This window comes from Canicola haemoglobinophilus (assembly GCF_002015075.1).
GTDB classification, from domain to species: domain Bacteria; phylum Pseudomonadota; class Gammaproteobacteria; order Enterobacterales; family Pasteurellaceae; genus Canicola; species Canicola haemoglobinophilus.
The window spans coordinates 1-44,225 of sequence record NZ_MUXZ01000042.1 but is presented as its reverse complement, the minus strand read 5'-3'; the positions used below and the strand labels follow the sequence as shown (position 1 = coordinate 44,225).

At 36.5% G+C, this 44,225-nt stretch carries 37 protein-coding genes and 1 pseudogene; 15 read left to right on the top strand and 23 right to left on the bottom strand.

The window, feature by feature from the left end; all coding sequences use genetic code 11:
• The 5 genes from slyD to pckA all read right to left on the bottom strand — a co-directional run.
• The coding region (gene slyD, locus B0186_RS10310) for a peptidylprolyl isomerase (RefSeq protein ID WP_078219291.1) at positions 1-603 on the bottom strand (603 nt) is incomplete at its 3' end.
• Positions 604-663: 60 nt separating this feature from the next.
• Positions 664-1,365, bottom strand: a complete 702-nt coding sequence (locus tag B0186_RS10305) for an SIMPL domain-containing protein (RefSeq protein ID WP_078219290.1) — start codon at positions 1,363-1,365, stop codon at positions 664-666.
• 95 nt (positions 1,366-1,460) lie between these two features.
• On the bottom strand, positions 1,461-1,874 hold the full coding sequence (gene rraB / locus B0186_RS10300; RefSeq protein ID WP_078219289.1) for a ribonuclease E inhibitor RraB: 414 nt from the start codon (positions 1,872-1,874) through the stop codon (positions 1,461-1,463).
• Positions 1,875-1,896: 22 nt separating this feature from the next.
• A complete protein-coding gene (gene trmL / locus B0186_RS10295; RefSeq protein ID WP_078219288.1) occupies positions 1,897-2,379 on the bottom strand; it encodes a tRNA (uridine(34)/cytosine(34)/5-carboxymethylaminomethyluridine(34)-2'-O)-methyltransferase TrmL in 483 nt (160 codons plus the stop codon).
• A 126-nt stretch (positions 2,380-2,505) separates the two neighbouring features.
• Positions 2,506-4,122, bottom strand: coding sequence for a phosphoenolpyruvate carboxykinase (ATP) (gene pckA / locus B0186_RS10290; protein ID WP_078219287.1), 1,617 nt, complete (start codon positions 4,120-4,122; stop codon positions 2,506-2,508).
• Positions 4,123-4,586: 464 nt separating this feature from the next.
• Here pckA and B0186_RS10285 point away from each other — a divergent pair, with 464 nt between their 5' ends.
• The 10 genes from B0186_RS10285 (at position 4,587) to B0186_RS10240 (ending at position 16,778) form a co-directional block, all read left to right on the top strand.
• Entirely contained in the window at positions 4,587-5,732 is a 1,146-nt protein-coding gene (locus tag B0186_RS10285; RefSeq protein ID WP_078219286.1) for a pyridoxal phosphate-dependent aminotransferase, read from the top strand.
• Between the two features lie 81 nt (positions 5,733-5,813).
• On the top strand, positions 5,814-6,566 hold the full coding sequence (locus tag B0186_RS10280; protein WP_078219285.1) for a DeoR/GlpR family DNA-binding transcription regulator: 753 nt from the start codon (positions 5,814-5,816) through the stop codon (positions 6,564-6,566).
• Positions 6,567-6,826: 260 nt separating this feature from the next.
• Positions 6,827-8,113, top strand: a complete 1,287-nt coding sequence (gene fucP, locus B0186_RS10275) for an L-fucose:H+ symporter permease (protein ID WP_078219284.1) — start codon at positions 6,827-6,829, stop codon at positions 8,111-8,113.
• A 204-nt stretch (positions 8,114-8,317) separates the two neighbouring features.
• Positions 8,318-10,084, top strand: coding sequence for an L-fucose isomerase (fucI, locus tag B0186_RS10270; RefSeq protein WP_078219283.1), 1,767 nt, complete (start codon positions 8,318-8,320; stop codon positions 10,082-10,084).
• Between the two features lie 74 nt (positions 10,085-10,158).
• Positions 10,159-11,619 (top strand): L-fuculokinase, encoded by a 1,461-nt coding sequence (gene fucK / locus B0186_RS10265; protein WP_078219282.1) that lies wholly within the window; start codon positions 10,159-10,161, stop codon positions 11,617-11,619.
• Positions 11,613-12,047 (top strand): L-fucose mutarotase, encoded by a 435-nt coding sequence (gene fucU / locus B0186_RS10260; RefSeq protein WP_078219281.1) that lies wholly within the window; start codon positions 11,613-11,615, stop codon positions 12,045-12,047. The genes fucK and fucU overlap by 7 nt, the downstream gene beginning before the upstream one ends.
• A gap of 13 nt (positions 12,048-12,060) precedes the next feature.
• Positions 12,061-12,708 (top strand): L-fuculose-phosphate aldolase, encoded by a 648-nt coding sequence (gene fucA / locus B0186_RS10255; protein WP_078219280.1) that lies wholly within the window; start codon positions 12,061-12,063, stop codon positions 12,706-12,708.
• Between the two features lie 25 nt (positions 12,709-12,733).
• Entirely contained in the window at positions 12,734-13,885 is a 1,152-nt protein-coding gene (gene fucO / locus B0186_RS10250; RefSeq protein WP_078219279.1) for a lactaldehyde reductase, read from the top strand.
• A 221-nt stretch (positions 13,886-14,106) separates the two neighbouring features.
• Entirely contained in the window at positions 14,107-15,435 is a 1,329-nt protein-coding gene (locus tag B0186_RS10245; protein WP_078219278.1) for an alpha-L-fucosidase, read from the top strand.
• 2 nt (positions 15,436-15,437) lie between these two features.
• A complete protein-coding gene (locus B0186_RS10240) occupies positions 15,438-16,778 on the top strand; it encodes a PTS sugar transporter subunit IIC (RefSeq protein ID WP_078219277.1) in 1,341 nt (446 codons plus the stop codon).
• A 140-nt stretch (positions 16,779-16,918) separates the two neighbouring features.
• On the opposite strand, the gene B0186_RS10235 is transcribed toward B0186_RS10240, so the two are convergent.
• The 5 genes from B0186_RS10235 to B0186_RS10215 form a co-directional block, all read right to left on the bottom strand.
• Positions 16,919-17,209: a DsrH/TusB family sulfur relay protein gene (locus B0186_RS10235; RefSeq protein ID WP_078219276.1), complete on the bottom strand. Its 291-nt coding sequence runs from the start codon at positions 17,207-17,209 to the stop codon at positions 16,919-16,921.
• A gap of 9 nt (positions 17,210-17,218) precedes the next feature.
• The gene (tusC, locus tag B0186_RS10230) at positions 17,219-17,578 is read right to left on the bottom strand and encodes a sulfurtransferase complex subunit TusC (protein ID WP_172459662.1); all 360 of its coding nucleotides are present in this window, start codon (positions 17,576-17,578) and stop codon (positions 17,219-17,221) included.
• A complete protein-coding gene (gene tusD / locus B0186_RS10225) occupies positions 17,578-17,958 on the bottom strand; it encodes a sulfurtransferase complex subunit TusD (protein ID WP_078219274.1) in 381 nt (126 codons plus the stop codon). Before tusD ends, tusC begins: the two co-directional genes overlap by 1 nt.
• Positions 17,958-18,626, bottom strand: coding sequence for a helix-turn-helix transcriptional regulator (locus B0186_RS10220; protein ID WP_078219273.1), 669 nt, complete (start codon positions 18,624-18,626; stop codon positions 17,958-17,960). Before B0186_RS10220 ends, tusD begins: the two co-directional genes overlap by 1 nt.
• A gap of 68 nt (positions 18,627-18,694) precedes the next feature.
• A complete protein-coding gene (locus B0186_RS10215; protein WP_078219272.1) occupies positions 18,695-19,381 on the bottom strand; it encodes an FKBP-type peptidyl-prolyl cis-trans isomerase in 687 nt (228 codons plus the stop codon).
• A gap of 107 nt (positions 19,382-19,488) precedes the next feature.
• Between B0186_RS10215 and B0186_RS10210 the strand changes: the two genes are divergently transcribed.
• Complete coding sequence (locus B0186_RS10210) at positions 19,489-19,710, top strand: SlyX family protein (RefSeq protein ID WP_078219271.1); 222 nt, start codon at positions 19,489-19,491, stop codon at positions 19,708-19,710.
• Between the two features lies 1 nt (position 19,711).
• Here B0186_RS10210 and B0186_RS10205 read toward each other — a convergent pair whose 3' ends face one another.
• From B0186_RS10205 to tamA, 6 genes and pseudogenes are all read right to left on the bottom strand, one after another.
• The gene (locus B0186_RS10205) at positions 19,712-20,167 is read right to left on the bottom strand and encodes an NUDIX hydrolase (protein ID WP_078219270.1); all 456 of its coding nucleotides are present in this window, start codon (positions 20,165-20,167) and stop codon (positions 19,712-19,714) included.
• A 2-nt stretch (positions 20,168-20,169) separates the two neighbouring features.
• The gene (locus tag B0186_RS10200; RefSeq protein ID WP_078219269.1) at positions 20,170-20,862 is read right to left on the bottom strand and encodes an rRNA large subunit pseudouridine synthase E; all 693 of its coding nucleotides are present in this window, start codon (positions 20,860-20,862) and stop codon (positions 20,170-20,172) included.
• A gap of 42 nt (positions 20,863-20,904) precedes the next feature.
• Positions 20,905-23,118 carry an NADP-dependent isocitrate dehydrogenase gene (locus tag B0186_RS10195; protein ID WP_078219268.1) on the bottom strand — a complete coding sequence of 738 codons (2,214 nt, stop codon included), beginning with the start codon at positions 23,116-23,118 and terminating at the stop codon, positions 20,905-20,907.
• A gap of 125 nt (positions 23,119-23,243) precedes the next feature.
• Positions 23,244-24,386: pseudogene (gene ppx, locus B0186_RS10190) on the bottom strand (exopolyphosphatase); the annotation flags it as partial.
• Between the two features lie 2 nt (positions 24,387-24,388).
• Positions 24,389-27,913, bottom strand: a complete 3,525-nt coding sequence (tamB, locus tag B0186_RS10185) for an autotransporter assembly complex protein TamB (RefSeq protein WP_078219267.1) — start codon at positions 27,911-27,913, stop codon at positions 24,389-24,391.
• A gap of 7 nt (positions 27,914-27,920) precedes the next feature.
• Positions 27,921-29,681: an autotransporter assembly complex protein TamA gene (gene tamA, locus B0186_RS10180; RefSeq protein ID WP_078219266.1), complete on the bottom strand. Its 1,761-nt coding sequence runs from the start codon at positions 29,679-29,681 to the stop codon at positions 27,921-27,923.
• 326 nt (positions 29,682-30,007) lie between these two features.
• Between tamA and B0186_RS10175 the strand changes: the two genes are divergently transcribed.
• Positions 30,008-31,681: a solute:sodium symporter family transporter gene (locus tag B0186_RS10175; RefSeq protein ID WP_078219265.1), complete on the top strand. Its 1,674-nt coding sequence runs from the start codon at positions 30,008-30,010 to the stop codon at positions 31,679-31,681.
• Positions 31,682-32,181: 500 nt separating this feature from the next.
• Here B0186_RS10175 and asnA read toward each other — a convergent pair whose 3' ends face one another.
• On the bottom strand, positions 32,182-33,174 hold the full coding sequence (asnA, locus tag B0186_RS10170; protein WP_078219264.1) for an aspartate--ammonia ligase: 993 nt from the start codon (positions 33,172-33,174) through the stop codon (positions 32,182-32,184).
• A 189-nt stretch (positions 33,175-33,363) separates the two neighbouring features.
• Here asnA and asnC point away from each other — a divergent pair, with 189 nt between their 5' ends.
• Positions 33,364-33,816 (top strand): transcriptional regulator AsnC, encoded by a 453-nt coding sequence (gene asnC, locus B0186_RS10165; protein ID WP_078219263.1) that lies wholly within the window; start codon positions 33,364-33,366, stop codon positions 33,814-33,816.
• A 47-nt stretch (positions 33,817-33,863) separates the two neighbouring features.
• Here asnC and B0186_RS10160 read toward each other — a convergent pair whose 3' ends face one another.
• The 6 genes from B0186_RS10160 to B0186_RS10135 all read right to left on the bottom strand — a co-directional run bounded on the left by B0186_RS10160 (position 33,864) and on the right by B0186_RS10135 (position 41,705).
• A complete protein-coding gene (locus B0186_RS10160) occupies positions 33,864-35,039 on the bottom strand; it encodes a XylR family transcriptional regulator (RefSeq protein ID WP_078219262.1) in 1,176 nt (391 codons plus the stop codon).
• Positions 35,040-35,159: 120 nt separating this feature from the next.
• Positions 35,160-36,287 (bottom strand): sugar ABC transporter permease, encoded by a 1,128-nt coding sequence (locus tag B0186_RS10155; protein WP_078219261.1) that lies wholly within the window; start codon positions 36,285-36,287, stop codon positions 35,160-35,162.
• Positions 36,288-36,290: 3 nt separating this feature from the next.
• On the bottom strand, positions 36,291-37,805 hold the full coding sequence (gene xylG / locus B0186_RS10150; protein ID WP_078219260.1) for a D-xylose ABC transporter ATP-binding protein: 1,515 nt from the start codon (positions 37,803-37,805) through the stop codon (positions 36,291-36,293).
• A gap of 61 nt (positions 37,806-37,866) precedes the next feature.
• Positions 37,867-38,865, bottom strand: a complete 999-nt coding sequence (gene xylF, locus B0186_RS10145; protein ID WP_078219259.1) for a D-xylose ABC transporter substrate-binding protein — start codon at positions 38,863-38,865, stop codon at positions 37,867-37,869.
• Between the two features lie 253 nt (positions 38,866-39,118).
• On the bottom strand, positions 39,119-40,522 hold the full coding sequence (gene nhaC, locus B0186_RS10140; protein WP_078219258.1) for a Na+/H+ antiporter NhaC: 1,404 nt from the start codon (positions 40,520-40,522) through the stop codon (positions 39,119-39,121).
• Complete coding sequence (locus tag B0186_RS10135) at positions 40,515-41,705, bottom strand: MalY/PatB family protein (RefSeq protein ID WP_078219257.1); 1,191 nt, start codon at positions 41,703-41,705, stop codon at positions 40,515-40,517. Before B0186_RS10135 ends, nhaC begins: the two co-directional genes overlap by 8 nt.
• A 221-nt stretch (positions 41,706-41,926) precedes the next feature.
• On the opposite strand from B0186_RS10135, the gene xylA reads away from it, so the two are divergent.
• Both xylA and xylB read left to right on the top strand, forming a co-directional pair.
• Positions 41,927-43,243: a xylose isomerase gene (gene xylA / locus B0186_RS10130; RefSeq protein WP_078219292.1), complete on the top strand. Its 1,317-nt coding sequence runs from the start codon at positions 41,927-41,929 to the stop codon at positions 43,241-43,243.
• A gap of 66 nt (positions 43,244-43,309) precedes the next feature.
• Positions 43,310-44,225, top strand: a 916-nt coding sequence (gene xylB / locus B0186_RS10125) for a xylulokinase (RefSeq protein WP_078219256.1), incomplete at its 3' end; no start/stop codon positions are given.

Below are 44,225 nucleotides of genomic sequence, written 5' to 3'. Positions count from 1 at the left end.
AGAATTTGGGATGGGGTCGCCACAGCCATGGTTTCCACAGCAACCATCATGCTCATGTTCTTCATGATGATGGTGGTGATGGTGCCCACAGCCGCAACCATGACCTTCTTCATCGCTGTCATGAGAGCAACAGCCGCCTTCTTGGTGGATATGTCCATGAGCAATTTCTTCTAAAGTCGCTTCACGAGTCGCAACAACTTCTACAGTAAAGAGTAATTCTTGACCTGCAAGCATATGGTTTCCATCAACAACAACATCATTTTCACCCACTTCAGTGATCACAACAGGTAATGGACCAATATCTGTATCAGCGATAAAACGCATACCAACAACAAGTTCATCAACGCCCATAAAAACATCTTTTGGCACGCGTTGTACCATATTTTCATTATATTCGCCGTAGCCTTCTTCTGGTTTTACACGAACTTCAAATTTATCGCCAACAGATTTGCCTTCTAGTGCATTTTCTAAACCGATAACAAGATTATTATGTCCTTGTAGGTATTCTAAAGGTTGATTTACTGGTGCCTCATCAACTAATACGCCATCTTCAGTACGAACTTGGTAAGCGATACTTACCACAACGTTTTTTTCTACTTTCATTTTTGTTCCTTTCATGATGTAAAAGTGCGGTCATTTTAGCCGAAATATTGGTTATTGTCATTAATCCTTGATGAGCTCAATTCTTGCATCAATTCTGGTTTTCACATTAGTTTTTCCGGTTTCTAATTGTGTGTAATCTGAGTCATTCATCTCTTTTGCATAGCTAGCAGCATACATTCTTGGTTGAGGCTGATACTGGCCTGAAATAGATTGTACATTGAGATCTACAATTTTATAACCTTTTGCTTGCAAGCCTGTTTGAATTAATTGTGCTTTATGCTCAAATTTTTTCAATGCACCTTTCAACATTTCATCTTCTAATGTCTGTAATTTTGCATTTGATAAATTAGAAGACACATTATCAATGGCTAAGATACCGCCTAATTCACTTAAAATTTTAGACAAAGCCTCTGTATCTTGGCTTTCTAAAACTAATTGAGCACGACTTATCCAACCGTTTTGTTTGCCATTATTTTTACCACTAGAACTATAACGAACATGGGTATTGCGTGAATTTTCTAGAATATTAACCGCACTTTGTTTATTTACAATTTTTAATGCTTGATTAATTTTTTCATTAATTGTTTTATTTAGCGTAGCTAAATTTTCATGTTCCATTTGTGTAAAGAGCATGATCTGTAAGACATCACGTTGCACTTCTTGCGTAATCTCTGTGGAAAAGCTAATAATATTCGTTGTATCCGTACTCATTGCGCTTAAAGGTAATGCGCATAATGCTAAAGTTAGGTGTTTTAGTTTCATGGTTATCCTTAAGTATTGATAAAAAAGTCGCTCATTAGGCATATTCTTGTGAAAAGAGTTCCTTAAAGTGCGGTATGAATTACACCAATTTTTTATTATTCTTCATCTAGCTCTTCATCATCGAAGAATTCTCCGTCTTCGCCATATTCATCTTCTGTTGCATTTGGATCTTCAAAGTAAGTGCCCCAACCATCATAAATACCGCCAAATTTGTTGATAAGTGGTAAGAGTTCTTTTTGTTGTGCATCAATAGTTTCAGCTTTTAAATTCACTTCACTGATAATGTCAAAACAGAAAATTGCTTTGCCATTTTCATCTTCAAACTCTTCTGCTTCGGAAACTTCGTAGCCTGCTTTGAATGCATCAACTGCGATTTTTTCTAACTTATCAAAATCATAATGGGCAACATGATGTTCAATAATATACAACGCATCAGGATCGCTACCATCATTGAGTAAATCCGTAATAATTTCTCTCGTTTCTGTTTGGAATTCTGCAAATTCAGTCATGTTTTTCTCCTTTTATATTTATTTAGGGGTTGGCTTGTAAGTTAATTGCGCCAGTATAATTTAATTGTCGCCATGCTTCATATACGGTAACAGCAACAGAATTAGATAAATTCATGCTACGACTGTTTTCTGTCATGGGAATTCGAATTTTTTGTGCTGCAGGTAATGTATCTAAAATTGACATTGGAATCCCTCGCGTTTCGGGACCAAACATCAGATAATCGCCTAATTCAAATTGAACTTGGCTATGGGCTGGTGTGCCTTTCGTCGTCAGTGCAAAAAGGCGTTTTGGCTGTTCTGTTTTGAGAAAATCATCAAAAGTTTTATGTTTTTTTATTTCCGCAAACTCATGGTAATCCAAGCCTGAGCGGCGTAATTTTTTATCATCCCAAGTAAATCCCAATGGTTCAATCAAATGCAACCGAAAGCCTGTATTGGCACATAAGCGAATAATATTTCCCGTATTTTGTGGGATTTCTGGTTCATATAAAACGATGTCTAACATAATAAAATCCTAGTCAAATTTTCGTGCTGAATTGTACTCCTTTATGCCCTAATCGTAAAATCATTATATTAGCCAAAAAAAAGAGCGGAATTAAACCGCTCTTTATCGTCAATAAATACTTTTTGATTATGCTTTAGGACCTGCTGCGATTAACGCTTTTCCTTCTTCGTTTGTTGCATATTTTTCAAAGTTTTTCACGAAACGACCTGCAAGATCTTCCGCTTTTGCTTGCCATTGTGCTTTGTCTGCATAAGTATCACGAGGATCTAAGATTGCAGGATCAACACCTGGTAATGCTTTTGGAATTGCTAAATCGAAGATTGGTAATGAACCCATTTCTGCATTTTCAATTGAACCATCTAAGATTGCATCGATAATACCACGAGTATCTTTGATTGAAATACGTTTACCAGTACCGTTCCAACCTGTATTGACTAAGTATGCTTCAGCACCTGCTGCTTCCATACGTTTTACTAATACTTCAGCGTATTGAGTTGGGTGTAAGCTTAAGAATGCTGCACCAAAACATGCTGAGAATGTTGGAGTTGGTTCAGTAATACCACGCTCAGTACCAGCTAATTTCGCAGTGAAACCAGATAAGAAGTAGTATTTAGTTTGTTCTGGTGTTAATTTTGAAACTGGAGGTAATACGCCAAATGCATCTGCTGTTAAGAAGATAACTTTTGTTGCATGTCCCGCTTTTGATACTGGTTTAACAATGTTGTCAATGTGGTAAATAGGATAAGATACACGAGTATTTTCTGTTTTTGAACCATCATCATAGTCAACAGAACCATCAGCACGAACAACAACGTTTTCTAACAATGCATCACGTTTAATTGCACGATAAATATCTGGCTCACTTTCTGCAGAAAGTTTGATAGTTTTCGCATAGCAACCACCTTCGTAGTTGAATACACCATCATCATCCCAACCGTGCTCGTCATCACCAATTAATTGACGTTTTGGATCAGTTGAAAGTGTTGTTTTACCTGTACCTGATAAACCGAAGAATACAGCTACATCACCCTCTTTACCTACGTTTGCAGAGCAGTGCATTGATGCGATGCCTCTTAATGGTAAGAAGTAGTTCATCATTGAGAACATACCTTTTTTCATCTCACCACCGTACCAAGTACCACCGATTAATTGAACACCTTCAGTGATGTTAAAGGCAACGAAGTTTTCTGAGTTTAATCCTTGTTCTTTCCAGTTTGGATTAGTTACTTTAGAACCATTCATTACTGTGAAATCTGGTTTGAAGTTTTTTAATTCTTCATCTGATGGACGAATAAACATGTTTTTCACGAAATGTGCTTGCCATGCTACTTCAGTCACAATACGAACCGCTAAACGTGTATCAGGGTTTGCACCACAAAATGCATCAACAACAAATAAACGTTTACCAGAAAGTTGTTTAGTTACTAACTCTTTTAAGCTTTGCCAAGTTGCTTGGTTCATTGGTTTATTGTCATTTTTCGCAGCATCGCTTGTCCACCATACAGTGTCTTTGGTTTTTTCATCTAAAACAATGTATTTATCTTTTGGTGAGCGACCTGTGAAAATACCAGTATCTACTGCAACTGCACCTGAAGTTGTAACAACACCTTTTTCAAAGCCTTCTAAACCAGGTTTAGTTTCTTCTTCAAAAAGAAGTTCATAGCTAGGATTATGAACAATCTCTTTGACGTCATAGATACCTAGTTCACCTAATTCAGCAATTACTTTATTTAAATCAGTCATAAAACACCTCTATTAAAAGTTAAATTTAAAAGTTAATCATTTAGTGGTAGGTATTATAGTGAAGATGAAAAATAAAAAATGTTATCTTGATCTCAAAATTGAAAAATAAATGGTTTATGAGGGAAAATTAAATAGTTTTTATGATTTAAATCAAATCACTGATATTGACTTCATTTAATTGATTTGTTTATTAAAAAATATTTAACAGTATATCAACAAAATTAGTGGATTTATTTATCCTAGTGTTCAAATTTACCTTAAATGCTTTGTAAGCAGCCATAAATTCATATTCAATTTTGCAAGGGAATGCGTGTACTCAGTAGTAATTTGAATTTGCTCAGACTTCGCATTATGGAAAAATAAATAAAAATTTATTTGCAAATAAATCCTTTTCTGTTAAATTGAATTTAAATTCATTTTTAATGAATAAAAATTCATTTATTTGTGCAGTTAAGGAGAACAATATGCAACGCAGACAACTTTTTCAATTAGCCGGTGGAGCAGTAATTAGTACCGCACTTTTTTCCTTTGCCAATAAGATTGAGGCGACAGGAATAAAGAATAATGTACTTTCAACGCCACTCAAATTAAATTTCAATGAAAACTCTCTTGGTATGTCGCCTAAGGCAAAACAAGCGATTATAGATCGTTTAGATATTGGCTTTCGTTATCCAGATGATCAGCGTGAGGAACTGATTAGCTTAATTGCTAAAAGTTTCAGCTTAAATAAGGAACAAGTTTCATTGGGTAATGGTTCTTCGGAAAATATCCAAGCCATTATTCAAGCATTAGTTGCTCAAGCTCAAAAAAGTGCGGTACCAATTCAAGTAGTTGTGCCAGATCCTACTTTCAATTATGCGGAGATTTATGCCGAGTCCATTGGTGTGTCTGTGGTAAAAGTTCCTGTGATGGATGATTTTGCTTTTGATATTGATAAATTAAAGCAAGCAGCTGAAAGTTTTAAAGGGAATACCATTTTTTATCTATGCAACCCAAATAATCCAACAGCGATGATTACACCTGCAACAGATTTATTTAGTTGGATCAAAAATGCCCCTAAAAATCACTTTTTTATCTTAGATGAGGCTTATGCTGAATTTGTACAAAATCCACAGTTTAAAAGTGGCGTTGAATTAATTAAACAAGGGCAAACAAATGTTGCGGTTGTACGTACATTTTCAAAATTATATGGGTTGGCTGGTTATCGGATCGGTTATTTACTTGGTGTGCCAGAAATCGTGAAACTGGCGGAAAGCTATATGTCATTTGATAACACAAATCTTGCTGGAGCAGTGGCGGCAATCGCCTCATTAAATGATCCGAAATTTGCACAACTTAGTCTTGCGAGCATAGAAGCTTCTCGTCAAATTGTACAAAAGGCACTTACTGAACTCGGTCTGAAATTTGTGCAATCAAATGGGAATTTTATATTTCATCAAATCAAAGGTGATGTAAAAACTTACCAGCAAAGAATGAAAGAATATGATGTTTATGTGGGAAGAGCCTTTCCGCCAATTGAAAGTTGGAATAGGCTAACTCTGGGCACTCCAGAGGAGATGCAACATTTCATTACAATTCTAAAATTATTTAGAGAAAAAGGTTGGGTTTAAAATTATGCAGTGTATCAGTTGATTTTATTATTGATTAGCATGTAATCTGTTGTGACTGGTTTGACTGTTTGGAGAGAGGAAATGTCATCAAGAGAAGCGCTGATTTTACAATTAGTGAATTCATCTGGGAAAGTGAATGTAAATGAGCTTGCCCTGCAATTTGGAGTTTCAGTAGAAACAATTCGCCGAGATTTAACCGCACTTGGTAAAAAAGGCTTAATTCATCGTGTACATGGTGGTGCTGTTAGCCATAAGGCGAAGGATATAGGTAGCTCTTTCCAAAGTCGTCAACGTTTTAATGGAGATAAAAAACATTTGATTGCAGCCTCTGCGATTGAATATGTTTTTGAAGGCGCCGTGATTGGTTTAGATGCTAGCTCAACGAGCTGGCATTTTGCACAAATGATCCCAGATATTCCTTGCACAGTCGTGACTAATTCTATGCACAATATTACCGCACTTGTGAATAAACCCAACATTAAAACCATTGCAACGGGAGGCGTTTATTCCGTCAAGTATGATGCATTTTATGGACCTCTATCTGAACAGTTATTGCAACGCTTACATATTGATATAGGTATTTTTTCTTGTACAGGAATTGATAGCAGTGGTGGTGTTTGGGAGTCAAATGAACTTAATGCCTCAATTAAGCGTAAGTTAATGGATGCTTGTGACAAGAAATTTCTATTGTTAGATAGCTCTAAGTTTGAGCGTAGAAATCTAATTCGTTTAACAGATTTATCACAAATAGATATTTTATTTACTGATCAAACACCAAATCCTACCTTAGCATCATATTGTCAAAAATCTGATGTTTTAATCACCATTATTTAAGTCTTCTTGGTCTAGAGAATATTACTTATTTGCCCGAGTTATGAAATTATTGATCTAATTCGGGCATTTGATTTCGATCTTTTTAAGTCTTTTTCGTGATCAATTTCACAGAATTTTAACTAAATCCACAAATTTCTTATTGTTTTTTTTTCTTTCGTTTTTAATGGTTGCAAACATTCTTTTAAAAAATGATGAAAGCGCGCAGCATGATTTTATGAGAATGTAATCCTTGAAATTATTCTTGTTATAAGGAGAAACCGATGACAGCTAAAACTCTTGAAAAACAATTTATTGTTCCCTTTGTCTTAATTACTAGTTTGTTTGCCCTATGGGGATTTGCAAATGATATTACCAATCCAATGGTAGCCGTTTTCCAAACAGTAATGGAAATTCCAGCATCAGAAGCTGCCCTTGTTCAATTCGCCTTTTATGGTGGTTATGGAACAATGGCAATTCCTGCCGCACTTTTCGTAAGCAGATTTAACTATAAATCTGGTGTGTTACTAGGTTTAGCACTTTATGCCGTGGGGGCATTCTTATTCTATCCAGCGGCTTTATATGAAGAATTTACTTTCTTCTTGCTTTCACTTTACATTCTGACTTTTGGTCTAGCGTTTTTAGAAACTACCGCTAACCCATATATTCTTTCTATGGGTGATCAACAAACCGCAACTCGCCGTTTGAATTTAGCGCAATCTTTTAACCCTCTAGGCTCTATCACAGGTATGTTTGTGGCATCACAAGTTGTATTAACCAGCTTAGAATCAGAAAAACGTGATGCGGCAGGCAACCTGATTTTTAATACCTTATCAGCTGCTGAGAAAGCCGTTGTACGTACTCACGATTTAGAGATTATTCGTAATCCATACTTAGCTGTTGGTGGTGTTGTTTTAATCATTATGTTAGTGATTGGTCTATACAAAATGCCTATTACTAAAATGGAAGAACAAGGTCGAATTGCTTTCAAAGATGCATTCTCTCGCTTAATCAAAAATGAAAAATATCGTGAAGGTGTGATTGCACAAGTCTTCTATGTTGGTGTGCAAATTATGTGCTGGACCTTCATTATTCAATATGCTGAGCGTTTAGGATTTACCAAAGCTGAAGCACAAAACTTCAATATCATTGCAATGACAATTTTCGTGACAAGCCGTTTTATCAGCACCAGTATCATGAAATATTTGAAAGCTGAATTGATGTTATGTTTATTTGGTATCGGCGGTTTCCTAAGTATTCTAGGTGTAATCTTTATCGATGGTGTATTAGGCTTATATTGCTTAATTCTAACCTCTGGCTTTATGTCACTCATGTTCCCAACTATCTACGGTATTGCATTATATGGTTTAAAAGAAGAAGCAAGTCTTGGTGCTGCTGGTTTAGTGATGGCAATTGTGGGCGGTGCATTAATGCCACCTCTACAAGGTATCATCATTGATAAAGGTGAAATTTTAGGTATGCCAGCAGTAAATGTATCTTTCGTTCTACCATTAATCTGCTTTGTTCCAATTGCTATCTATGGCTATAGAAGCTGGAAAGTATTGAAATAACCAAATGCCCGAGTTATTGCTCAATGCCCGAATTTAGCCTTGTAGATTAATATTCGGGCAGAAAAAGAGCTCAGAATTTAATAAAAAATAAGCTTTTTTGTGAGTTATCTCACGAAAATCGCACAAATTACACAAAAAACTATTTTCTATAAGTTTTTTGCGAAACAATAAATCTAACCTTAATCATCAAGAAGGAATAAGAAAATGACACAATTAAAATCAACTCCAGTAAAAATCGGTATTCGCCCAACTATTGATGGTCGTCGTATGGGGGTTCGTGAATCTTTAGAAGATCAAACCATGAATATGGCAAAATCTGTTGCTCAATTAATTGAATCTGAAATACGTCACACAAATGGTCAATTTGTAGAATGTGTGATTGCAGATACTACAATTGGTGGTGTAGCGGAAGCAGCAGCATGTGCTGAGAAATTTAAACGTGAAAATGTTGGTGTGGTAATTACAGTAACACCTTGCTGGTGCTATGGTTCAGAAACCATTGATATGGATCCTCATATGCCAAAAGCAATTTGGGGTTTCAATGGTACAGAACGTCCAGGTGCGGTGTATTTAGCAGCAGCTCTTGCAGGACACAGCCAAATGGGATTACCAGCATTCTCTATTTATGGTACTGAAGTTCAAGAATCATCAGATACAACTATTCCAGCAGATGTTAAAGAAAAACTATTACGCTTTGCTCGTGCTGGTCTTGCAGTAGCAACGTTACGTGGAAAATCATACTTATCTATTGGTTCTGTTTCTATGGGTATTGCTGGTTCTATCGTTAATCAAGCATTCTTCCAAGAATACTTAGATATGCGTAATGAATATGTAGATATGACTGAAATTAAACGTCGTTTAGATCGCAAAATCTATGATGAAGAAGAAGTTAAATTAGCAATGGAATGGGTAAAACAATACTGTAAAGAAGGTATTGATGTAAACGCTGAAGAAAATCAACGTAGTCCTGAAGAACGTGCGCAACTTTGGGAAGATGTTGTAAAAATGACTATTATTAGCCGTGATCTAATGGTAGGTAACCCACGTTTAGCAGAGCTTGGTTATGTAGAAGAATCAATGGGTCACAATGCGATTGGTGCAGGTTTCCAAGGTCAACGTCATTGGACAGATCATTTACCAAATGGCGACTTCATGGAAGCTATGTTGAACTCAACTTATGACTGGAATGGCGTGCGTCCTCCTTACATTTTAGCGACTGAAAATGACTCATTAAATGGCGTAAATATGCTCTTCGGTAACCTATTAACTGGTCAGGCACAAATTTTTGCTGATGTGCGTACTTACTGGAGTGAGGATTCAGTTGAACGTGTAACAGGCTGGCGTCCAGAAAGTGGATTTATCCATTTAGTTAACTCAGGTTCTGCGGCATTAGACGGTACAGGTCAACATACAGATCAAAATGGAGCACCAGTAATTAAACCAGCTTGGGAAGTTACAGAAGAAGATGGCAAACGTTGCTTAGAAAATACTCGCTGGTGCCCAGCGGTACACGAATACTTCAGAGGGGGCGGTTTATCATCTCAATTCCTAACTAAAGGCGGTATGCCATTTACTATGCACAGAATTAACTTAGTGAAAGGTATTGGACCTGTGTTACAAATCGCTGAAGGTTGGTCTATCGAGTTACCAGAAAATGTACATGATATTTTAAATAAACGTACAAATGAAACATGGCCAACAACTTGGTTTGTGCCACGCTTAACAGGTACAGGTGCATTTACTGATGTGTATTCCGTAATGGCAAACTGGGGCGCAAACCACTGTGTTGCAACTTATGGACATGTTGGTGCGGACTTAATCACTCTTGCTTCAATGCTACGTATTCCAGTATGTATGCACAACGTTGAAGACAAAGATATCTTCCGCCCAAGTGCTTGGAATGCCTTCGGTCAAGATAAAGAAGGTCAAGATTATCGTGCTTGTGCGAACTTTGGTCCTTTATATCGTTAATTTCCTCGGAAAGATTGGGGGGATGAAACTCCCCCCTTATTTAAGCAATAAATGCATGATTTTATGGAGTTATTATGGCAATCGCATTGATTTTTGATTGTGGGGCAACAAATTTACGCACTATTGCAATGAATGAAGAAGGTAAAATCGTTGCATCACATCATATTCCTAATAACACTCAAGCTGATCCTGAAAATACTGATTATCACATTTGGGATATCGAAGAAATTTGGCAAAAACTCACTTCTTGCGCAGAAAAAACTATTGCAAATTTACGCCAACAACAAATTGATCTCGCCGAAATTAAAGGTATTGGAGTAACAACTTTTGGTGTTGATGGCGCGCCTTTTGATAAAAGTGGAAAACAAATTTTTCCAATCATTTCTTGGAAATGTCCACGCACTTTACCTGTGATGGAAAAACTTCATCAATATTTGGATGTGGAAAAACTCTATCAACGTAACGGCATTGGACAATACAGTTTTAATACATTATTTAAATTATTATGGTTAAAAGAGAATAAACCTGATGTCTTCGCTAAGATGGATAAATGGGTTTTTATCTCCTCTATATTAAGTCAGCGTTTGACGGGGCAATTTAGTACAGATCGTACTATGGCTGGAACCTCAATGATGACAAATATTGAAAATGACTCTTGGGACAAAGAAGTTTTAGATTTACTCGGATTAAGTGAACAGCATTTTCCTCCAATGAAAAGTGCGGGTGAAAAAGTAGGAGATTTATTACCTGAGCTAGCAGAACGTTTTGGCTTAGCAAAAAATATTCCTGTACTTTCCTGTGGACATGACACTCAATTTGCCATTTTTGGCTCTGGCGCTGGATATAACCAACCTGTTTTAAGTTCAGGAACTTGGGAAATTTTAATGGCAAGAACACAACAAGCTCAAGCACAATGGCAATATGTTAAAGATGGTTTAACCATTGAATTTGATAGCCTTGCAGGCTCTTTTAATCCAGGTGTGCAATGGGTTAGTTCAGGTGTGATTGAATGGTTAGGGAAACAATTCTTTGCTGATGTAGCGAATACTGACCAATATTATAAAACCATGATTGCTGAAGGCGAGGCTGTGCCTGCTGGTGCTAACGCGGTAAAACTGGTGGGAAATTTTGACGGCACAACAGATCAAACGGGCGAAATCAAAGGTCTATCAATGCATACAAAACGTGGCGAAATTTATCGTGCAGGTTTGGAATATATGGCTTATCGCTTAAAAGCCGGTTTGAATGTATTGCAAAAAGTTGGACAGTTTAATGCGGAAAGTCTGATTTGTGTTGGTGGTGGCTCTAAAAATAAACTTTGGAATCAAATTCGAGCAGATGTTTTAGGTTGTCCTATCGATGTTGTTGATATGGCAGAAAGTACTGTGTTAGGTGCGGCTATGTTTACCTTAACTGGTGCTGGCGTTTTTGCTAATGTCGAAGATGCACAACAAAAAATGAAACCTGCCTTCCAGCGAGTTGAGCCTTCAGAAAATGTGAATTTTTATCAAAAACTTCAGGGGGATATATGTTAAAAGGAATTCATCCAGCAATTTCACCAGATTTATTAAAAACCCTAGCAGAAATGGGGCATGGAGATGAGTTAGTTCTATCTGATGCACATTTCCCAGCGCATCAATTACACCATAAAGTGATTCGTGCCGATGGTATAGGCGTTGATACTTTATTGAAAGGCATTAGCCCTTTATTCGAGTTTGATGCTTATGTTGATGCACCATTAATTATGATGCAAGCAGTCGCTGGGGATAGCTTGGATCCAAGCGTAGAGCAACGTTATCTCGACGCAATTAAAAGTGCGGTTGGAAATGTGCCTAATTTAGAAAGAATTGAGCGTTTTGCTTTTTATGACAGAGCAAAACAGGCTTACGCAGTCGTTATTACGGGTGAAACTGCAAAATACGGCAATATTATTATTAAAAAAGGTGTTACACCTGTGAAATAAAAGGACAATGAAAATGAATAGACAACAACTTTCAAGAAAAATTATCGATACTTGTTTAGAAATGACAAGACTTGGTTTAAACCAAGGAACCGCAGGTAATGTCAGTGTGAGATATAAAGACGGTATGTTAATTACTCCAACAGGCACACCTTATGAATTACTAACAGAAGACAATATTGTTTATGTTGATAACAATGGTAAACATGAAGAAGGTAAATTACCTTCTAGTGAATGGCATTTCCACTTAGCTGTTTATCAAGCTCGTTCAGATGTTGATGCCGTTGTACATAATCACTCTATTAACTGTGCGGCAGTCTCTATTTTAGAAAAACCAATTCCTCCGTTCCATTACATGATTGCTGTGGGTGGCACAGATCACATTCCTTGTATTCCTTATGCAACTTTTGGTACTCATAAACTAGCAGAGTACGTAAAAGAGGGTATTAAAGAAAGTAAAGCGATCTTATTAGCACACCATGGTTTAATTGCAGCTGAACAAAACCTTGATAAAGCATTATGGCTTGCGCATGAAGTTGAAGTATTAGCACAATGGTATATGAAACTTTTAGCTACAGGTTTAGAAATTCCATTATTAAATCAAGAAGAAATGGCTGTTGTATTAGAGAAATTTAAATCTTATGGATTACGGATTGAAGAATAATTTGTAATTTACAGAGGACAATATTATGGCAAATCGTATCATTCTTAATGAAACTAGTTATCATGGAAAAGGCGCAATTGAACATATTGTGCCAGAAATCCAAACTAGAGGATTTAAAAAAGTCTTAGTAGTGACAGATCATGATCTTGTGAAATTTCATGTCGCAGAAAAAGTCACCAAACTATTGGACGATGCAGGCATTGCTTATGCACTTTTTGATGAAGTGAAAGCAAATCCAAGTGTAGATGTTATTAAACGAGGTGTCGCAAAATTCAAAGAAATTGGCGCTGATTGTTTAGTAGCAATTGGTGGTGGTTCTCCAATTGATAGTGCAAAAGCTATCGGTATCATCATTAATAACCCTGAGTTTAGTGATGTGTTATCGCTAGAAGGCGTTGCTCCAACAAGAAATAAATGTGTGCCTATCATCGCTGTGGCAACAACAGCAGGAACAGCAGCAGAAGTAACAATCAATTACGTTATTACTGACGAGGAGAAAAAACGTAAATTTGTTTGTGTTGATGTGCATGATATTCCAGTAGTGGCAGTGGTAGATCCCGATATGATGTCTAGTATGCCTAGAGGCTTAACCGCTGCAACAGGTATGGACGCATTAACTCATGCAATTGAAGGCTATATCACTAAAGCAGCTTGGGAATTAACAGATGCCTTACATTTGAAAGCGATCCAATTGATTTCACGTTCTTTACGCTTAGCAGTAGAAAATGATCCAAAAGGCCGTGAAGAAATGGCTCTTGGACAATATGTGGCTGGAATGGGATTTTCTAATGTTGGATTAGGTGTTGTACATAGTATGGCTCATCCTTTATCAGCATACTACGATACGCCACATGGTATTGCTAATGCGGTTTTATTACCTTATGTAATGGAATTTAATAAAGATTACACAGGTGAAAAATATCGTGAAATTGCAAGAGCAATGGGTGTCAAAAATGTTGATGAAATGTCACAGGAAGAATATAGAAATGCGGCGGTTAATGCAGTTAAGCAACTTGCTAAAGACGTAGGCATTCCAGAAAAACTTTCTGAGATTGGCGTGAAAGAAGAAGATTTACCAGCGCTTTCTGTTGATGCATTAAATGACGTTTGTACTGGTGGTAACCCGCGTGATTGCACTGCTGATGAAATCTTAGAAGTATATAAAACAGCTTTTTAGTTTCTGAAACCAATTAGCTAAATAAACAACATTGCCCGATTTTTTATTTTAATGGAAAAATCGGGCATTATTTTTTTTACTAAAAAATTTATTCCTGTGATCTTCTTCACGATTTTTTTATAGAAAAATAAAAATGCTTGGTGAGATCAGTTTTAACGACAAAAATAGCGTTTAACAATACTTTAACTTTATAGAAAAATTTAATTATCAAGGAGTGATTTATGAAAGTAAAACGTTATTACGCTGATTGGGAATCGATCAAAACCCATGAAGTTCCTCAGTGGTATGAAGATGCGAAACTCGGCATATTTATTCATTGGGGGATTTACTCTGTTCCCGCTTTTGCCCCTCCTACTTGTCAATTGGGTGAAATTGATATTGATGAACAATGGTTCTGCAATAACCCTTATGCAGAATGGTATTTCAACTCTATCAACGTAAAAACAGGCCCTACTTATGAACATCATGTGAAAACTTACGGTGAAGATTTTAAATATGAACAATTTTTACCACAGTGGAAAGCTGAAAAATGGCAACCTGATACTTGGGCTGAATTATTTGCCCAAGCTGGCGCAAAATATGTTGTGCTGACAACAAAACATCACGATGGATTTTGTTTATTCCCTAGTAAACACACGGATTACCATTGCTTAAATCAAGGGCCTAAAAGAGATTTAATGGGCGAGCTGACAGAGCAAGTTCGTGCTAAAGGATTAAGAATGGGTGCCTATTATTCGGGTATTATTGATTGGACGTTCTCTCCAGCGCCAATTTTTACCGAAAGCCAAAACTTTTCTAGCCCAAGTCCAACTTATGAATATGCAGATTATGCTTATAAACAAGTTATTGAGCTTATTGATAAATATAAACCAGATGTACTTTGGAATGATATTGGTTGGCCAAAAGCAGGCGAACACATGTTGCCACATTTATTTGCCCATTATTACAACTCTGTTACTGAAGGTGTGGTGGACGACCGTTGGAATAAGCTATGGTGTGACTTCACCTCAAAAGAATATAAGCACGGTGTCGCTTCAAGAGATAAAAAATGGGAAATGTGTCGTGGCATGGGGCTATCTTTTGGTTATAACCAAGTGGAAGATGAAAGCCATCTTATTTCTATCAAAGATCTGATTACATTATTAGTCGAAACAGTGGCTGATAACGGTAACTTATTATTGAATATAGGTCCAAAAGCAGATGGTTCTATTCCGCAAGAACAAGTGGATCGCTTGATTGCATTAGGCAAATGGTTAAGTGTGAATGGCGAAGGGATTTACAGTTCTCGTTGCAGCAAATTCCCAACACAAAAAGTGGATCACTTGACCTATTACCATACAAAAGTGCGGTCTGATTTATATCTATTTATTGATGGTTTACATGAAGGCGAAAATCGCATTCCTCTTTCTTTATTTGGTGAATTAAGTGCGCTCAATCCAAATGTAGATTTTGTCGTAGAAAATAGTAATAAAGGTCGTGAATTGGTAATCAAAAATTATCAGCCAGACTGGTATGTTTTAGGCTTTAAAATTCATAATGGGGAGGCTTAATTATGTCTATTTCCGCTCGTTTTATTGATTTCATGAATACCCATGTTGCACCAGTAGCAAGACGCATGGAAAACCAACCGCACATTTCGGCTATTCGTGATGGATTTATCGTTGTACTACCTTTCTTAATTGTGGGTAGTTTTATTATGATTTTGCTTATTCCGCCTTTTGATGAGAACACAACAAATTCCTTTGGTCAGGCTTGGTGGAGTTTTTCTCATTGGGCTAGTGGTTATGGCTGGCGTTTCTTCCAAATGTCCTTTAATGCTATATCCCTGCTTACCTCAGCGAGTATTGCCTATAACTTAGCGAAGGCTTACAAACGTGAACCATTGCCAGCCGCCTTTTTATCTGTGATGTCATTTTTATTGGTAGCAGCACCGGTTGATAATGGCGCAATGGATATTAAATTCTTCGGTGGTATTGGTCTATTCTCCGCAATTTTTATTGCTATTTATACCGTAGAGTTAACACGTTTATTAGAATTCTTAAATATTCGTATTCGCCTACCAAAAGAAGTACCTCATGCAGTAGCTGAATCCTTGAATATTGTTATTCCAATTTTAGCGGTATTACTCACACTATATCCTTTCGCTCTTTATATTGAACATTCAACAGGTGTTACTATTCCACAATTGATTATGGATTTTATGGCGCCTTTAATTAAAGTAAGTGATAGTTTAGGGGCGATTTGTCTATTTGTGTTTGCCACACATTTATTGTGGTTCTTAGGTATTAATGGTTCCCTTGTGTTAATGCAATTATGGACACCATTCTTATTACAAAATATGGCAGCTAACTTAGCTGCATTCCAAGCAGGAGAGCCATTACCTTATATCGTTACCAACTCCTTCTGGGATTTCTACATCGTGCATGGTGCATCTGGTGGGGTGATAGCGCTTGCATTTTTATTGGTAAGAAGTAAGTCCGCACATTTACGCTCTATCGGTAAAATTGGCTTGGTTCCTTCATTCTTCTCAATCGGTGAGCCGATTGTGTATGGTGTGCCATTAGTGGTTAATCCATTATTCTTTATTCCACTTATTTTTGCACCGATGGCAAATGCAATCATTGCTTATTTGCTCCTCGATTTTAATCTTATTCACCGGATTTACTTAATGGCCCCTTGGACAACACCTGCTCCAATAGGTGCTTACCTTGTATCTGCCGCAGATATTTGGGCGCCCGTATTGAGTGTGAGCTTGATTGTGCTTGATATCATTATCTATTATCCATTCTTCAAAATGTATGAGAAAGTTTGTTTAGAAAAAGAACAATCTCAAACCTTAACAGAAGAAGAAAAAGAAATGTTGATGGCAAAAGCGAGAGAGGCTGCGAAGTAAGAACTTCTCTAAAATCAACCGCACTTGAATATTTAAGTGTTGTATGAGATAAGTTTTTTAACAAGTTTTATCTTGATTTTTAGATAAACAATAGAAAAAGAGATAGCAAAAGCGCCATGTTTATCACATGGCGTTTTTTGTTACAAAGCAAATTGTGGATGAAATTGGGTTGTCACATTGACTAGTTCTTGCAGAGAAATTAGCTGTGAATTGGCAAGGGTTGAGGCTAGTTTCTCCGTTAAATTTCTCGCTTCTACATCTATCTGTAATAGCATCACAGGTACATTTAGATTGTTAAAAAGTTGAGGGTGTTTTAAGGGTAATAAAACCGCATCTTGCCAGAGAACTAAGGCATCTTGTGAAGTGATTTGATTTAAATAGCCAGCTAATTCCTCTGTGTTATAGGTCGATTGGGAAAAAGTGTAGAGCATGTCCTGATCCTAAAAAGTCAAAATTTTTTCTGCTTGATTGAGTTTTTGCATCAATAAAGTGCGGTCAATTTTTTCGCCAGAAATAATCAAGTCTTCATTGGTTAATTGATATTTTTCACAAGATTGCTGACAAATATAGCGTTGCTCAATGTCATATAGATCCAATAATTTAAAGGTTGGAATAAAATCTTTTTGCAAGATCATTGCAGGTTGCTGCTGAGTAAGTAAGTTTAGAACGCCATCTTCAAGAAAGAAAACTGCAATTTCATCTTCATTACAAAATGCGGTTGCTGCTAGTAAAGCATCCAGTCCTTCACGGCTGCTGCTTGTGCCATGTGGTGCTTGGCGAAAAACAAAAGCGAGTTTTATCATATCGTTATCAACCTATCTGCTTGTAATACCGCTTTATTGAATTCTCCCAATCCTGCCAAAATAAAGCCTTCTGCTAAATTATGTTGTTGTTTGTTGTTGGAGCTTAATGGTTCAACAACACCACGTCGCTGCGCTGCTGCAATGCAAAGATGCAAAGGAATAGAGAATTGTTGGCTCAATTGTTGCCAAGCTTTTTGTAAATGAAATTCATCATTGGCAGGATTAACAAAGGCATTGCCTAAAGTAACGCCTTGCTGGAAAAAAAAGATTTGTTCAATTTGATGACCCTGAGCCAATAAAGTTTGGGCAAATTGATAAGCTAAATAGGCGCCTTGTGTTCCATAAATCCCTTGTTTTACAGCCAAAACATAACGCATTATTCCATTCCTTGTTCTTGTTTGAGTTGGCGAATGTAAAGGTAAACAGTATGACGAGAAATATTTAAGCGCTCTGCCACTAAATTGATCGCATCTTTAATATCAAAAATCCCTTTTTCATATAAGGAAAGGACAATTTGACGATTTTTGTTGTTATTTGCAACCAATCTGTCTGTGGTAATTTCTTCGATAGTTTGTTCAATGGTTTGTGCAACAAGTTCTTCTACGGAGCTGGCAAAATTGACCGCTGAAGTTTCTTCTTCTGCAGGTGTAGGCATCAATGATTGAATAAATTGTGATACAGGAATATCTAAATTGATATTGATGCACAGTAAACCGATGATACGTTGATGACTGTTGCGGATAGCAATGGTCACAGATTTCATTAAACCTTTGCTTTTAGCGCGAGTGAAATAAGGCTTAGATACACTCTCCGTTTGCATATTGTGCAAAGATTTTAAGGCAAAATCAGTAATCGGCGAACCTACTTGGCGATTGGTATTGTGTCCGTTGGCAATACAAATCGCAGAATGTTCGAGGTCTTCTAAGGAATGTAAGACAATTTCGCAGTGTTCGCCAATTAACGCACTTACCCCCTCAACGACTGCAATATAAGAGTTGAGGATCGTGTAATCTTCGTTAGTGAAAGGGCGTTTATCTGATAACATGCTTGATTTCCTTTATTTTTTTACCGCACTTTTCTGTTAATTTGGCAAAAGTGCGGTGGTATTTTATGTTATTTTTCAGGTGTTACATCGAGAACTTCAACTTCAAAATATAAGGTTGCATTTGGTGGAATTAAGCCTACGCCGTTTTCGCCATAAGCTAAATTAGCAGGAATAACTAACTCAATTTTTCCGCCTTTTTTAACTAACTGTAAACCTTCTGTCCAACTAGGAATAACTTGATTTAATTTGAATTCTGCTGGTTGTCCACGTTGTACGGAACTATCGAAAACTTCGCCGTTAGTTAATTTACCAGTGTAATGCACTTTAACTAAATCTGTTGCTTGAATGTTTTGACCTTCTCCAGTTTTTTCGATGCGATATAACAAGCCACTTTCAGTTTTTTTCACATTCGTTTTTTTAGCAAATTCTGCAGTAAATTTTTCATTTTCAGCTTTGGTTTTAGCTGTTTGTGCGCTATGAACTTTATCCGCTAATTTTTGCAACGTTTCTTTTGCTTTTTCATCGGTTAAGGTGCTTTTATTGGCTAGAACATCTTTAATGCCAGCTAACACTTTCTCCTGGTTATAATTCACCACATCTTTATGATCTTCACGAATCCCTTTGAATTGTTGTCCCATAAGATAGCCGAAAGTATAAGAAACCTCGTCATCAAACTGTTTATCAGCCAAAACTGCCTGAGAAACTACCGCACTTGTCAGCAATGCCATTACAGAAAGTTTTTTAATTTTTAACATTTTTATTGATCCTTTATAATAAAAATAGAAAGATTAAACAAAATGTTGAATAGATTAAATTGTCTAGTTCAAATTCACAATCATTATTTTAAAATTAGAGAGAATTTATGCCGAAAACTATCGAATTAGAACAACGTATTGCAGAATTAGAAATGAAAATTGCTTTTCAAGAAAATACCATAGAAGAATTAAATCAAGCACTGGTTGAACAGCAATTTGCTTTAGATAAAATCCAACTGCAATTACGTTATATGGCGAATAAGTTAAAAGATATGCAGCCCTCTAATATTGCCAGTCAAGCAGAAGAAACGCCACCACCACATTATTAACTTATTGAAATTGTTCAAGAATATCTATTGGATAAGTTTTGCCTGATAAATAATCTTCCACTGCTTGTAATACTAAAGGATTGCGAGCAGCTTGCCCTTCTTGCTGAATATAATGATGAAATTCCTCTAAACTTAGCCAACGTCCACCTGCAATATCTGGATCTGAAGGTTTGATTTCAGCCCAATCGTCTAATTCAACGGCAAAGACAAAGCGTAAATAATCTACTTTTGAGCGAGGTGCGTGCCATTGGTAAATTTTCAGCAAATGTTGCATTTCCGCTTGAATACCCGTTTCTTCAAACAATTCTCGTTGTGCACCTTGTAAGATAGTTTCATTTTGTTCTAAATGTCCGGCAGGTTGATTAAGTGTCATTTTGCCGTATTCAAATTCTTCTACAAACAAGAATTTGCCTTTGCAATGCACGACACATGCCATTGTAATATTAGGTTTATGCATAGTTAGATACTCATCTTGGTTAATTGATATAAATGTTGTAACTCTTCCGAACTCAGTTCACGAAATTCCCCGTTGGCCAAATTATCCAAAGTCAGATTAGCCGTTTTGTAACGAATTAAACGCAAGGTAGGAAAGCCTATGTGGGCTGTCATGCGCCGTACTTGACGATTACGCCCTTCGCTAATTTTAATTTCAAGCCAACTTGTTGGTATCGTTTTGCGCTCACGAATTGGCGGATTGCGTTGCCAAATAATTGGCTCTGAAATTAACCGCACTTTTGCAGGCTTAGTTAAGCCATCTTTTAGTTCAACACCTTTTCTTAGTTGCATTAGATCTGTTTCAGTAGGAATTCCTTCCACTTGTACCCAATAGGTTTTTTCCATTTTAAATTTGGGATCTGTAAGCCGATGTTGCAGTTCGCCATTATTAGTCAGCAACAATAATCCTTCACTATCTCGATCTAAACGCCCAACAGGGTAAATGTGCGGTATGTTGATGAAATCTTTCAACGTTGCTCTGCCTTGCTCATCAGTGAACTGGGTCAGAACATCAAAAGGTTTGTTGAATATAATCACTTTGGTTTGTGCAAAGCTCAGTTGCAATTTTTGTGGGCGATTTGGCACCGCACTTTTCACTGTGGATTTTTTAGCATAAGTGTTTCTTTGCTTTTGTCGTGGAAATGTTGTTTTGTACATAAGAATAAAAACAGGGCAAGCATTCACTTGCCCTTGGTTTGATTAAATTTGCGCTAAAATATTGTTCAATGTTATTGAAGGGCGCATAGCTTGTGAGGTCGCCTGAAAATCAGGATGATAATAACCTTGAATTTGTTGTGGCGCACCTTGTGCTGCCAGTAATTCTTGGTTAATTTGTTGCTCATTTTCTTGTAAGGCTTGGGCAATTGGAGCAAATTTCTCTTTGAGTTGCGTATCTTTACTTTGCTCCGCTAAGGCTTTTGCCCAATACATAGCTAAATAAAAATGTGAGCCTCTATTATCAATGGTGCCCAATTTACGTCCTGGCGATTTATTGTTATCCAAGAAGAGCGCATTTGCCTGATCTAAGGTTTCAGCCAGAATTTGTGCTTTGGCATTATTTTGTGTTTGTGCAAGATGCTCTAAGGAGGCTTGCAGCGCTAAAAACTCGCCTAAAGAGTCCCAACGTAAATAGCCTTCTTCAATAAATTGTTCAATATGTTTTGGTGCCGAACCGCCTGCGCCCGTTTCAAATAAGCCACCACCATTCATCAATGGCACAATAGAAAGCATTTTGGCGGAAGTGCCTAATTCTAAAATTGGGAATAAGTCAGTGAGGTAATCACGCAATACATTTCCCGTAGCGGAAATAGTATCTAAACCTTGACGAATACGAGCTAATGAGAATTTACATGCCTCAATTGGCGATAAAATTTGAATATTTAAATTGGTGGTATCAAATTCTGTCAAATAAGACCGCACTTTTTCGATAATTTCACGATCATGAGCACGATTTTCATCTAACCAAAATACCACTGGCGTATTGCTAATTTTGGAGCGATTAACCGCGAGTTTCACCCAATCTTTGATTGGCGCATCTTTGGTTTGGCACATACGGAAAATATCGCCTTTCTCTACTTTTTGCGCTAAATATACTTCGCCATTTTCGTTGACCACACGAATGGTGCCTTGATCTTCTGCTTGGAAAGTTTTGTCATGTGAGCCATATTCTTCGGCTTTTTGTGCCATTAATCCCACATTGGATACAGATCCCATAGTGCTCGGATTAAAAGCCCCATGCTGTTTACAATCTTCAATGACCGCACTATAAACACTGGCATAACAACGATCTGGAATGAGCGCTAAAGTATCTTGTAATTCGCCTTTTTTATTCCACATTTTGCCAGAACTACGAATCATCGCAGGCATTGACGCATCAACAATCACATCCGAAGGAACGTGTAAATTGGTAATACCTTTATCGGAATTGACCATAGCAATATCAGGTCCTTGTGCTATTGCTTGCTCAATTGCTGCTTTGATTTCGTTTTCCAACTCATGCCCAGCGATTTTGTTATAAAGTTCGCCTAAACCGTTGTTTGCATTAATGCCAAGTTGCGCAAACACATCTTTATATTGAGCAAACACATCTGCGAAATAGACAGACACAATTGCACCAAAAATGATCGGATCAGACACTTTCATCATGGTTGCTTTGAGGTGCGTAGAAAATAAGGTTCCTTCGGTTTTGGCTTGCGTTTTTGCTTGTGCTACCAAGTCTTTTAAGGCTTGTAAGCTCATCACCGAGGCATCAATCACTTCGCCCGCTTTCAATGGCGCAAAAGGTTTTAAGATTTTTATTTCGCCATTGCTTGCCACAAATTCTATTTGAAATTGACCCGCACTTTTTACTGTGACAGATTTTTCCGTGCCATAAAAATCCCCTTGTTGCATACTAACAACTTGCGTTTTTGACTGTGCAGACCAAACGCCCATAGAGTGCGGATTTTTCTGTGCATAATTTTTTACCGCTCTTGGTGCGCGGCGATCTGAATTACCTTCACGCAATACAGGATTTACTGCTGAACCTAATACTTTGGTATAAGCGGCTTTGATTTGTTTTTCTTCTTCTGTTTTAGCTTCGGTTGGATAGTCTGGAATAGCAAATCCTTGTTGTTGAAGTTCTTTAATGGCTGCATTAAGTTGAGGAATTGAGGCAGAAATATTAGGTAATTTAATAATATTGGCTTCTGGTTTAGTCGCTAATTCCCCTAATTCCGCAAGGGAATCGGGGATTTTTTGCTCTTCTTTAAGATAAGCCGATAAATTGGCTAGAATTCGCCCCGCAAGCGAAATATCTTTGGTTTCCACATCAATATTTGCAACAGTAGTAAAGGCTTGCACAATTGGCAGAAATGAATAAGTCGCTAACATAGGCGCTTCATCAGTGAGTGTATAAGTGATCTTTGCTGACATAGGCTTGTTCCTGTATAAATATGAATTGATTAATTGGAATGAATTCGCCCTTGGTGATTTCAGAGCGTTCTAAGCATAACAAAAAAATAACAATAATGTTGTTTTATAGGTAAAATTTTTTCTTAATCATGCAGCCTTGCAGCCCATAACAAAATATCTTGCATTTCCGTTTTTAACTCTGTCTGTTGCCAACAATGATATTGCTCACTGAGCAATAAGGCACTTTGATAGGTGCGTTCTGCTTGTGCAAGATCGATATTAAATTGTTGCATAATGCCAAGTGCGGTGCGCTGACGAATATCTTTGACTTGGAAATCTTTGTCCAAGCTATAAATAATCCCTTCACGCAATGCGCCGTCCGAATAGCGCATTTCTGTAATGGCAAAAGTTTCAAAAAGTGCGGTCAAAATCGCTAATCCCGGAACAAACACATCAATTCGATCTTCATTAAGTCCATTGATATGCAATTTATTGAAATGATTAGCTTTTAAAACTTGCTTGGTCAGTTCATTTAGATGTGCCAAGTTAATAATGCCATTTTGATTATAATTAATACTAATCACTTGATGCACTGTTTTGATGGTACCTGAAGAACCTAAAACACAATCCCAATTTAAATCAAGGTAAGGTTTAGCAAGATCTTCAATGCGTTGTTTTGCTGTTTGTTTGGCTAGTAGGAAGTTATCTCGGGATATTTTGCCATTTGGGAAGAATTGTTTAGCAAAACTGACACAGCCCATGCTACGACTATGAGCGATTAACGGAATAAAATCATCGCCAATAATCATTTCTGTTGAGCCACCGCCAATATCAATGACAAATTTTCTGCCATTTTCTGGCTGAGTATGAGAAACGCCAGAATAAATGGTTTTTGCCTCTGTTTCGCCGCTAATGATATTAATTGGATAAGGGAATACTTCAGCTGCTTGTTGCAAAAATTCTGCATTATTGACCGCACTTCGCAATGTGTAAGTCCCAACTACATTCACATTTTTGGGATCAAAACCTTGCAGGCGCTCAGCAAAAAGCGCAAGGCAATTTACGCCTCTCGTAATTGCAGCTTGGTTCAGAATATTATTTTCATCTAACCCTTCGGCTAATTGTACTTTTTGTTTTAGGCGAGATAAAACTTGAATAGAACCGTTAATGATACGCGCAATAATCATGTGAAAGCTATTGGAACCTAAATCAATAGCAGCGATTTCCCTCGCTTCACCACGATGTTGTGCAAGTGCGGTTGCTTTTTGTAATAAATTTTCGTTGTTCATGGTTAAAATTCAAATTGATAAAGTAAATCAACCGCTTGGTTTACACCAGAAACGGATTGTAAATAAAGTTTAGGTAATAAACGATAACGCAAAGTAAATTCGGCTAATCCATCAAATAAGCCGACACCATATTTTACTTGTAATCTAGGTGTGATATTGCCACTGACGACTACTTTTGAGCCATCGCCAACCCCAGAAGTCCCTAAGTTCAGGTCTTGAATACCAAATGCTTCGCCAATGCCACCGACTAATTTACCACTTTTAGCTAATCCCATACCTAATAAAGCAGCCCCAATAGATCCACCAGAACCGGCTTCTCCGCTATTTTCTAAAGAACGTCCAGTAAGTAAATAAGATAAGGCTTGATCTTGTGAAGTACTTGGTTCAGAGAATACGGTTACTTCTGGGCTGTCAGCAATACCGACCACTTTAACGCCAGCGGTCACATTGGCATTTTCCATCGCTGTTGGATTACGAATAGCCTCTATATTTAACATTGGTTGAGAGGGTAGACCAGAAAAACTAATAATTCCTTTGCGAATTAATAAGTCTTGCCCAAAAGATTCGTAGCGACCATTTTTTAAATTAATTTGTCCAAATAAGCCGAGTTTACCTTTCTCCTGTTGTACGGATAATAAGCCATTTAACTCCGTTTTTAATCCGTAAGCATTCAAATGAACATCATCACCAATTTTGATTTTTAAATCAGAACGAATTTGCATACCACTTTTGGTTGTAGCTGCAATTTCTGCTTTACTTAATTTGATTTCTTTGGTTTTGTTTGGTCCATCTAAAATAACTTCATCTTCACTCAAGGCTACCGCACTTTCTGGCAAGCTCTCAATTTCAATTCTTGCCCAAGGAATATCAATATTGCCACTTAAATCTAAAAGTTTAGGTGTGACATTGATTTCAATATTTGGCGACAATTGTAGTTTCGCAATAGAAGGAATATTGACTTTAAATTTATCTGCATTAATACGTAACCCTGCTTGCCAGCTGTTAAGGTTGCGCCAATCTGCTTGTCCCTCAATATTTAAACGGCTGTCGTTAGTTTGAATATCGCCTTTTAGGGTTGAACGGTTGCCGTAAAAGTTAAGTGCAATTGCGCCATTTGTGATGTCAAAAGGCATGGATTTCATTTTGGTTTTAATTTGATGAACTGTGAAATCACCATTCAAAAGAGGGGTGTTTAAATCTCCTGCGAAACTTAAATTTGCATTTATATCACCATCGACTTTTTCTCCACTAGATAATAGTTGGTTAGCAATATTTAAATTCATCCCGTTGATTTTTAAATTACCATTCAGTTTTTTCTGGTTAGTTAAGTCCACTAATTTTAGCTCTGTATTAACTTGTCCTTGATTTTGAATATTGATATTGGCATTCAAGGTCAAATTATTGTTCTGTAACTCTGTGTTGAGATTTAATGTGGGGATTGTCAGTTTGAAGGTACGATAATCTAGTTTTTGTGCAATAGTTAGATTATTGCCTTTAACTTGCAACGTCATATAAGGCGCTTTATCCGTAAACCATGCGAATTTTCCTTGGCTAGATAATTGTCCTTTAAAAGTATCCTGCTTAATCAGCTTATTAACTAAATCTAAGTTAATGGTTTTAAACTCAAATGGAATTTCTCCTGTTTTTCCCACACTAAATTTTTGCGGGAAACACAGATGAATATCTGGTGCTTTCCAGCAATGCGCTGAAACTTGTGCGAGGGTATTTTTATTATCATAGGATAACTGAATATTTTCACTATTAGTTAAAGCGCCAATTAAAGACTGTATATTTACTTGGCTTAAAATCCCTTGCCATTGTTGCGAAGTGCGGTCAAATTTTCCAGTTAAATTCAACTTAGCTGAAACAGGCTCACCTTGAGCGGTCAAGGTTAAGTTATGTTGTTGTTCAGTACCTTTAACTTGCAACTTCGTATTGTTCAATTTGATTTCGTTGAAGTTAAAACCATTCAAATCAAGATCTACTTGCCCTTGTAACATATCTTCAAGGCTAATGTCTGTGAGCAAATCAATTTTGTTAATACGCATATTGTTGAACTGAACATTATTACCTTTTAGGTCAATATGACTTTTTAGCTTGAGTTTGTCTTGCCAGTTCAGATGAGCATTGGCATTTGCTTGCATATTTAGGGCATTCAGTTTGAGTTTTTGTAGAGTCAATTGGGTTAATTCGCCTTCTAACACTAACGCTACTTGTGTTTTTGGCATGCCCATGCCACTCACATTTCCTTGTAATGAGGCTTGATAATTGAGCAAATCTCCTTGTGCAGCAAAATAAATATCTTGGATTTTGAAAGGATCTGCTGATTTCTTCTCGAAAGGATATTGTCCACCTGTTATGTTTAAATCAATGTTAAAAGGCATTTGTGGTGTGGAAAGTTGAGCGCTAGCTTGTAATGTGGCATTGATAGCACCTTGCGTTTGCAATGAAAGTGCGGTCTGTTTTTTAAGACTTCCAGTTAACATTAGCTTGATATCACTTTGCGGTAAAAGTAATTTTCCTTCATGTTTGAGATCTTTAAGTTTTGCCTGAAGTTGTAACTCAAGTGGAAATTCTTGTTTAAGTTGTACTTTTCCCTCGCCTTGTAATTGACCTAAATTACTCTCCAATTGAAATTTTTGTAGTTGAAGATGGTCGTCAGCGCTATCTGCTTGCAACGAGATATTAGCAATTTCAATTTGGCGTAAATCGCTTTGTTGCTGATGAGGAGTTCCAATTTGTTGATAAAGCCAATTTTTGCCTTGGATGTTTTGAATATGCAGATCAAATGGCAATTCAATTTCGGGTAAATCCGCCAATAAGGGCTTTTTTAGTGTTTCTGTCAGTTTTTTCCAATTAAGTGGTTTATTTGCAGTTGTTGCATCGTTTTTTTCTACGACTTTATTCTCCATGTATTGGTAAGTGATAGCTAAGCCGTTAATTTCTGTCGGCAATAAGGTTAAACCTTGCTCATTATTGAGAGTAAGTGCGGTCTGAAATTTTTCTAATTGAACCTGCTGTTGGTCTATTGTGAGATCTAACTGATTGACTTCAATATTGTTAACTTCAATTTCAATTGGCAAACTAATTTTCTGCATTGGTTGCGAAGGTTTCTGTTCTGATTTGGGTAGCTGAGTGGAATCAATCTTAATTTGGGGCTGGTTTAAAGTAAGATCTTTTAAACACACTTTAGCATGCAATAGGCAATGTAAGTCTAATTGCAAAGTTGCTTGCGCAATATTGGTATCAATGCCTTGTGATTGAAAAGAAATTTGCTTGAGTTGTAAACCTTCTTGCAACCCACCAGTCATTTGTTCGATATGCAGATTATCCATAAATTTATCTGCTAGTTGAATAAGAAGTCGTTGCCCACTACTAGTAGCAAGCGCTGTCAATAGGAACAAAACAGGCAATAAAATGACCGCACTTATTGAGCATAAGATCCAACGCCATGTTTTATTTTTTTTCTTCGCTGGTGGCACTTCTTGTTGCTCCGTAGCTGTATTTTCATGTGATGATTGTGTCATTTTACACCTATAATTCTGAACCTAACCCAATATAGAATTGAATGTTTTTGCTATTGTCTTTATCTCGAATTGGCGTAGCTATATCTAATTTAATGGCACCAACAGGCGATGCCCAACGCACGCCGAAACCTGCGCCATAATGTAATTCTTTGGTGCTAAATTGATTTGCTGCTAGACCTGTGTCAGTAAAAGTTGCTAGCCACCAATCTTCAGCTACTTGATATTGGTATTCAGCATTCACTGTTAATAAACGTGATGCACCTAATAATTTACCATTTGCTGATTTTGGGGAAATTTTCTTATAGCCATATCCACGCACACTGCGATCACCTCCAGCAAAGAAACGAAGTGCGGGCGGTATTTTATTAATATCTTTGGTATGTAACCAACCTATTTCACCACGCACTAAGAAACGATGATTATCTTCAAAGGTTCTAATCCAAGCTGTTGAAGCTTGCACCTTGAAGAAATTAGTATCTGATGCCCACAGTTTGTTACCAAAATCAACTTTTATGTGTTGGGCATCTCCCCAAGTTGGAAATAATCCACCTTTTAAACGTGTTCGATTGGCTGATGCCGTTGGATAAATGAGCAAAGCCTTATCTGAAACATTTGCTTGTGTAAAAGCGTCATAGCGCACACGTAAGCCAAACGAATGTTGCCAGCCTGTCACTCTATTCCAGTAACGTAAAGCTGCAAAACTTGCCGCAGTGGTTTTCGTATCATTTGTTTCTTCGTTTTCAAAACCAGCTGATAATTCGTAATAATATCGTTGTGGATTTTTTAGCAACGGAATTTTGTAATTAGCTTCAAGGGATTGTCTTGGCGCTGAGATGTATAAATTACTGTTGAAACTATGTCCTCTGCTATTAATCCAAGGTTTTGTCCAACTGAGTTGGAAACGTGCGCCCACATCGGAAGAGTAGCCAACCCCTACATCAATCGCATTTTTTTTACGTGGATAAAGTAAAACATTGACATCAACTACTTTGCGCTCTTCATCAACTTTGGGTTCTAATAAAACTGAGCTAAACCAATTTGACGAGGTATAGTCATTTGTCAGAGAGGAAAGATCATTAATTAAATATTTATCGCCAGTTTTGATCGACATCATATTACGTAAGTAGTCTTCACGAATTTGGCTATGCTCAAAATTAAATTGTCCAAATTTATATCTCACACCACTATTTAAAACGATTTTCCACCAGCCTTGATAAGTAGAAGGTTTGATTTCAAAACGGGAAACCTCAAAATCTGCATCAAAATAGCCACGAGCCAACAATTGTTTTTGCAAACGGCTTTTGTAGTTTTCATAAATAAGGTGGTTTACGTGTTCGCCTTTCTTGGCAGTTCTACGCAGTAAATCATGAAAAACCTCATCATCTTTTGCTTCGCCAAGAATGGTTACATCAGCACTTTGAATAATACTTTGTCGCCCCATATCTACATTAGCGATAAGTAGAGGTTTATTAGAGGATTTGGCGGGTTGTAAGGTAAAAGTGACAGTACTGCTGTAATAGCCGTAAGCACGCAATGCTTTATCAATGGCGGATCTCACTAATTGTTGATAACGCTCCGAGCCATCACGTTCTTCTTTATTAATCGTATCTACATAAATATTTACGTTGGCTGTTTTTTGTGCACCAGTCACGCCAACAACTTTTAAATCAACAAGATGTTCAGCAAAAGACAATGGGCTTGCTAAACATAGACAAAGAATTCCCATGTTCCATGTTGATTTTACAGAATATTTGCTTAGTAATTTCATATTGGTTCCCAGTTAAATCTTGCCTAGTTTACCTGTTAGTACTGGTGTTCTGCAATGGCAAAAGTGCGGTGATTTTATCTAAATTTTTTTCTACTGTGTTACATAGACCCTCAAATCTGAATTGGGTTTATTATCCTTACAAATAAAATTTTTTGGTTATTTTCTGATAGTTTTTAACTGAAAAGTTTGATCTCTGTAGCAAAATGAAACAAAAATATTTGAATTGATTAATTTTGAAATATATATTTCAAACAGGGTCAAAATTTGATCTTTCAATGCGTTGTTTACAACAACGATAGAAACATTCATTCATATAAGGAATTTCTATGTTAGCTCTTATCTCATTTATAGGATTTACAGCTTTTGTTGCTGTGCTTGCCTGGTGGTACACCAGAAAAGATGATCTTAGCAACTCTGAAGGCTACTATTTAGCTGGACGCTCATTAACCGCAACCTTTATTGCTGGTTCAATGTTATTAACTAACCTTTCTACTGAGCATTTAGTGGGCTTAAACGGCTTAGCTTATCGTGAAGGTTTTATCGTCATGGCATGGGAAGTTTTAGCCGCAATTACTATTGCGATGTTTGCTCTTTACTTCTTACCAAAATATTTAAAACTTGGTATTGCAACTATTCCAGAATTTTTGGAAAAACGTTTTGATAAAGGTACATTATTAATTACCTCTTTATTGTTCCTTGGTTGCTACGTCATTTCATTATTACCAATCGTGCTTTACACTGGTGCGCTTGCATTAGAAAGTCTATTTGATGTTTCTACCGTTTTCGGCATTGATAAAACTACTGCAATTTGGATCATGGTATGGGGAATTGGTATCCTCGGCTCAGTCTATGCAATTTTTGGTGGATTAAAAGCCGTTGCTGTATCTGATACCATTAATGGTGTGGGCTTATTAGTCGGTGGTATTTTAGTAACTGTGTTAGGTTTAGCTTATGTAGGTGATGGTAGTGCTTGGGATGGCTTAAAAACTGTTTACGAAGCAAACCCAGACAAATTCAATTCCATTGGCGATGATAATTCTGTTGTGCCTTTTTCAACATTGTTCACTGGAATGATTATTTCTAACCTATTCTTCTGGTGTACAAACCAATCTATTATTCAACGTGCCCTCGGGGCAAAAAGCCTAAAAGAAGGACAAAAAGGTGTTCTCTTATGTGCATTCTTAAAATTACTCGGCCCTTTACTTATTATTTTACCGGGTATCATTGCTTATCATATTTACCAAGGTAAATTAGATATTCCAGATCAAGCTTATCCAAATCTAGTTCATTTAGTTTTACCTGATACTTTAGTTGGTTTCTTTGCCGCAGTTGTTGTGGGTGCCGTATTATCAACCTTTAACAGTGCTTTAAACTCATCAGTGACTTTATTCTCGCGTAATGTGTACAAAACACAAATTAACCCTAATGCGAGCGATATGAAATTAGTAAGCGTAGGTAAATGGGTTGGTACAGGTTTAGCAATTATGGCAATGATTGTTGCTCCATTAGTTGCGAACGCGCCAGATGGTTTATTCTTCTTAATCCAAGAATTACAAGGTATTTTCAATGCTCCGATTTTAAGTGTTGTAGTGGTGGGATTATTAACCAAACGTGTACCAGCAGTGGCAGCTAAATTCGGTTTAGTCTTTGGTATGGCGGCTTATATCCTATGTAAATTTGTGATTAAAGTTGACATTCATTTCTTCCACTTAATCACCATTTTATTTGTCGTTAACGTAGCTGTAATGTTGATTATTGGTCGTATCGTTCCAATGGAAACCCCATACAACGAAGAATATACTAAACAAGTGGATATTCAACCTTGGGCTTATGCGAAAGCGGTCTCTTTAGTTATCACATTTGTTTCAATCTCAATGTACATTTTCATGGCGAAAAATGTATTACCTGTGGTGTGGATTGGCTATTACTGTTTCGGTGCAGCAACATTGTTGTATTTTATCTACTCATTCGTGAAACAACGTAATCAACAATTCAAATAAAGTTGAAATTTACAGATAGATTTTGGCAAGGTGTTATCCTTACACCTTGCCATTTTTTTCGGTGTAATGGCTAAAATAGTTGCTAATGGCACTTTGCTGAATACCTTTTAACGAGAATTTTTAATTCTTTTCCTCTAACTGAATGTGTTTCTGTTCAACTTTCTCATGATATGGCTATAGCTACTAGATAGAAATAGCATATTTGCGCTGCTGTATTGAGTAAGCCTCACTGACTATTATCGGTAACAGGTGGAATAATATTTATATAATCTAAAATAGAGAGCATTTAATGCTGCTTTAGAGGGGGAGAATAGTTTTGGTAGCGTATGGATATTTTATTTAGAATATAAATGGCTTGAATTCTTTTCTGTATAGCAAATTAATAGCGTTAAAGCCTTGATATAAACTTTAACGCTATTTTTTCATAGTTGAGGAAATTTGGATTTTTTAATGCAAACTCATATGAATGCACTTCATCTTATTGGTACATCAATCAATAACTATAAAATATTCTCAAATTGTTCCATGACAAATTTTGGCCAAACACTTGATTGAACTTCACCAATATGTTTTTTCTGTAACAGCAACATGACTAAGCGAGATTGTCCGATACCACCACCAATAGAAAGTGGTAAACGTCCATTGACAAGATCTTGGTGCCAGTCAAATTGCAAACGATTTTCATCGCCAGTTAATGCTAGCTGTTTACGCAATGCAGTTTCATCTACACGGATACCCATTGAAGATAGTTCAAATGCACGTTCTAACACAGGGTTCCACACAAGAATATCGCCATTCAAGCCAAAATATTCGCCTTCAGACGGAGTTGTCCAGTCATCATAATCAGGTGCTCGCATATCATGTGGTTTGCCATCGGATAATTTGCCACCGATACCGATTAAAAATACTGCGCCATGCTCTTTACAAATTGCATTTTCACGCTCTTTATCATTCATTCCTGGATAACGTTGTACTAGCTCTTCGCTATGAACAAAGGTAATTTCTTTTGGTAAGAACTTACTTAAACCAAATTTTTGGCTTACAGCATCTTCAGTTTCTAAAATCGCCTGATAAATTGAGCGTACAGTTTCTTTTAAATACGCAAGGTTACGACGACCAGCAGGAATGACTTTTTCCCAGTCCCATTGATCCACATAAACAGAGTGAGTTTGATCAAGGCTATCTTCATCTGGACGTAGTGCTTTCATATGCACGAATAAACCTTCATTTTCAGAGAATTTAAAACGAGCTAATGTATGACGTTTCCATTTCGCTAGTGAATGAACTACTTCAAATTTAGCATCTGTGATCTGTTTCACATTTACTTGAACTGCTTTCTCTGCGCCTGAAAGATTATCTTGAATACCATTGCCAACTTGGCTTAGGATAGGGCCTTGAACCTCGATGATCCCTAAATGTTCGATTAATTTGTCGGTAAACGTGTTTTTAGCAAAGCTAATTTCTTGTTGTTGTAAAATAAATGACTTTTTCATGGTGTAAATCCTTATAATTAATAATATGTACTTGAATATCAAAATTCATGTTAGGTATTATCTAATAGAAAAGGCAAATAACTCAATAGGCATAATATAAAATTTTATAAACATTGAAAAAACAATAAAAATAACATAATATTTTTATATATTTTCAAATTTAAAAATCAAAAAGGAGTAAAATAAGGTATGTTAAATTTAGATCAACTAGATCAACAGATCCTACGGGTATTAATTAAAGATGCACGCACCCCTTATGCAGAAATGGCAAAAAGTTTCGGGGTCAGTCCAGGAACTATCCATGTGCGAGTAGAAAAAATGCGACAATCGGGCATTATCCAAGGCACAAAAATTCGCATTGATGAGAGAAAGCTAGGCTACGATGTATGCTGCTTTATAGGCATTATTTTAAAGAGTGCAAAAGACTATGAAAAAGTCATCAAACAATTGGAAAGTATCAACGAAGTCATTGAGGCATACTACACAACAGGTAACTATTCTATCTTTATTAAAGTAATGACTCATACTATTGCCGAACTACATTCTGTTCTTGCAACAAAAATTCAATTGATCGATGAGATCCAATCCACAGAAACTTTGATTTCCATGCAAAATCCAATTTTGCGCGATATTCGTCCTTAATCCCTGACCTCTGGAATAACTCCAGAGGTTTTTTAAGAGTAGGTGTTTTATAAAATTTGGTTATGCCACGCTCTAAATTCTCTAGGTGTTTTCCCATATTCTTTTTTAAATACTGCATAAAAATATTGCAAAGAGGGATAGCCACATATTTCAGCGATTTCTTGAGTCGAGATCTCAGTAAAACGCAACATATATTTGGCACGATTTAACTTTTCTTCATGAATAGCCTGATGAATTGTTTGATCGATTTCCTGTTTAAAACGTTGTTCTAAATTAGAACGTGATATACGTAAATGATCTAATACTTGTTCTACTTTTATCCCTTGGCAAGCTCGATGGCGAATAAAATGCATAGCTTGAATAACCAGTGGATCTTGTAAAGAGCGGTAATCTGTTGAACGTCTTTCTTCTACTTTTACAGGAGGAATTAAAAGTGGTTTATGAGAAATTATTTTGCCAGCCAATTTTTGATCAAGTAGTTTAGCTGCTTGATAGCCAATTTGCCGAGTGGCTTGAACTACAGAGGAAAGGGATATTCTAGATAAATATTGAATTAGTTCTTCGTTATCAATGCCAATGATACAAAGTTGATCCGGTACAACAATCTTTAAATGTTCACAAGCCTGTAATAAATGCCTCGCTCTTGCATCTGTGACAGCAATAATTCCTGTATGTGCAGGTAAGCTTGTTAACCATTCGCAAAGTTTAGCTTGAGATTCTACCCAATTCTGACTATTAACTTTATCTCCTAAGTAATAATAAGGTTGGTGATCATACTTTTGCATTAAATTAACAAATGCTTTTTGTCGCTCAATCGCCCAATGCTTAGGGGATTGAGTGGGGTAGCCATAAAAAGCAAATTGATTAATTCCTTTTTGTTTTAAGTGAAGAAATGCCATTTCGACCAAGGCATAATTATCGGTAGCGACATAAGGTAAGTCAGGATAATGTTGAGGATTCTGATAGGAGCCGCCAACGGCAATTATAGGAACATCAATGTTATCTAATAATTTTGCTGTTTCAATATCATCAAAATCAGCAATAATGCCATCAATGGAAAGATTTTTGATTTCTTCTTTATGGTAAGTAAAATCATCTTCCATAAAAATATCCCAAGTACTTTGGGAGGCTTGGATATATTGACCTATTCCTTCAATAACTCCTCTATCATAGACTTTATTAGCATTAAAAAGCAGTGCAACTTTGTAAGATTGTTCTGACATATTTATCTCCTTTGCTGTTAGTCAAATATAAAGTAAAACAGCAAAGTTGGCAAAACTGATCAAAAAACTACCGCACTTTAATAGATTAACTGTTAAAGTGCGGTTAGTTTTTATTAAATTTTATGCTTTCTTTTTACTTAAAGTATCTGCCCAAACTGCTAACAATAAGATTGCACCTTTTACAATGTATTGCCAGAAGGTAGGTACATCTAACATACTCATACCATTATCAAGTAAGGCTATAATAAATGCTCCGATCACTACACCATAAATGGTGCCTATCCCTCCAGCTAAACTTGCACCGCCAATAACACAGGCTGCGATAGCATCTAGTTCAGCATTTTGTCCAGCAGATGGAGCACCTGCACCTAAACGAGCACTCAAAATTAAGCCAGCAATAGCAACTAAGAAACCGTTAAGAGAAAAAATGATTAATTTTACTTTTTCAACTTTAATACCCGATAAACGAGCTGCATCAATATTACCTCCAATGGCATAAATATGGCGACCAAAGGCAGTTTTACGTGCTAAGAATGTACCAATTACTGTTAATAGAGCAAGTAATAAAACAGGGAAAGGTACTCCTCGGTAAGTATTAAGCAAATAAATTGCCCCTAGAATTAATATTGCTACTAAAGCAAATTTAAGACCCTGTTGACTAAAGGGCATTACCTCTAAATTTAATGACTGGCGAGCTTTACGCTGATAGCTTGCCCAAGCAATGAAACAACATATAGCTATTGAACCTAGAATCATACCTAAACTATCTGCTAAATAGCCTTGTCCAATAGCAATCATTTCAGAGCTAATAGGAGAAACAGTAGTTCCGTTAGTTAACCCAATCAAAACACCCCTGAACGCTAGCATACCTGCTAAAGTCACAATAAAAGATGGCACTTTACGATAAGCAACCCACCAACCATTAAATGCACCTAGCATGAGACCTAGTGCTAAGGTTACCAAGATGGTTAAAGATAGTGGCCAGCCCCACCAAACATTAGTAATTGCTGCAAAGCCACCAAGTAGCCCCATTAATGAACCAACGGAAAGATCAATTTCAGCAGAAATAATGATAAATACCATTCCAATAGCGAGGATGCCAGTAATAGAGGTTTGACGTAGCAAATTAGAAATATTCCTTGCACTTAAATATGCTCCATCCGTAGCAAATGAGAAAAAACTCATGATTACTACAATGGCGATTAACATTATATAAACCTGTAAATTAATGGATTTTAATTTGTTCATTTTTTACTCCTTAAGGGCTGCTTCCATGACTTGTTCTTGAGTTAAATTCTGATTAATTAAATCAGCTTTGATTTGCCCTTGATGCATAACTAAAACTCGATCACTAATACCTAATACTTCTGGTAGTTCAGAAGAGATAATGATAATTGCCATCCCTTGTTGTGCAAGCTGATTGATCAATTTATAGATTTCATATTTTGCTCCTACATCAATCCCTCTGGTTGGCTCATCTAAAATAAGGATTTTCGGATTTAATAATAAGCATTTAGCTAGAATAGCTTTTTGCTGATTCCCACCACTTAAGCGTCCAATAGCTAATTCTGCAGAAGATGTTTTAACTGTTAATTTAGCAATAGATTGATTAATAATGGTTTGTTCAAGAGGCTCATTTATAATTTTTGATCCAAAACAAAATTGAGGTAAAGCAGCAAGAGTGATATTTTTCCCAACGCCCATAATAGGTACAATGCCATGTTTTTTACGATCTTCTGGCACCATGACAATATGATGTGAAATGGCTTCGGCACAATTCCTAATTTGAACAGCTTGGTTATCAATAAAAATATCACCTTGATATTTCCCTTCATAACTACCGAATAGACATTGCACCATTTCTGTACGCCCTGAGCCAACAAGTCCAGCAACGCCTAAAATTTCGCCTCTATGTACAGTAAAATTGGCATTATCGACACGTTTAATGTGAGTATTTGTAGGATGCCAAGCGGTGAGGTTTTCAACCCTTAGGATTTCATCACCGATATCATGGGGTTCATGGGGATAAAGAGAAGTAATTTCACGTCCAACCATCATGGTAATAATATCGTCTTCACTCATACCTTTGGCTGGACGAGTTCCAATATGTTCACCATCACGGATAACACAAATATTGTCAGAAATAGCTTTAACTTCATTTAATTTATGTGAAATATAGACACAAGCAATATTATGGGACTGTAAGTCTTTGATTAAATTTAGCAAAAGTGTGGTCTCTTTTTCTGTTAAAGAGGCTGTAGGTTCATCTAGAATTAATAATCGAACTTGTTTATTTAGTGCTTTGGCTATCTCAACTAATTGTTGTTGCCCTAAACCAAGTTCACCGACTTTAGTATGAGGATCCACATCTAATTGAACTTGCTGTAATAATGTTTGGCATCGTAGATACATCTCATTGTCATCAGCTATACCAAATTGGCTTATCTCATTACCTAAAAACATATTTTCTAAAATCGACATATTTTTAACTAACGTAAGTTCTTGATGAATAATTGAAATGCCTTTTTGCTCAGTATCTTTAATATTATGTGCAACTAATTTTTCACCACTAAAATAGATCTCTCCTTCATAATCGCCAAATGGATAAATGCCACATAATACCTTCATTAAAGTGGATTTACCGGAGCCATTTTCTCCACATAAAGAAAGAACTTCGCCCATATCTAGCGAAATCGAAATATTATTTAATGCACAGACATCACCAAATTTCTTAGTGATATTTTTCATTTCTAATAATTTCGCCATAATGTATTCCTTTTGAAAATGGCTGAAATTGCTTTCAGCCATTAAATTGATTTAACCTAGATTATTTATAAATAGCCTGTTTGCTATGGAAACCATCTTTAATTACCGTTTGTTCAATATTGTCTTTAGTAACAATAACGGGTTCTAATAAATATGCAGGCACATCTTTTTGACCATTATTTAATACAGCATTAGAACTGATTTTTTCTTGTTTACCTAAATCAACTGCTATTTCTGCTGCTTTATTCGCTAAAGTGGTGATTGGTTTATAAACCGTCATTGTTTGTGAACCATCTACAATACGTTTAATTGCTGCTAAATCGGCATCTTGTCCTGAAATAGCGACTTTACCTGCTAATCCTTGAGCACTTAAAGCTTGAATAGCGCCACCAGCAGTCGCATCATTTGATGCGACAACTGCATCAATATTATTTTTATTTGCTGTCAGTGCATTTTCCATAATTTGCAACGCTTTTTCCGCCAACCACGAGTCAACCCATTGATCGCCTACAACCTTAATTTTTCCGCTATCAATATGTGGTTGTAACACTTTCATTTGTCCTTTGCGGAATAATTTGGCGTTATTATCTACTGGAGATCCACCCATTAAGAAATAATTACCTTCAGGTTTCTTCTCAAGAATACTTTGTGCCTGTAACTCTCCCACTTTTTCGTTATCAAAAGAAACATAGAAGTCAATGTCTGCATTGTTAATTAAGCGGTCATAAGCTAGTACTTTTACCCCTTCTTTTTTAGCTTCAGAAATAACATTACCTAAAACTTCACCGTTAAAAGGTATGATAACTAGCACATCAATATCTTTATTAAGCATATTTTCAATTTGTGAAATCTGTGAACTCGCATCACCATTGGCTGATTGAACAAAAACTTTTGCACCTAATTCTTCGGCTTTTTTTACGAAAATATCACGATCTTTTTGCCAGCGTTCTAAACGAAGATCATCAATAGACATTCCTATTCTCAAATCTTTTGCAACCGCAGTTTGACCGAAAATCACAAGTGCGGTGGTTATTGCTAATAAAGTGGATTTAAATTTCATATATCACCTCAAGTAGTTGAAAAAAGATTTTGAGTAATCTGTGATTAGCTCTTGGTTAGTTTGAGCAGATTGCAAATGGAATTCAATTATCAGATTTCATAATGCTATTACGTTTTTTGTTTTTTGTGACCTAGCACACAATAAGCAATACTTTCATCATCAAATGACATAACGCAATGTAACTATTGAAAAAATAAAAAAATCACCGCACTTTAAATCGAACAGTGATTTTTATCGTCTAAAAATGAGTCAATTATTTTAATTTCGCAATTCCAAATCCTGTCATACCCCATAAAATTGCAAATACAATACCGCTCCAACATAAAATAGCCCAAGGTAAGTAAGAGAGCGTTGATACTCCAAGCGTTCCTGCCATATAAGCACCAGCGGCAGTCCAAGGTAAGATTGGTTCGATTATTGTGGCAGCATCTTCAACGGTTCGACTGAGGTTTTTAGGGTGTAATCCACGTTCAATATAAGCATCTTTTAACATTTCACCTGGAATTAAGATGGAAATTTGACCATTACAAGTCACACCAATCATAGTTAATCCACAAAGAATGGTTGTGAAAATCAGCGAAACTGTAGATTTTACAAGTTTAAGTAGATGTTTAATGATCACATCTAATGCACCGCTCAGAGACAAGATTCCTGCAAAAGATAATGCACAGAAACAAATGAGCAAGGTTCCCATCATTGAGTTCATTCCGCCTCTGTTTAAAAGTCTAGCTAAGTCTGCACTAACTGATAGATCATTATTGATCATTGAAATATTAAATCCATTGACTGCACTATTTATTACATCATGTAATGAAAAACCTTGTACAAAAATTGCATTTAATATCGCAACAGAAGCTGAAAGCAACATTACAGGAATTGTCGGTTTTTTAGTAATAGATCCCCACAAAATAATAACGATAGGTATAAGCAATAAAACAACATTAAAGTGATAAATTTGTTCTAACCCCGTTAGCATCGCTAATACTTTTTCTGGGGTTGCGACATCATGGAAATTACTGCTCATACCGTAAACCACATAGACAATTGCGGACAATAAAAAAGAAGGTAAGGTTGTATAAAGCAAATGTGCTATATGTTCATAAAGATCAACGCCAGTCGCCGCTGACGCAATATTCGTTGTATCAGATAAAGGAGATAATTTATCACCAAAATAAGCCCCAGCAACGACCGCACCTGCGGTGGCTGCAAGGTTAGCATCTAACCCAATTGCGACTCCCATAAACGCAACACCGATTGTACCTGCTGATCCCCAAGAAGTTCCTGTACAAACCGATACAATAGAGGTTAAGACAAGTGCGGTAATATATAAAAATTTAGGATCTATGATTTTTAATCCATAATAAATCATCATTGGGATTGTGCCACCCGCAATCCAAGTCCCTATTAACAGTCCAACAGTAATTAAAATCAATAACGCTGGCATAGTTTTAGCGATTTTATTGGCTATAGCGGATAAAATATCGCTATAGTTATAGCCTAATTTCTTTACTAAAAATCCAGCAAAAACACATGAAATTACCATTAGTGGCTCTGCTGGTAAGTCAAAGAAAGCATATCCTAACCCTAATAAGATCAACATGACCAATATAGGAGATAATGCCTGCATCAACGTAGGAATTTTTGCTTCATTATTCATGGTAAGTGTCCTCCTGTAGCAATAATATGAAACCCTGTTTTATTCGCTCCAAACTTTTTCTTAACAAAGAACGAGGCATAGCAACATTCATTCTAAAAAATGACCGCCCTTCGTGACCAAAATCACTTCCCCAAGACACTTCAATATTAGATAAATGAATAAACCAATATTTCAGCTTCTCTTCAGTAATTTGTAACTGACTATAATTAACCCAAATAAGATAAGTTCCCGCACTATTTATAACTTCTAACTGAGGTATTTCCTGTGCAAAAAAATTTTTTACAATTAATTTATTTTGAAAAATATAGTTTCTTAATTCGCCTACCCAATCGTCACAATATTGATAAGCTACTTGAATTGCAGGAATAGAAAAGAAATTTGGGTTATGCATACCTAAAGCTTGCATACAACCTTGAAAATTTTGCCTAATTTTTCTATCACAAATAAGTAAATTAGAAATTTCAAGCCCTGGTATATTGAACGTTTTCGCTGGTGATGTGCAAATAATAGAATGCTTTTCGACATATTTGCTTATTGTTGAAATAATTATGTGTTTGTTACCTGAAAAATCGAAATCTGCATGAACGTCATCGGATAAAATGAAGACGCCATATTTTTCTGCTAAGGTAGCAATACGATACAAATCACTATGTGACCAAACAGTACCGGTTGGATTGTGCGGTGAGATTAAAATAAATGTTTTAGCGACTTGAAAACATTTTTCTAATTGCTCAAAATCAATTCTATATGAGCCTGCTTGATAGATTAATGCACAACTTTCAACTATTCGGTTATTTAATAAAATAGCATTTACAATTGGTGCATATGATGGTGTCAAAACAGCTATATGGTCTGATGGTTTGGTAAATTCTTTAATATAAATAGAGATTGCTTGAATAATTCTCGGACAAAAAACAATGTTTTCGCTAGCAATCTCATACTGATAATGTCTAAAAATATATTTGCGAACAATATCGTAATAATTATCAGGCAATATCGTATAACCATAGATCCCCATTCTGTTTTGTTGTGCTAATTTATCAATTAACATCTGAGGTGCAAGTAAATCCATATCGGCGACCGACATTGAAATCATATCTTTGCCATATTTATTTAAAATTGACCACTTAGCACTATTAGTGTTTCCTCTATCAACAAAAATATCAAAAGCATTATCACCCATATATATTCCTCAAGAGAAAATTTGTATAAATATTAGCTTGTTAAATAAATTGTTGACATTATCAAATCTGATATTTCCATTACGATTTTTATTTTTTGTGATCTAGCTCGCAATAACCAATAATCTTAATGAAAAAGTGAAATAACATAATTGAGAGAACTTTAGATTTTTATCATTATGCCCTTGATTCCTCATTTTACTCGTATCAAGGAGAATACATGATGTCTAATTATTTTGAAAAAATCGAAAAAATCCAATATGAGGGCGTAAGTTCAAACAACCCTTTTGCGTTTAAACATTACAATTCAAATGAAGTCATCCTAGGTAAAACTATGGCTGAACATTTGCGCTTAGCAGTATGTTATTGGCATACTTTTTGCTGGGCTGGTAACGACATGTTCGGTGCAGGCTCGCTAGACCGTAGCTGGCAAAAAAACAATGATTTACTAGCAGCAAAACAAAAAGCAGATATTGCTTTTGAATTTTTTAGTAAATTGGGTGTGCCTTATTATTGTTTTCACGATATAGATGTCGCTCCTGAAGGAAATTCCTTTCAACAGTATTTGACTAACTTCAATACTATAGTTGATGTTTTACAACAGAAACAAGAAGAAACGGGCGTAAAACTCTTGTGGGGTACAGCTAATTGTTTCACAAATCCACGTTATATGTCTGGTGCAGCAACAAATCCAAATCCTGAAGTTTTTGCTTGGGCAGCGGCTCAAGTTTCCACTGCAATGAATGCAACCAAACGCCTAAATGGTGAAAACTATGTATTATGGGGTGGACGTGAAGGCTATGAAACATTGTTAAATACAGATTTAAAACGAGAGCGTGAACAAATAGGACGTTTTATGCAAATGGTTGTAGAACATAAGCATAAAATTGGTTTCAAAGGTACTTTATTAATTGAACCTAAACCACAGGAGCCAACAAAACACCAATATGATTACGATGTTGCTACTGTTTATGGTTTCCTAAAACAATTTGGTTTAGAAAAAGAAATCAAGGTCAATATTGAAGCAAACCATGCAACTCTAGCTGGTCATACTTTCCAACACGAAGTTGCTACTGCGGTTGCTTTGGATGTCTTTGGCTCCATTGATGCAAATCGTGGCGATCCTCAATTAGGCTGGGATACAGACCAATTCCCAAATAGTGTAGAAGAAAATACGCTAGTAATATATGAAATCTTAAAAGGTGGTGGATTTACCACTGGTGGATTTAACTTTGATGCGAAAATTCGTCGCCAAAGTACAGATCCTTATGACCTATTCCATGCTCATATTGGTGCAATGGATGTGTTAGCTCTATCTCTTAAACGAGCGGCTAAAATGTTAGAACAACAAGTATTACAAAATATGCTTGAACAACGTTATGCAGGTTGGAATTCATCATTAGGACAACAAATTCTTACTGGAAGCAGTTCGTTGGAACAGTTAGCTCATTTGGTGGAAAGCCAACAGATCAATCCTAAGCCAGTTTCTGGGCAACAGGAATATTTAGAGAATTTAGTAAATCAATATATTTTTAATTAGCGATAACAAAGTGCGGTATAATTTTTTGCAATTTTATACCGCACTTTTTATATGGTAGGGGGCAGAATGTATATTGGCATAGACTGTGGTACACAGGGAACAAAGGCTATTGTGGTAGATAGTCGTAAGAAGCAAGTGATCGGCGTGGGTTATGCGGCTCATGAGATGATCGAAAATACTCAAGGTCGTAGAGAACAAAAGCTAGAATGGTGGACGCAAGCTTTGGTTAATGCTTGCCAGCAAGCAATAAAACAAGCTCAAATTGAACCGCACTTGATTAAAGGAATTGGCGTTTCTGGTCAGCAACATGGGTTAGTGGTGTTAGATGAACATGACCAGCCTTTATATCCAGCTAAACTTTGGTGTGATACGGAAACAGCAGTTGAAAATGAACAATTTATTGAAGCTCTAGGTGGTCAACAAGCGGCATTTGAACAGTTAGGTATTATGGTACAAACAGGTTATACCGCATCAAAACTAGCTTGGTTACGTAAACATTTTCCACAAAAATACCAATCTATCGCTAAAATTATGCTGCCCCATGATTACCTAAATTATTGGCTGACAGGACAATTTTGTATGGAATATGGCGATGCTTCAGGTACGGGATTTTTTGATATACATAACCGCACTTGGCATCAACAAGCCTTTTCCAAACTTGCTCCTGAATTAGATATACAAAAAGTATTACCGCCTTTATTGAGTGCGGAACAGAAAATAGGCACGCTTAGGGCTGAAGTGGCTCAGTTACTTGGGTTGTCTGAGCAAGTAGTGGTTTCTACTGGCGGTGGCGACAATATGATGGGAGCTATTGGTACTGGCAATATTAAGCAGGGAATTGCCACCATGAGCCTTGGCACGTCTGGCACGTTATATGCTTATACAGATAAACCTCTAGCTAATTTACCTATGGAAATTGCGAATTTTTGTTCAAGTAGCGGCGGTTGGTTACCCTTAGTTTGTGTAATGAATATGACATCTG

What these genes read in the sequence shown, in the direction of transcription:
- B0186_RS10285 (WP_078219286.1), top strand. Translation starts at nt 4,587, where the DNA reads ATGCAACGCAGACAACTTTTTCAATTAGCCGGTGGAGCAGTAATTAGT.
- fucU (WP_078219281.1), top strand. Translation starts at nt 11,613, where the DNA reads ATGTTAAAAGGAATTCATCCAGCAATTTCACCAGATTTATTAAAAACC.
- pckA (WP_078219287.1), bottom strand. Translation starts at nt 4,122, where the DNA reads ATGACTGATTTAAATAAAGTAATTGCTGAATTAGGTGAACTAGGTATC.
- tamA (WP_078219266.1), bottom strand. Translation starts at nt 29,681, where the DNA reads ATGAAATTACTAAGCAAATATTCTGTAAAATCAACATGGAACATGGGA.
- xylA (WP_078219292.1), top strand. Translation starts at nt 41,927, where the DNA reads ATGTCTAATTATTTTGAAAAAATCGAAAAAATCCAATATGAGGGCGTA.
- fucA (WP_078219280.1), top strand. Translation starts at nt 12,061, where the DNA reads ATGAATAGACAACAACTTTCAAGAAAAATTATCGATACTTGTTTAGAA.
- rraB (WP_078219289.1), bottom strand. Translation starts at nt 1,874, where the DNA reads ATGACTGAATTTGCAGAATTCCAAACAGAAACGAGAGAAATTATTACG.
- B0186_RS10175 (WP_078219265.1), top strand. Translation starts at nt 30,008, where the DNA reads ATGTTAGCTCTTATCTCATTTATAGGATTTACAGCTTTTGTTGCTGTG.
- trmL (WP_078219288.1), bottom strand. Translation starts at nt 2,379, where the DNA reads ATGTTAGACATCGTTTTATATGAACCAGAAATCCCACAAAATACGGGA.
- fucP (WP_078219284.1), top strand. Translation starts at nt 6,827, where the DNA reads ATGACAGCTAAAACTCTTGAAAAACAATTTATTGTTCCCTTTGTCTTA.
- asnA (WP_078219264.1), bottom strand. Translation starts at nt 33,174, where the DNA reads ATGAAAAAGTCATTTATTTTACAACAACAAGAAATTAGCTTTGCTAAA.
- B0186_RS10305 (WP_078219290.1), bottom strand. Translation starts at nt 1,365, where the DNA reads ATGAAACTAAAACACCTAACTTTAGCATTATGCGCATTACCTTTAAGC.
- xylG (WP_078219260.1), bottom strand. Translation starts at nt 37,805, where the DNA reads ATGGCGAAATTATTAGAAATGAAAAATATCACTAAGAAATTTGGTGAT.
- asnC (WP_078219263.1), top strand. Translation starts at nt 33,364, where the DNA reads ATGTTAAATTTAGATCAACTAGATCAACAGATCCTACGGGTATTAATT.
- B0186_RS10240 (WP_078219277.1), top strand. Translation starts at nt 15,438, where the DNA reads ATGTCTATTTCCGCTCGTTTTATTGATTTCATGAATACCCATGTTGCA.
- xylF (WP_078219259.1), bottom strand. Translation starts at nt 38,865, where the DNA reads ATGAAATTTAAATCCACTTTATTAGCAATAACCACCGCACTTGTGATT.
- fucO (WP_078219279.1), top strand. Translation starts at nt 12,734, where the DNA reads ATGGCAAATCGTATCATTCTTAATGAAACTAGTTATCATGGAAAAGGC.
- nhaC (WP_078219258.1), bottom strand. Translation starts at nt 40,522, where the DNA reads ATGAATAATGAAGCAAAAATTCCTACGTTGATGCAGGCATTATCTCCT.
- B0186_RS10245 (WP_078219278.1), top strand. Translation starts at nt 14,107, where the DNA reads ATGAAAGTAAAACGTTATTACGCTGATTGGGAATCGATCAAAACCCAT.
- B0186_RS10200 (WP_078219269.1), bottom strand. Translation starts at nt 20,862, where the DNA reads ATGTACAAAACAACATTTCCACGACAAAAGCAAAGAAACACTTATGCT.
- B0186_RS10155 (WP_078219261.1), bottom strand. Translation starts at nt 36,287, where the DNA reads ATGAACAAATTAAAATCCATTAATTTACAGGTTTATATAATGTTAATC.
- fucK (WP_078219282.1), top strand. Translation starts at nt 10,159, where the DNA reads ATGGCAATCGCATTGATTTTTGATTGTGGGGCAACAAATTTACGCACT.
- B0186_RS10235 (WP_078219276.1), bottom strand. Translation starts at nt 17,209, where the DNA reads ATGCTCTACACTTTTTCCCAATCGACCTATAACACAGAGGAATTAGCT.
- tamB (WP_078219267.1), bottom strand. Translation starts at nt 27,913, where the DNA reads ATGACACAATCATCACATGAAAATACAGCTACGGAGCAACAAGAAGTG.
- fucI (WP_078219283.1), top strand. Translation starts at nt 8,318, where the DNA reads ATGACACAATTAAAATCAACTCCAGTAAAAATCGGTATTCGCCCAACT.
- B0186_RS10215 (WP_078219272.1), bottom strand. Translation starts at nt 19,381, where the DNA reads ATGTTAAAAATTAAAAAACTTTCTGTAATGGCATTGCTGACAAGTGCG.
- B0186_RS10210 (WP_078219271.1), top strand. Translation starts at nt 19,489, where the DNA reads ATGCCGAAAACTATCGAATTAGAACAACGTATTGCAGAATTAGAAATG.
- tusD (WP_078219274.1), bottom strand. Translation starts at nt 17,958, where the DNA reads ATGCGTTATGTTTTGGCTGTAAAACAAGGGATTTATGGAACACAAGGC.
- B0186_RS10195 (WP_078219268.1), bottom strand. Translation starts at nt 23,118, where the DNA reads ATGTCAGCAAAGATCACTTATACACTCACTGATGAAGCGCCTATGTTA.
- B0186_RS10280 (WP_078219285.1), top strand. Translation starts at nt 5,814, where the DNA reads ATGTCATCAAGAGAAGCGCTGATTTTACAATTAGTGAATTCATCTGGG.
- B0186_RS10135 (WP_078219257.1), bottom strand. Translation starts at nt 41,705, where the DNA reads ATGGGTGATAATGCTTTTGATATTTTTGTTGATAGAGGAAACACTAAT.
- B0186_RS10205 (WP_078219270.1), bottom strand. Translation starts at nt 20,167, where the DNA reads ATGCATAAACCTAATATTACAATGGCATGTGTCGTGCATTGCAAAGGC.
- B0186_RS10220 (WP_078219273.1), bottom strand. Translation starts at nt 18,626, where the DNA reads ATGTTATCAGATAAACGCCCTTTCACTAACGAAGATTACACGATCCTC.
- B0186_RS10160 (WP_078219262.1), bottom strand. Translation starts at nt 35,039, where the DNA reads ATGTCAGAACAATCTTACAAAGTTGCACTGCTTTTTAATGCTAATAAA.